Here is a 57,671-nt window from a genome sequence, read left to right as displayed (position 1 = left end):
CGAAGAGCCACGGGTAATCTCGCTGGATCGCAAAGGCGTGTTCCCCAACACCGATAAGAACTCACTGCATAAACGCAACGGCATCTACTATCTGAGCTGCTCCGGGTATTACGCTACGTCACGGGAACTCTACGGCCCCTATGAGCACCAGGGTCTCGTCGGCACGGGTTGGCAACTTGAAACAGGCTATGCCCACGGCGATTTCTTCACATGGAAGGGTGAGTGGTATCATGTTTGGTGTAAATACCGCGACCTCAGCCGCGACCGGATTCGGGACTGCTTCATCGCCCCGGTGACGTACAGCCCGAACGGTTCGATGCGTGACGATCTGGACTTACTGAAGGGCCAAGCGTGAGTCAAGGCACTGCACTAACCCGCATTCTCACACTTCTTCGTTGTGAGAGCGTGGGCGAGATTCAGGGAACTGCGAACAAGGCAGTGCACCGGACGTCCTGACGGGCACCGGTGACCTTTGACGTTCAGCTTTTTTCACATAGAAATCTTAACAGATTATTTTTCTCTTTTCAATTGCCTAAGAACAAAGTAGTTCGCTTATTTTAACTTGATATTGTTGAAGCTTTTCTTTAGAGTAATATCTAATTTTATTATAAAAACAGAAGATGATACAGGTGAATAATCAAGTCCCTGACAGGTGTGATGTTGTAATCATCGGGGCAGGGGCAGGTGGACTCACCGCAGCAGGGTTTCTCTCAAAGGCGGGTCTTCAAACAGTAGTTCTTGAGACTCAGCCGCAGCCGGGGGGATACCTGGCAGGTTTTCAGCGGCAGGGCTTTCAGTTCAACACTTCCATCCAATGGCTCAATCAATGCGGTCCCGGCGGATTCGTCTACAACATCTGGCGTCATTTAGGTGGCGAGTTTCCAACCTGCGCGCCATTGACTCGCATACACAGATATAAAAGCGATTCGTTCGACTATTTGCTGAGTTCCAATCCTATTGAGTTACAGGATTGTCTTATCAAGGACTTTCCGGATGATGAGAGCGGTATCAGATCTTTTTTCAAGGATGGGAAAAGACTGGGACAGCGGCTGAATGTCCTAAACAGCAGGACAATGGCGAAAGAGACCATGCCATTCTTTGAAAGAGCTATTCGCAGCTTGCAAATGCTGTTTTGGGCAATTCCGATTTTCAAACACGTGAGGAGCCCTGTCGAGAAAGGGCTGCGCCGCTATTTCAGTACGGAGGGTGCTCAAAAGATATTCTGCAGTCAAGAATCCTTTATGTCCGTTATGGTGCCTATCGCTTGGGCATTCGCCGGGAATTTTCAGACTTGTCCCAAAGGAGGAAGTCGCACACTGGCTTTATGGTTGTGTGACAGAATCAGGTCTGCCGGGTCGAAAGTATTGCTGAACCAGCACGTGGAAAGAGTGCTGTTGAACGACAGAAAAGAAGCGACCGGTGTATTACTGGCAGACGGAAGTTCCCTGAGCGCTCGATACGTGATTGCAGCCTGCGACGTACAGATGCTTTATGAAAAGATGCTGCCGGAGAGCTGCATTCCGGCACGAATGCGAAAAGCACTGCATAATGCCGATATTTATCATTCCAGCTTCAGCATATTTCTGGGACTGGATTGCGATGCTTCTTCTTTGGGGTTCGGAGAAGAAGTATTGAATCTTACCATGAGCGATGTATCACGTGAAGATCACATGAGTGGTGACGCACATCGCACGATCATGATCGTCATCGCGCCTTCAGTTCGTGATCCTTCTCTGGCACCGAAAGACAAGGGAACCGTTATGATACACTGTCCGGCGTATCTTGATTACGAAGACAACTGGAGAACCGGCGAGGGGCTGGCAAGGGGCGAGACCTACAAAGCATTGAAAAGAAAGTTTGCCGACATTCTGCTGGACCGGATTGAGAAAACTTTCGCTCCCGGGCTGAGGGAGCACATAGAGGTGATGGAGATTGCAACACCTGTAACATATTGGAGATATACGGGCAACACCAAGGGAAGCATTTCAGGGGTTAAACCAACTGGAAGAAATATCAGAGCCGGTGTAGCACGTTACAAAACGCCTGTGAAGAATTTATTGTTGGGAGGTCATTGTGCGGAATATGGCGGGGGTGTTCCAATGGCTGTAAAGGCCGGTGCGAATGCCAGTCTCATCGTTATGAAAGACATGAAAAGAGCGGCTTACGATGAACTGAAAGACGTCATAAACGGCTCAGCTTTTCTGTAATGCTTTTGCTGTAAAAAAAATACTTGTCCCTATAATGACTGCCAATACAGGCGCAACTATAAGGGATCCGAGCAGCCACTCAAACAACCTGTCGGGGAATTGTTTAAAAATGACATCCATGGAAACATCGGTTAACCAGCGGCCGTGCCGCATATAGTACCCAAGTTCAATGCAGACTGCAGGAACGAAAGGCGGCGTGCATAAATTCTGTATGGTTACAGCCATCACTTTGTTCAAATGCAAGCGCGCTGTCACATAAATAATCACCAGTGTATGAATTGCGATAAGAGGCAGTACAGCAAGAAAGATCCCAACTCCTGCTGATACAGCTAATCCAGAGGAACTTGCATTCTCTTTTAGCAGCATCTTCAGTAATTTAATAGGATGGCGAAGCATGCTCAGGTCGATTTTTTTTGCAGTTTCAAAAACTAGTTTCCTGTGTGGAATCGGCAAAAGGCATCTGCCTACTAATCGAGTATGCATACAAGAAATACGCATATTATCCACAAATGGTTTGAAATTCGAAATACGGGATTGAGGTTCAGGATACCATGCATCAATCTCAATTGTCTTCAAATGCAGCCCCGCCCATACTGCCCTTGCCAGAACTTCAGTTTCAAAATCATAATGGGAGCCTGTTAACTTCATTTGTGAAAGGTACTGCACCGGATACGAGCGAAACCCGCTCTGACAATCTTCAATTAAAACACCTGTTTCTACACGCAGCCAGAAATTAGCAATCATTCTTCCAAAATGACTCTTACGGGGAACATGTTTCCCATGAAGTTTTCTGCATCCAATAACAATATTTGTTTCATCTTTTTGAAGCAAAGGAATGAACTTCTCCAAATCCTGCGGATAGTGCTGCCCGTCTGCATCAATTGTAATCATAAAGCGCCCGCCTTGAGCTTTAACATACCTTAACGCAGTAAGAATTGCTTTGCCTTTGCCAAGATTTTTCTCGTGCCTGAGCACAATAATATCAGTGTCAACAAATAAAGCAGATACATTAATGTCATTACTGCCGTCATCAACAACAACTATATGCTGCAAATAGGAACGGCAGGACAAAGCAACGTCTTTCACAGTACCCTTGTTATTAAATACAGGGATAACACACCAGATATGCTCTTTTTTATCCCCGGTAATAAGCATATCCCACATAGGGCCTGAATATCCAAGTTTGTGAAGAAACTGTAAAGTAGTGTCCCCTGCATCCGGAGGGAAAATACAATGTTTAATGCCGGAGAATGCTTTAGTTAATGTCTCCTTTAGCCACTGTTTATCAATGTTTGGAGAAATATAATAAACAGACTTCAGTAAATCCTGACCATTGGAAAGAATCCCTTCTTTAAGCGCTATGTGCTCAAGACCAGTACCAGGAAGAATCCGTATCCCCATAAAGATAAAAGATACTGCCTTTCTCAGACTTTTGATATTTTCTATTCCTTCCAGCACTGTTTCTCGCGTCTCGCCCGGACAACCAAACATATAATAATGCGCTGTGGCAATACCAGAGCGGACAAAGGAGTCATTACACTCAATAATGTCCTTAAATAAGAATGACTTGCCAAGTCTACGAAGCGTTGTATCGGTCGGCGCATCAGATCCAAGCTCTGCTGCTTTCAGCCCGGTCTGTTTCATTAGCGCTGTAATCTCATCATCCAGCTTTTCCGGCTTGAAAAATGCAGTCCAAGGGATAGACACCCCTCTTTTCGCCATTTCTCGAACTACATCAAGATAATGTTTTTGGTCATCATTAAAAACCGAATCAGTAAAAAATATATATTTTGCCTTGTGCGTATCAGTCAGCATCTGAATATCATCAACAACTGCCTGAGGATCCCTGCAGCGAATACTCGTGCCTTCTAAAATGGGATACGCACAATATACGCAGTTATGTGTACATCCCCGCTTTGTCTGCACAGATCCAATACTCCCTCTTTTTAGATAAAACTCCATAATCTTTGGATCATAATATGCAGAGGGAATTTCTTCGCCTTTTAGGCTGGAGCTGGGCTGTATGCAGTGTTCTTTTGGATAAACGCCTTTTTCAGCATTTGCAATAAATTCAAGCATTAGAGCCTCTCCTTCTCCGACAATTCCATAATCAGCGCCAACCTCACGCAGGATTGCTTCCGGCATAATAGAAAATCCTGCGCCGCCCAGCACTACTGGCACACTGGTTTGTGTGCGGACCATTTTCACAATATCCCTCGCAACATCAATATAGCGCTGTTCACTTAAGAAGTTCACATTATCTATATTGCGAATTGATACACCTATAATGTCGGGAGTACTGTCTTTGATTACCCTGCAAAGTGCCTCCATGGACTTATTACTCTGAAGAAAATCAAACTGATATACCTTATGCCCAGCGTTACTCAAAGCAGCTGCAACCATACTCAAGCCAAGCGGATAAATAGGATACGGAGTACTGGCAATATTAGAAGCAATCAGCAGGATTTTCATGGCCACGCTCGATTAGCATTCAATCTGGCTCTTTTATAAGTCCCATCTTTTTTTTCTTTTTCAATAACTTTAAGAAACAGTTTTGCCATCTTTATTTCCCTGCTGCAGTCAGAGTAAAAGGTTTCCCACGCATAGTGATACATGCTTTGCAAAGAGTCCACAGTCATTTTTGCCGGTTTAAACACAACTTCCCCTGTTGTGTACTGAATCCAGTTATTATGAAGGATCCTGTTTTCTTTTTCCAGCTGGGCTCTGATCGGTGCATGAGGAAATGGAGTAAGGATAGTAAATTCGGCAAGGTCAAGATCTATCTCAAGAAGAAAATCAACTAATCTCTTTATGTAATCTTCATCATGATAATCCAACCCGAGAATAACTGTCCCTTCAACCCCAATGCCATGTTCCTGCAGCCGCTTGACTCTTCTGCGAATATGATCTGAGGTATCTATTATTGCCTGATATACATACCAACATCCTGCTTTAGCGGCTAGCGTCAATATTTCGTCATCATCCTTTATGGGATGAGATATCCATTTCTTTTTTAACGGAGCAATTGCCTTAAACAGTTCTCTCTCCCATTCATCGTTCTGCGCCATAGAATTATCAACAAAAAACAGGCGGTTATTGTCAATACTTTCCAGTTCCCTCACTACTGCATCAATAGGACGCGGTCTGAATTTGCGCCCTCCCAAATATGGTGTGCAGCAAGGAAAACAATTAAATCGGCATCCTCTGGACGCATGCACCAGATCAACCATCTGTACGCCGCGAAAATTATATAATTCACTCTTCAGAATGCTGCGTCTGGCAGTGCCAATTATGTTCATATCCGGAAAATTATGGAAAAAATCATACATCTTTTCCATACGTCCTTTCTTAAAATCATCAATAACCTTATCAATCCTGCCTTCAGCCTCTCCCAAAAAAACACTATCAGCGTGAGATATTGTCTCTTCCGCATGAAGCATTGTTGCAATGCCGCCAAACACCACCTTCTTACCATGAGCTCGATACCAATCGCTAATTTCCCATGCGCGGGGCATCTGGCATGTCAGCATAACTGAGAGCACAATCAAGTCTGCATCTTCAGAAAAATCAAGTTTCTCAACATTCTCATCACAAAAAGATATTTCAATATCATCACTTACCGTTGCTGCAAAACACACAGGACCATGAGGAGGCAGATTAAATTCCGTCTGATCCATTAGTTTCGGCCATGTGGGATATATTAGTTTTATCTTCATGTTACGTCATTCATCCTGATTGCCCACTCTTATTTCTTTAATAAACTTGAATCCTAATTGTTAAGCTCTTTTGCTTCGTCTTTGGTGATCAAATTATCGGTTAAGCGCATCCATTCAATAATCAACTTGCGTAATTGGATGATATGATTAATTTTGTTGAACTTATTATCTTCTAGTTCATTTATCTGATCAATAAAGTCATTTAAAGTTACTTTTCCGTATGAATAATTTCTAGTTTCATCTCTTACAATATCTTCGGCTAAGCGTATTTTCTTATCCGCGATAGTGATCAATTCTTTTTCCCGTACTATCGCGTCGTAAATATTCTTTAATTTTGTACGCAGGCCGGCATAGGTCCCCTGATTAGATAATTGCTGTTTCCGGAGAGCGATCTTGGAAAGCTTATGTTGCGCGCGTTCTTTCTGCCCAATAATCGGCCACTCCACCTCAACCTTGCCATAGGCTGTCCTTGTATCTTGCCGCAGATCATACTCTTCTCCTTCCACCAAATAGCCAATTTTTAGCTCAATTGAAGGTAGAAGCTTATCAGCATCTCTATCCACTTGAAGCAAGCTCTTTTCTCCAAGCAAAGAAAGCACCTGATAAGTTCTGCTCTCTCGGCAAAACCGAGCGTAGCCATCATTAAAATCAACTGCGATATTGTCGTAGTCGCAAGGATCCTGGGGACTAAGCCGCGCCTCTTCTTTATAGCGCATCGCCTGCTTAACGATATTTAAATACTGTTCATACTGATTCTCAAGGGAAATCAAATTTTCTTTTTTCACTAGCACCTGTAATTTAACTTTATTCACATCAATCGCAAGAGCAATATGGCTGCTCTGGCGCTGTTTAATGTTTTCCAGCAATTTCATATTTTCGTTATAGGAATTTTGAGCCGTTTCAACATTTTTGTAAGCTGAAAACCAATCAAGATATGTCTGAATAAGCGTTGCTAAATAATCCTCATAGGCCTCAACAATCTGATGCTTAGCTACCTCAGTTTCAACGCCAATGATTTTACTCAAAAGACGGGTATCCCTGCCAAAGGCATTTTCAGCGATCGGCTGTGAAATATAAGCATCTATTTCTGAGGTAACCGGAGTAGACGATGATGGGTCAGATGAAGTATAGTCAGCGGTAATCGCAGTTCCTAGATAAGGGAATAATTTGCTTAACGACAAAGAGTTATCCACCTCGCTCTCATCGATATCAAGATAAGCATTATACTGACTAGCAACAGAAAGCACTAAATCTCCCGCAGGAATCTTCAGCGCTTTTTGATACTTGAGATTAAGCTGGTCAATAAGGATCTTTTGAAATACGGTATCATTCGCGTATGCCTCTTTAATGAATCCCTTAAGCGAAATATCGCGGGCTGAAACATCCTGAGAATACGCCGCGTGTCTCTCGATAAATAGAAAGAAAACAATAAAGAAAATTAATAGTATTTTTTTCACAGCTTTCCTAATTTAACCTGAATTTCTTTAATCACGCTATACATACAAGGAACTAAAATAAGCGTGATCACGGTACTGAAAATCAAACCCCAGCAAAGAGCAAGCATCATCTCCGCCAGCATAGCGTCATATCCGGTAAATCCATAGGCAGTAGGAAGAAGCCCGGCAACGGTCGTAAGCGTAGTCAATACTATCGCTCTTAACCTGGTTTTCGCTATCGAAGAGATCCGCTCATTTAAACCCGCCCTCCCCTTAGTGCTATCAAAAGTCTTCTCTAACTTTACCAGCATGATTATAGCATCATTAACCACGACACCTGCCAATCCGATCACGCCAATGGCCGCGAAGAAACCAAACAAGACTTTACCATGCAGCCAGAAGGCCAGTACTACCCCAACAATACCAAAAGGGATCGCCAGCAGAATAATAATCGGCTTCAATAATGAATTCAATATTAAAACAAGGATAATATATATGAGCAATATTGCCATAATTATGGAACTGGCAAAATCCCCCTTACTCTCACGCGTATCCTTAACTTCCCCTTCGAAATTAAGCAAAAGCGTAGGGTGCTTAGATAATATGTTAGGGAACTCTCTATCTTCAAGCTGCTCAGCTATTTCAACAGGCGTCAGGCCGGCTCCTTTTTTGATATCAGCAAAGATAGTTGTAATCCTTTTTGAGTCTTTTCTTTCAATAGAATTCGGCGTGACAGTCTGTTTAACATCCACTATATCTCTTAAAGGGACCAAGTATTTGCCCGCATTCTCTATAGGAATATCAAGAACACGCTCAATATCAGCCTTGGCCTGCTCAATAATAGTAAATCGAACATCTATATCTTCATCGCCTTGCAGTATTTCATAAATAACCGTTCCTTCAAGCGCCGCTCTAAGAGTGGAAGAAACATCACTCGGGGTTATGGATAAACGCTTGATCTTTTCACGATTAAGACTGATCTTGTATTCCTGATTATCTAAAGGCTTCTCTATTTCAACATTCTCAAGCGCCGGATGCTTTTTCATTATGCTGGCAAGCTCTTGAGCGACCGTGTCTCTTACCTGATCATCATTCTCCTGAACGATCAGCTCTATCGGGCTCCCTGACGCGTGCCCCCATCGGCTCTTTGTGACTTGTATATCTTTAAGGCCTTTAATATCTGCGAAGCTCTTCTCCCACTCCCTAATTATCTGATCAGCTGATTTTCTACGCTTCTCTTTCGGCAGAATTTCAACACCCATTTGAAATTTATTCTCCTGTACCGCTCTGCCCCACCTGCTCCTGGCTATCTGCGTCTTGAAACCTATAACTTCTTTCCCAAGGTAAGACTCGATCACCTCCTCAACCTGCATGGTAAGCTTAGCAGTTTCATATTTATCCGCCTGCTCACCAGCCTCGCCGGTTAAAGAAATCTCCCTGGTCTCCTCACGCGGAAACATAACATACTTCATCTTTGTCTTAACGATATACCCTGAGAAAATAAGCAGCAAGACAAAAACTAAAAATATACGCCATTTAAAAGAAAGAAGCTTATTTAAGAGTTTAGCATATTTATCTTCTATTCTATTAAACCAGTGCTCTTCGGTCTGGCGAAATGTTTTTTTCTTGAATACCGAAAGATTTAGGTGCATATGCCCGGGAAGGATAAATAATGATTCAAAAAGGCTCGCTCCAAGCATAAAAAATATGACCGGCGGGATAAAGACAAGCATCTTACCAAAGCGGCCCTGAAAGAAAAAAAGAGGAACAAAAGCGACACAAGTAGTTAAAATACTCGCCACCACCGGAATAAAAACAAACGCGGTCCCCTTGATTGCGGCTTGCTCAGACGGCACCCCTTCCAGGCGCAGACGAGTAATATTCTCAGAAACCACAATAGCGTCATCGACGATCATACCTAAAACTATGATCACTGCGGCAAGAGTTATATTGTTAATCGTGTAACCGTACATAAACAAACAAATCATCGCGAAACAAAACGTAAAGGGAATACCCATCGCTACCCAGATGGCTGCTCTGAAATTCAAAAAGATGAAAAGTGCAATCAGTATCAATATAAATCCTAATAAACCATTTGTCATAACAATAGATAATCTGTTTTTCAAATCCACAGATGCATCATCCAGCGCAATAAGCTCAATTTTCGTGTCCTTGAGGTTATTATCGTGAAAAGTCTTAATTTGTTTTTTTACCGCCTCAAGCGCCTCAAGTATACCGTAAGAACTGTTTTTAACCACTCTGATGACTACGCCTTCATGGCCATTAACTTTAAGTATTGAATCATTCTTTTTAAAGCTATGATTAATATCGGCTACATCTTTGAGCCTGACAAATTGACCATCAAAACCGCCTTGTATTACAAAATTTTCTAATTTTTCGACTGTATCAAGCTCAGAGAGCAATGTTACTTTCGGCTCATCCTTTGCTTCTATGCTCCCGGCAGGCTGACGGATATGACTGTTCTTGACTTCCTGCATCACAGTATTAAAAGGAATATCAAATTCCTTTAATTTTTCCGGTTTAATCATTATCTGGATCTCTTCCTGAAGATAGCCGGATTTTTCTATACTGTTGACTTCAGGCAAGTTCAAAAGCTGCTGCTCAAGGGTATACACATATTGCTGCAGACGTTTGCGTGAGCCATTATCAAGAAGGTGTTGCTGGGTATCAATTAATACTATATCAATGATCGCCATTTTGGAGGTCTTCCAGACATGCACCTCCGGCTCATCAACCACATCATCAGGCAGATTCACCTCGAGCACCGCGTTTTTTACTTCCATCAGGGCTTCATCAAGATTAGGATAACCCTTCTCAAAATCAATACTTATGTTAGTGCTCCCATCACTGATAGTACTGGTAACCCGATAAACACCATCAAGCCCTTTTACCTGCTCTTCCAGCGGCTTGGTAAGAAAATGCTCGATTTCCTCGGCAGTTGCGCCAGGATAGCGCGCTACTACGTTGGCGTGATCAAATTCAATATCAGGCATCTCCTCTTTCCCGGTATTGTTCCAGGCAATAATCCCACCCAGAAAAATAGTAATAAATATTAAATTTGCAAGTAAATGTCGTTTCAGGAAAAAACTGATTATTTTCTCTATCATCTCAATTCTATTTTTGACCTATTTATTTGTCCTTGCTTTAAAATCTTCTCCCAGTCATTCTCCTTTAATATTACCATAGCTCAAATTGCTTAAAATCTCAATAAAATAGGCAAAAGTATTATACTCCACCATTCTCAAACCATAAAGGGGAAAGGATGAACTGCGTATTTATTTGGAAGAAGAGTCATCTTCCCCGCTCAGAACAAAACATACAGCCTTCTTTTCATCTACTTTCATAGCCAGCACTGTTGATGCCTCTTTGCGGGATATTATGCCTTCTACATATTGCAGTAAGGAAGAAACCTGTTTTTGTGGAAACATGATATACAGCAATGGACACTGAAATCCAAAGTGAATTGCTGCTTCTGCCAGAGAGCTTGATGGAAGTGTATAGATAAAAAGATTACCACGCGCAAGTTTTCTGCCTGTCTGCACATAATCTTTGAAATAATTAAGATTGGATCTTAGACATCCATCAGTATTTGTGCCGATAATTCCAATATCCTGTTTGCGTTTTTCGGAATACTTTACTCCTGCATCATGCAGTGCCAGAGCGCCTGCACAGCAAGCCATTTTTGAAGTCATGTCAAATCTTCCGAAATTCTTCACAGGATACAAAAATATCGATTCATTCTGCAGCTTTGAATGCAGGGACTTTATATCAGTATAACCTCTGCATACTGCCTTTTTCACACAGCCATATTTTTTTTTACTAATCCAGCCAATACCTGAAATAACTATCATAACTACTGCCTATTCCCTTTTTTCAATACCAATGCGGAATTCACTCCGCCAAAACCAGCATTAATAGAAATAGTTACAGGGTTGTCAAATGAGTCCGGCTCAGTGGAGACCCAGCCCTCAGCTTCATCATCAGCAACGAGCAGATTAACTGTAGGAGGAACAAGTTTTTCTCTTAACGAGCGCAATGCCACAATTGTTTCCACCAGACCTGCCGCTCCCATTGTATGGCCTATTCCTCCCTTAATGGAATATGTTGGAAGAGCTCCGGAGGCAAAAACAGATTTAAACGCCTTCATTTCCATAGCGTCATTATACATAGTTCCAGTGCCATGCGCAGCTATGCATCCTACAGCATCCTCAGAAATATCTGCTGATCGCATGGCTTTACGCATAGCCAGCGCCAGTCCGCTTCCATCTCTGGACGGACCGGTCATATGATTAGCATCATTTGTCAGTCCCCAACCGGCTATTTCTCCAATAATAGACCTTTCTTCTTGAATAGCTCTTTCTTTACTCATAACCAGAACAAATCCTGCTGCTTCGCCAAGACTTAGACCGCTTCTGTTTTTATCAAAAGGCCGCGCTGTATCTTTATCTAATGCCATCAAAGAAGAAAACCCGGCAAAAACAAATTCACTTACAATATCACAGGCAACTATCAGCACACAGTCATGCTCTTTACTACGGATCATTGCTCCTGCCTGCGCAATTGCGCTGCTTGAAGAAGTACATGCTGCAGATACAATAATCCCGGGCGCTTTTATTCCGCTCAAACATTGTACCTTCTCCAACAAATATCCTGGTGCGCTTTCGTCCGCATTATCTTTGGCATTAAGAACCTGTTTCTCCAGAATATCTATTTCGCCTGTTGTGGTTGCTAAAATTAAAAGAGCGTCTTTTGGAATAATAGCAGACGCTTTCTCTAGCAACGGCTTCAGCATCTGCATTACCAGAGAATCACTTTGACCAGTCTTGAGTTCAGCGATTGTAGCCGCTTTTTTTGTTTGAAATACATCTGTATCAAAACGGTCTAATGGATTTATTGCGGTCTTCCCGGATAAAAGCCCATTCCAGCACGCATCAATGCCCAAGCCGTAAGGAGTTATGAGGTCACAGGCAACAACAACTGCCTCTGGCGCATGCATATTAGTTCTACTGTGTTTCATTTTTAAAACTTACCTTCAGTTGCAGTTCAGCAACTTTTTTATCCTGACTGGTTACTGATGCTTTTATGAGTGCTTCGCCGTTGCTTTCTGTTTGCTTACTGTAATTAAAAACAATTTCTTCTTCGGGGGAAACTGGTGAAAGGAATTTTGCCAGAACAATTTCCTTCAGTCTGACATTCCCCTTTTCCCATGCCTGAAGCATTACTATAACCGCCTGTATTTTACAAACACCCGGTAGAACAGGTTTGTCTGGAAAATGCCCCTGAAACCCAATGAACTCTGCGGGAAAAAGAAAGCGCGCAGTTACTTCCCCTTTCTTAGTTTCAGCTAAATCAAACATGCATTGTTTTATCTCCTGCATAAGTTTATTCATGTTTGAATCTCCTTCAATCGCACAGTTAGCTGATAGTTGTATTTATGATGTCTGAGCATAATGCCTGATGGATATAGTTTTCCGTTCTTTCTGCGATACTCATAATAAAAAACACTCCAGATTCTTCGCCACCCTTTATAATACCGTTTTTCAACTAAGAGATTGTCAGCGCCGGCAAATATGTATTCCATTACACCTGTTTCTGAAGGCTGCCTGAAAACAATCTTCTTTTTCTTTTTATATATTTTAGCTTCAGGATCAGGAATAGAGTCAAAATAAATTCTTCTGATATCATCTGCCACTGCTTGGGCAAAATTGCCGGGGAAAGAAGCTCCTTCAAAAGCGAACTTGCATTCAACGCTATTATCATTTCCGGCTAACTCAAATAACTTAATACCTGCATGATTAAGACAGACAATTTTGAAAAGCTTTTGAAGAGAATCAATATCAGTGTAGCCAATAGCAGAGAACTTATGCCGCCTATACTGAAAAACAATTGTGCTAACTATCTTAAATTTTCGAGGAAGTGTACTGGCAAATTGTTCCCGAATTGCTGCAGGCTGCACTTTGCTGACCGAAACATATTGAACCTTTTTAAACGGAACACTGCTGCACCCTGTACTGCACAATCCAACTAATCCTGCAAACAGCAAATATAACGCTATGCTTTTTTTGGTTTTTGCCATAATCTATACATTGAGGGAATAACCAATAGCGCTGAAATATACCCTCCTGATACTCCTATTACAAGTGTTATCCCAATAGAAAACAATACCGGATGCAGAGCAAACAAAAGCGCACCTGCCCCAATAACTGTTGTGAGAGCTGACAATGAAACTGCCATGCGCGTTCCTGTTTTTAAATTATATTCACAAGTATAAACCATGAATATCCCATAGTCAATGCAGAGACCAATAACAATTATCCCGGCAATAACACAAGGAGCATTTAGAGATAACCCCAGTACAGGAATGATCCCTAATATCAATAGAATGCCTGTGATAACCGGAATCAGGGCAAGCACAGTTAGCCGTATGTTTCTTAGCAATAAACAGGTTAATATCAGAATTAACAGCCCAGCAATTACCGATAAAAAAATAACTTCTGAAGAAACTGCCTGAGAAAGTATGCTGGAAAAAGCATTTCTGGATACTAAGAATGTCCTCGGATAACGGCTGATTATTGCGTTCAGCGTCTTAACACATTTATCCTTATCCGGAAAAAATGATAACACCTGATATTCATCTGCTTTCTTCAGTACAAATCGTTCTTTTAACTGGTCAAAGAAAGTAAGCCCCTCAGGTGTATTTTTAATAACCTTTTCAGTATAGAGATTTTTAAAAAACGGGGAAAATGCATCATCGGAAAAATGATATGCCTGACCATGCTCTTGGAGAAGCTCTTTCAATTTTGTTTCTCTTCCTTCTCTCCAGAACTTGTTCCAGCGCGCAGAGTTTGCTATTCGTGCTTGATTTGACAGCCACAATTCTGCAAAACTTGAAAAAATTTTTTCTCCTATTTCATTTACTGCTTCGGTGTAAATGCGCTCATTACACTGAAGCGCTTCTTCCAAATTTTCCCCCGATATCACTAAGATTGCTGGTTTATCCGCGCCTCCCCACACATTATGGAATTCCTGTTCAGTCTGTATAATCTCTTGTTTACTCCCATCCAATTGACTAATATCGCTATTAAATTCTACCTGCCACGATAGAGCTATTGCAGCAATTATAATCACTCCCCAGCAGGCAACACATATCCGATCGAAAACCTGCGAGTGCATAGAACTTCTTTGTTTGAGTATAGCAGGAAGCTCCATGTAATGCTTCCCGGTTAAAAGATAGGGTAAGACAAACAAGGCACAGATAAGACAGAGAATAATACTGATGATTGAGAAAAGGGCGAGCTGATGATACCCCTGAACACTGGAAAAGAAGAATGCAGCAAAAACACCTATTGTAGTTAATGCAGCAATTATTACCGGTTTTATTATTTTCTTAACTGCATCAGGCCGGCCAGCTCCTGTGCGTACGGCCAGATAAACGTGAATCCCATAATCTACAGCAATGCCGGCAATAACAGCTCCCATACCAATAATAAAATATGACAACTTTCCAAGAACAATAGCTGAGAGATTTATGGAAACAAGAACTGATATCAGAGGTATAAGAAAGATAAGAATTGCCCTTATATCCCTGAATATGAACAGGAATAATAAGAGAAAGGCAACTGAGGCAATAGTCAATGTCAGGAGAATATCCCTTTTTATTACATCTTCATTGCTGATTGTATGAATGTGACCAGCTATGATATCAGCTGAAACAAATTCAGGTAGAGACTCTAACTGTTTATGCAGATACGCCACCAGCTTTTTGGAGCCGAATCCATCAGTAAGACGTACAGGAGTTTTAAGAATAAGCATAGCATTTCTGCCGTTCTGACTGATAAAATGTCCATCCCTAATCTTAACCTTATATCCTAATGAACTGGAAAGCTTTCCTATATTAGCAAGAAATCCGGATTTTATCCCAAGCGGGTCAGAGCGAATGAACGGCATTACAAATCCACTGCCAGGAGTCAGTAATTGCTGATAGTTTCTGCTTAAGCTCGTTTTTACTCCTTCAGGGGTTATCTGTCTATCAATTTTGGAGAGAGCCTGTTCGTTGAGCAGCTGCGGAACATACCTCATAAATAAATGCATCTCCTGCACTAGATCTGCTTTGGAAATGCCGCTTATTACATCTGTTATCAGAGGCGGCTTTAAAGCCTTTTCTAATTGGTCAACAGCCTGAATAAGGTCTTGAGTTGTATATTTTGAAGATTTCAGTTTTAGAGAAAGAATAACCTTATCCGAAAGATTTGAGTCTCTGAGAAAACGCATACTGCGAAGAATCTCAGGATTCGCAGGAAGCATTAGTTCAATGTTATTATCAAAAGAAATAAACCTGAGACCAATCGCTGCAAAAATGATTATGCCTGCTGCAAGCACGGATATAAGACGTTTCCGTTTATCAGCCACGCGGTTTGACCTCCCATGCTGCATCATCGATCGGAGTATTCAGCATGGTGTCATTAAACCTGAGAAGCGTAGAATCGCCTGTTTTCTCATTTATGTATATCTCGTGGATATAGCGTTCATCCTCTCTGAATACAATCCTTACATAGTTGATAATATTATAAGCCATTGTATTTTCGCGCGGCGTGAATTTAAGAGAAACCGGGTTTTGCCCGAGTACTGTTATATTGTATTCTTCCAGTAATGGCATATATATGCCTGAAAGCCACTTTCTCATTTGCCCGACAACGGTTTGAAACGCAGGATTATCCTTCATACTTACCTTCTGAACCTGGTCTATATCTTCATCCCACTGGGAAATAATATCATCCCTTATAACCATGGAATACCGAGTTGGCTCTTCAGTATGCCATGCAAAAAGATCCGGCTTTTTAAGAAATATTTTGCCCTTCAAAATAATCTCTCTATCAAAGATCGCCAGCTTTTTCTCCTGAACAAAATCAGTTTGCAAAGTTTTTATCTCCGACATCTTCACCTCAAGTCTACTGAGCACATCCTCTACACTCTGCTCAGTGTAAGCATTAAGCGAGACTAGAGACATACATAATGCGATTAGTATTATTGTGATTTTATTCATAGTTGCTCCAAACATAATTTCAAAACCTGATTTGTAATTATACTAGGATTTTGTATATTTTACACGGGATGTTTTTGTTGATCATATTTGGCTGAACGTTAAAGCTCACTTGCCCGCTATTGCGGGTCAAGTGCAGCGCGTTGTTAGGAGTCTTATTTTGTATTATTTCACAACAACAAATATAGTAGTTGCCGCAGCAATAATTGCAGCGATAGCAGCAATCCATGCTGCATTTTTTGCACTACTTGCTATACGGAGTTGTTCTAAAGCTGCTGCTTTATTGCGAGAAGAAGAAAGATTAATTCGTTCTTCATCTTTTATGCGGAGCCATTCATAAACAATAGGAATTTTCTCTTCTCCGTATACTCCTTGTGCAAGTTTTATTCTTACTTGTGATTCACCAGTATTTTCTAATATTGGAAACAATACTTTCGGGTCTATTGACATATTTTATTTTCTCCTAACAATTAATATATGGAATCCATATTTTCTCGATTCCTCATTATAAAACTATCTAAAATATAGCAAACCTTTACTGATTTAGCAAAATAATACCAGTAAAAGCGGATTCCATTCCGGCTCACTGCCTATTTGAGTTCACTTTTGATCCATTGTAAATACTTTTCATTGGGATCAGCGTCCAGCTTGATTATGCAAGGAGTGTCAAAAGGATGGATTCTGGCAATTTCATCCCGAACTTTTTGATAATTCTCCTTCGTTGTTTTAGCAATAAGCACAACCTCCGTTTCATCGGCAATTTTGCCTTTCCACCAATACATAGCATTGACTGGGAAAATATTCGCACAGCCAATCATACGTTTTTCAAGCAAGTGCCTGGCAATTTTTTTTGCCTCTTTGGCTGATTCATTGGAAATGTAAAGAAAAATCATTTTATTCATATCTCATGCCAGATCTTTACCTCTCCTCTGGCAAGCACGTGGTTGCCCCGCGATACGGTTCCTTTAACAATGCCAAAACCGCCATACCTTGCATATTTATAGAATGATATATTTAATGTATCTCCAACATGCGCTTTTCCTAATATCTCAAGCTTTTTCGCTCCAAGCAGGAATCCTCCCGGCGCCGGTTTGGATGCACCCATATGTTTAAATCCGCTTAGCGCTGCTATTGCCTGCGCGATCATTTCAAGATACGCAACCTCGTCAAGTAGACCGTCTTCATCAATAAATAGCATATCTTTCGACAATGTCACAGTTACATCTGCTGAACGCTCACCAACTTTCACAAGTGTATCAATGACTCTCATTGGCGATTTCTGCGGAATTAGTTCTTCAACTGCAATTGGTAAACTGGCAATTTTACCCTGTTTATCAACATTCTTCCAGCACATAGGGTCAGAAGCCAGATAATCGCCTGTCAGCTGGTATGCTGCTCCGCGGCATCCGTAACATTCATTTGATTTTTCGCATTCACGGCAAGGAGCCTTCATTGTATCATGGTAGTTTCTAAGATCCTGAATGACCTCACTGTCTTTTATAATATCTCGAAGCTTTTGCTCTCGTATGCTTCCAACCGGTATAGTTACCCCAACACACGGCGTAACATATCCTTGAGAAGTAACAAGACATGAAAACTGGTGCCGCAGGCATCTATTCCCTATCAGAGGAGGCTGAGGCTCCCAGAAGTATCCATAGTGGGTACGGTCAATTTCGGCAATTTTACAAAAAATATCATGTATCTTTTGAGATTCAATATTTAACCATCCGTTTTGTCTAATATTTCCCTGCGGAGTAATCATCTCAAAATACGGGATAATATTCTGATCCCGCAGTCTTTGCCACATGTCCACCAACTCATCAATATTCTGAGAGCATATAACGGTACTGACTGCCAGAAATGTTTCTCCGGAAGGCCGTCTTGCTTGCTTTAGATTGTGGAATGCTTCCTGAATGGTCTTGAACGCTCCCTTTTTCCCGGCAAGCATATCCTGAGTATGCTCATTAAACGTGTTCATTTTTAGAACTACATTTACTCCATAGTCAAAAAGCTGTTTTGCTATATCAGCAGTAATATTAGAACCATTGGTAAATACCTCCACATTAAGATGATGCGTTCTGATAAACTTAATTATTTCCATAATATGCGGATATATCATCGGCTCTCCGCCGAGAATAATAATTTTTTTTGCTCCAAGATCCTGCGCTTGTAAAATAACATCGCAGATTTCCTCTACGGTCAACTCGTTTTCAAGAGAAGAATTCTCAGGTATATAACAATATGGACAGTGGAAATTACAACGCAGACTGGGTTCAATTTCCATAGATAGAAGCCTGCCATTGCGTACTGCATCTTCTATTTCCTCTCGTGCAAATTCGAAATTTGGTATTGGGGTGTGACAACTCACTGTTTTATTTATCTCCTATCTATAAAGCGAATTGGCTTTCGCGACTTTGGATCATAGACCTTCTGTTTAATGGCTTCTGAATCGACGATTATTATCTCAGGTTTTACTCTCAGACGCGCCTGAAGTTTATCCTGTATCATATCTGCGGTGCATGACGAATCATTAATTGATACATTGATTTCTATGATATCTGAAAGTTCGCTTTCTCCGGATACTGTTACATAATAGTCATTTATTGCCTCAATCTCTTCTAAGACAGAATATATTGCCTGCGGATAGAGAGTAGTTCCTTTAATCTTCATCATTTGTTTTTTCCTTCCCATAATCGGCCCCAGCCTGGAAGAGAATCGTCCGCAAGAACATTGCTCATCAATCAGAAAACTTACATCACCTGTCTTAAACCGTATCAGAGGCATTCCTTCTACTGCCATTGGCGTTATAACGATTTCGCCTGTATTACCAGGAGGAAGAACGGTGCCGTTTTTATCAATGATTTCTACAACTGCCAGATCAGGAAGGGAATGGCCTCCTTGCTGAGCAGTACATTCACAGAATGTAGTTACAATCTCAGAAGAAGCGTATGTGGAAAAAGCATGTGCCTGCCATATGCTCTGCAAATCATCCCCTACTTTTAACAATTCAAGATTTTTTCCGCGTAACGGTTCACCAATACAAATTAGTTTGGACACAGCAGTTTTATCAGGATCTATTCCGCTTTCCTTTAAGTACAAACCCAGTTTCCTCAGAAAACTCGGAACTCCGATAAGAGCTGTTGGCTCCATTTGTTTTATAATCTGCAGATGACTCTCAAGACTGTTATGCCCGTTTCTAATAGCTGCTGCGCCAACACTGCGTATCCCAAGAAAATACGCCAGACCTGCAACGAAACAGCGATCCATTGTGCAGGTTAATAACACCGTATCATTGGAAGTCAGTCCGCATCCCGTAAACGATCTTTCCTCATTATAGGCAAGCCGCTTTAAGTCATAATCAGTATACATCATCCTGATCGGTTTGCCCGTTGTTCCTGAAGATAAAACAACATCAACAATCTTATCAGAAGTAACTGCGCAAAAATCGTCATTATTTTGCTCAATATCAGACTTCTCAGTAAAGGGAAGTTTTGATAGCTGATTAATCGTTATATTACTGCATTCAGCTTTGATATTCTTCAGCGCCTTGCTGTAAAAAGGAGAATGTTTGATACAGTATGCAATGTGTTCCTGTAATTGCCTTTCCTGAATCTCTCGGATTTCTTTCGGCGAACTAAACGCTATATCACGATAACGATATAAATCTCTCATGCCCCATCCTCCATAACAGCAAGCTCCGAAGCTATTATATCACGCACTTTGTTTTTAAGCTTAAACGGTCCTAAATCCTTGTACTGTTCCCATTCGAGACCTGGCAATTTGTGCAGTCTGATTATTCCCTGATGCAAGAGAAGTGATCCGCGTGGAGGGATATTCTCATTCCCGGAAATACATATAGGTACAATCGGACATTGCGCTTGCAAGGCAACGCGAAAGATTGAGCTGTGAAACTGTCCGATTTTTTTATTTCTGGAACGTGTTCCTTCAGGAAATGCAACAATGGAAACTCCCTGTCCGAGTAACTCGATTGTTTTATAGGAAAATTTCTTAAACTGCATTCTCTTGACATTCAAATAACCCGCCCATCTTGCAAATATCCCCAGCACCGGAAGACGAAATGGCCATGTATTTACAATCTGAATAAGTTCATAGGGAAGGCATCCAATTAAAAATGGATCTGAGCTGGAGCGGTGATTACAAACAAAAATATACGGACCTCTGCCTTTATTCTTTGCATAATCTTTATACCTGAAACGCACAAAAGGAAACGGAAGAACTCTGATAATTACATTGCCGTACCAATTGATTGCTCTGCGAAATCGCTTCATAGTCTTGCGGCGAGATGAAAACAAACCAAGAAAAATAACAGATAAACTTAAAATAGGAATACTAAACACAGAGAACGATAAGAACAGTGTATAAAACACTATGTTAAAATATATCAGCTCTAAGGTCTTCATTCCAATTAATTAACTGCGTTTTCTTCATCTTTTAAAGTAAGAACAAATTTGTAGATATCCTCAAGTGTCCGGATGTTTCTGAGGCGTTGGTCATCGCGTATTTTAATGCCAAACTTCTGCTGTAAGGCAACAACCAGGTCCACAACATCTAAACTGTCCAAGCCAAGATCTTCAAAAATATTCGCTTGCGGTAAGAGTTTTTCTTTTTTAATCTCAAAGGATTCCTCAAATACCCGATTTATTTTATCTATAATTTCCTGCTTATCCATTCCAAATTCCCCCTATATTAATAGATTTAATATTACCTTAATCATTGTCTCCTTTTCAGATGCTTTACTGGCTGCAATCATAAGTGTTAAGGCTACAAGTGTATTATCATCAATCCGTTTATCTCCATCTTTACGGACTAAAAGCCCATTGCCTTGCAAGAAGCAAATAAAAAGCGCTGCTGCAATGCGTTTATTTCCGTCCACAAAACTGTGGTTCTTAGTAACAAAATATAATAAATGAGCTGCTTTATCCTCAACGGTTGGATAAAGGTCTACGCCGCCAAATGTTTGGTAAATCGTCCCTATTGAACTTTTGAAACTTTCGTCTTTTTCCTGTCCAACAAATGCTGAATGCTTAAATTTTCGCTTCATAGCCTCAATTATTTTTCTAGCTTCTTCATAGGTAAGCTTAAATTTTGACTGTTTTGTTCCTTTTGGCACAGAAAGCCGCTCGTGATCAAAATCATCCAGAATATCAAGCGCATGTGAGTATTCGGTTATCACCTGAATAAGTCCTTTTGTCTCACCGGAAACTGCTTCAATCTGAATAACGTTGCCTAAAAGTTTTAATGATTTCTGTAATTCCTGATACTTATGCCGGGCAGACTTTAACCGTTTCTCATTGATCGTATATCCGTTAACCAAATGCTGCTTAAGCACATTTGTTGCCCAGATACGAAATTGGGTGCCGCAATGGGATTTTACACGATAACCAATAGAGATAATAACATCTAAATTATAAAACTCTATATCCCTTTCTACTTGTCTTCCACCTTCGGTTTGAACTATTCGGAATTTCCGAATAGTTGAATTTTTATCCAGTTCTTTCTCTTTGTAAATATTTTTAATATGTTCGTTTATCGTTGGAATTCCTTTTTCAAAAAGGATAGCCATCTGCTTTTGTGCAAGCCAGACAGTTTCTTTTTCCAGCCTGACTTCAACCTTATTCTCATATACTATAACCTGTCCTTTAGACAAATCCCTAACGCTCATCTTATCTATCTTTTATCCATTAGAATTAGTCATTCTTTTGCACACCAGCGCTGCGTTAATCCCGCCAAATGCAAAGCAATTTTTTACCATAATTTTAATTTCTCTGCTTAATGGTTTCATTACATGACAAATGCCTTCACAATCCGGATCTACTTTTTCAAGGTTTAGAGTGGGATATATGCACCCTTTTTTCATCATTACCAAAGAAGCAATTAGTTCCAATGCTCCTGATGCGCCGAGTGTATGTCCGATATATCCCTTTAAACTGCTTACTGGAACACGATCGCCGAATATCTCTCTTATTGCCTGAGCTTCTTCCTTGTCGCCCTGGACCGTTGCTGTTGCATGAGCATTGATGTAATCAACATCTTTTGGTTCAACATGCGCATTGCTTAAGGCATTACTGATGCATGAAACCATACCAGCTTTGCTGGACTGACTGATATGAGCTCCATTTCCGCATGTATGATATCCTATAACTTCAGCGTATATTTTCGCCTTTCTTGCTACAGCCCTTTCATACTCCTCCAGAACAAGTATCCCGCTTCCTTCTCCACATACCAAACCGTCCCGTTTCATGTCAAAAGGCCGCGGGGTCTTATGAGGAGATTGATTATAATTTGTTGATGTTGCAAAGAGAATATCAAAAGATCCAGTAACAGTTGGATGAAGTTCTTCTGCACCGCCGCATAATAGCGCATCTTGTTTGCCTAACCTGATCAGATCGCAGCCTGCTCCAATAGCTTGTAATGCAGACGCGCACGCAGCAGAGGTTGCCATAACGCAGCCTGTTATTCCCAGATACTGAGATACATTCATAGCTGCTGTATGGGAAATGCACTGAAAGAATTTTGTTGAATTGAGCTGAGTTAGATCCTTTGCTGGAATCATAATTTCAAAGGTCTCGGTGAGGCTTTGAGCGCTTCCTGTAGTTGACCCAATAATACATCCAATCCTTCCTGTAGATAATGCTTCACGGTCTATATCAGCGTCCGATAGAGCTTGTTGCGCTGCCTGAACTGCAAAAATACTCATTCTTCCCATTGATCGTCTGTTCTGCCTCGGTATTAATTTTTCATTTTTAACTTCTGCAGGCGCTGCAACTAAACTGCGCAGGCCGATGTACTGGTTCCAATCCTCCATATAACGAACAGCGCTTTTCCTTTGTTCAATTCCCGCAGTAAGAGCGGGAACGTCATTGCCTAAAGGAGAAATAGCTCCAACACCAGTTATTACTACCCGTTTTAATTGCATAATCTCTGCTCAATAAAATGATTATATTTTTCTTTTCCAACAATAGTTCTTCCAACAATAAATGAAGACATCATTGCCCCTACCACTCCCGGCAGCATAGAGCTCTGGCCGGCAGCATATATATTGCGAAGAGGAAGTTTTCCAAAAAGATTAAACTGTCTGATCTTCTGTTTCACACCATACGCTGATCCATCGGGAGAATTTAAATAATCTCTGAATGTTAGGATAGATGCAGAATCTATTACTTTAAAAGAATCCTTATACTCTGGGAATTTTTCGATAATACGATCTTTGATACTGCTAACATGTTGTTGTTTATATTTCAGGTAGTCAGAAGGGCGATTCCCATGCTTTGAAAGCTTCCATGCTTCTACATGCTCAGGGAAAGATACTTCAAGCGCGCTCAATACATGATAGGATTTCCCATTTACTTCTTCTGCATTCTGCATAATTACCATAGCCGGCATCTCGCTATTTCCCGGATCGAGCAACTGATTTATATCCGCTGTTGGAAATAGAGAGGTGATTGTTGGGGTAAAATCATCTGCTAAGTTAGGAGATTCCACAACGCCATACACTGAAAAGAACCCTGCTGACGATTCAAATGCTGAGACCCTATCAACAAAAGCCTTGCTCAAATGGTTCTTAGGCAAGGTCTTTAATACTTCCTTGGGATGTATTGTAAAGATACACTGGTCACAGGATATTTCTTCTCCTGTATTCAGAACAAAACGTCCTACATAATTATTCTGGATATCGACACATTCTGTAATATGCTTATCGAGCATAATTTCAATATCGAATTCTCCAAAACGTTTCTGAAATGCTCTGATAAATGCATCACCACCGTCCTTTACTCTGGCAACGGATTCATACAGGCTGTAACAAATTCTGCTGTGATTGGCAAATGAAATCTCTTGAGGTTTAACCCCGTAACACATGCTGTATCCGGCCAGCAGCGCTTTCAACTTGTGATTATTAGTTAATTGTCTCAAAGCATCCTCAAGACTTAAAAGATCCTCATCCAAAAAAGTCGTTGGCATAGAAATTTTACGCAAATCCATGGCAGCAGTATGAGTACAAACATTCTTGATCATAGCAAAATATTTGTCTATGGCATGTTCTTCGCAAGGAAAGTATTCCTTTATCTTTTCTATTATTCGCTGATAACCAGTTGGCAGATTATATGTTGTCTGTTCCGGACCAATTATAAACTGGTTGTTTTTATCCTCTGACAGATAAATGGGCTGAATATGATCCCTAATACCGAGAACCATCAGCATATCCTGAAGAATCCCATTTTTATAGAATCCGCCTGTAAAGTGAAATCCTGTATCAAAAGGAATGCCTTGAGAATAAAACCGCCTCAATGATCCTCCGATATGCGCGTTTTTTTCAACAAGCAGCACTTTATGCCCATTCATGCCAAGTAAAAGCGCAAGTGTTAGACCGCTGACACCGCTTCCCACAATTATGTCGTCATATTTTTTCATCTAAATACTCTCTTGTCATTGCTGTAGGGGTCAGGCATGCCTGACCCGTGGGTTTTATTGATAATGCGCAACATAATAATCAAGAATTCTTTTGATCATTGTTTGATAATGATTATGAGTTTTTTTCGCATGTTTCTTGAAGAATTCTACGCTCGCCTTGCTTAAAGCAATAGTTATTTTGACATTTTCTTCCCTTAAAACAAGTTCTTCAGGGGAAGGAAGAAAATCGTCAACAGCCTTAAGACTTATTGGTTCATTAGTGTATTTTATTCTTTTTTTCATATACCACCTTACCCTTTCTCCAATATCCTGCACCTATTATTCTTATAATATTACCTCTATAAGTAAAGCGAACAGTTATAATCTCATCATCCACCTTACCGATACAAAAATAACGCTCTTCGCTACCGCTATGTTTTAAATCTTTTGCAATTATACGTTTCGGATCTAAAAACGCATATTGAGCTATTGCAAATGAAACATCGTGTTTCTTCTGATTTATTTTATCTTTATCAGAATTCCATTCAAAATGTACTCTATCCATACCATACTACCATACATATTTCAATATTTATTTTTATATGGCTCTTTGTCTCTATGATATAAGCAATTGCAACAAAATCTATTCATAAATTTTAATTGTTTTTTTATAACGTCCGAAATGAGCGGCGCGTTTACGCGTCCGATCCAGTGTCTTGTTGGCCAGTCGAATTCTCATGGGGCACGAAGAATTGACGATTGTTCGCCAAAAATCTCTTTGAGTTGAACAACCCTCGTAAAAGCTCTCTTGTCTCGTTTGAGTATCAATTTCAGTTTAGTTCCTGCCGGTCGTCCCCAAAAACGGGATAGCGGTAATACGCTTGGGTCTGTGCGCCACTTCGTAGCATCCAAGTCGTCTATGCTCAGTAAAATGTCATCATTCCGAATACCTGCATCGTGTGCAGGACTACCATCTATGACGTGCGCAATCAAGTCATTGCTCTTCATATCCTTCGGCACGAAGACAGCACCGAATCTATTGTATTGGTATTGCGATGCCGATTTCGGGTTCGGCCTTGTGTAAATTCTACCTTTTTTGCCATCAATAATGATATCCAGACGGGTTAGAGCAAATAAGCCAAGCGTAGCCTCATAGTCTTTGAATAAGAGGCTTTCATATGGCGCAGACTGTGCGACGGGTATATTACAAATTGAGAACTCTCCGACGCTAAGTTCTTGAGCCCAACATTCCTCATGTATAACGAGCCCGTCCGCAGGCACGTAATATACAGTCAATGTAGATGGTTGCTTTGGATGTTTGCGGCGCCAGTCTATCCACCTTTTCGGACTAAGACGAACTCCGTAGGGCGAACCGGTATCAATAAAGATTGTCCCTCCTTCAGACAATCGGAACGCCAGCAAACGTGAATCCTGCCGAATAGTCCATTTGGTCCACAGTCCTATATCTTCTGAAAGAGCATCCAACACCGTGAGTTCCTTCTCCTCCGCATCGATATGAAAAATATTGTTCTTCAGATTCGCCCAAGCTATGAATCCGTCCACCTTAAAGGGAAGATATGATGGTTGGTCGAAAATGCGAAATCTCATTTTATTTGCTGTACTGCCGAGGAGGGATAATCGACATTCTTCCGAAAACCCCATCTTTACCTTGCCAGCCTCTACGACTAGGTGTTCAGGAGGATCAGTCACCCGAAGTCCAAGGCGCTGAGCCGCCTCACGGAACAAGATTGAATACTCGGTGCCGGTATCAAAGACAAAGCAAACAGGCTTGTCGTTTACTTTCGTATCGATCAGAATCCTTTCGTCACCAAAGACAACAACGACCCAGAGCAACAATAACATAATGGTTGCAGAGAACGTCTTGGTGCAAGGGTACAATTTCATCAGTTTTCTCCTTTCTGGCCAACATCAACCACTGAACGTTTGCTGTTACTTTAGAAGTACTATACTTAAAACTTCAATAAAAATAAACAAAATGCTGGATTCCTCGAACAAGTCGTGGAATGACAGAAAGATTTTTATTCTCTTTTGTGCCCACTTGTTGGCATGTATGTTTCATACGAGATAACCTTAGAGAGCCAAGCCGCCGTTAATACCAATGACCTGACCATGAATATACATATGCTCTTCCGTGCATAAAAAGTTCACTACTGATGCAACGTCATCCGGATTCCCAAACCTCTGTAATGGAATAAGCGGAAGTATCTTATCTTTAGGAAGATTTTCAATCATATCTGTCTCAATAACACCCGGAGCAACAACATTAACAAGAATATTCTTCTTGCCAACCTCCAGCGCTAACGCCTTAGCAGCGCCGATTAATCCTGCTTTTGAAGCAGAATAGTTTGCCTGACCTGCACGGCCAACTTGTCCAGAAGCTGATGATACAACAACGATGCGCCCCTGTTTTTCCCGCAGCATTGGGAATAAAACAAAGTGCATTACATTATAAAACCCATCCAGATTTGTAGAGAGTACCGTATCCCATTCTTCCTTTGTCATCCATACCAAAAGATTGTCTCTGGTAATGCCTGTGTTATATACAACTATGTAGGGAGTGTGAGTGTCTAGCCTTTTCTCCAGAGCAGCTTTGGTCTCATTATAGTTGGAAACGTCAAAAGAGAGAGTATCGCACGCTCTTCCTATTTTCTCTATCTCTTCTTTTACCCTCTTAGCAGCAGTATGGTTGCTTTTATAAGTCAGCCATATATCAAATCCTGACCTAGCAAGACGCAGAGCTATCGCTCGTCCTATACCCCGGCTTCCGCCAATAATCAGAGCAGTTTTTGTGTTATTATTTTTCTTCGTCATCGCGAGATTGATCAGGGCTCTCTTTGGACTTTAAATTTTTTTTATCTAGCTTGCGTTGTCTTTTTTCTTCCCGCTTTTTCTTTTTTGCTAAATCTTTCATACGCTTTTCATATTGATAATTAGGTCTTGCCATTTATCCTCCTCTTAGCTCTTTAGCGTTCTCTTTGATTTTTTTAATTGCTCTTACAATATCGTCCATATCCTCTTTTGTTCCCAGAAGCATTTCCTGTCTTAGCCAAACTGCTTCTTTTTTAGAAATTCGTTCTGTAACAGGACAGGAAGTATTGGAGAAGTCTATTTCCTTTCCATAATATGGACAGGATAATGGACAAAAACCAGGTCCTTTCCCTTTTTTCTGAAACAGTGGATTTTCATATAACGGAAATGGATAACCGGGTCTGCATGGAATCCCTTCTGCTTCAAGAGCCTTTAAGAAGAACTCTCTTGGAATGCCGCAAAACTTATTTTCAAGATACTTGAATATATAAATATGATAAGGCCTTTTTGTTACTCTCGTGTCTGTGTGTATAGTTTGTATCCCGTCTATTTGTGAGAGCTTTTTATTTAGATACTCAGCGTTTTTCCTGCGTGTGTTCTCAAGTCCCTCAAACCTAGTAAGCTGAACAAGTAAAAGCGCCGCCTGAAACTCTGTCATACGGTAATTTCCTGCAAGAGTATAGTGTTCATACCATGCTTTGCCCTTTCCTCTGCCACAATTTGTGTATGAGCGGGCTGCTTCTGCAAGTTCGCTATTATTTGTTAAGAGTATCCCTCCTTCCCCGGCATTCAAATTCTTGCTGGCTTGAAAACTGAACTCTCCTATATCTCCAATAGCACCAACTCCCTTATTGCGCCACTCGGCGCTCCATGCCTGTGCAGCGTCTTCTATGACCTTTAAGTCATACTTAGCTGCAATCTCCTTAATCCTATCCATATCAGCTGGCTGACCTGCTATATGAACAGGAATAATAGCTTTTGTCTTTTCGGTAATTAGTTTCTCTATACTTTCAGGGCTGATACATAAGGTTTGTTCAGAGATGTCGGCAAAGACAGGCACAGCGTTTGCTTTGAGAACAGAACTTGCTGTTGCTATGAATGTATAAGCAGGAACAATAACCTCATCTCCGGCTCCAATCCCGCAAACAATGAGCGCAATCTCTAAGCCAATTGTCCCGTTACATGTCGTTACAGCGTGCTTTGCTCCCTGAAGATCAGCAAATTTTTTCTCAAATTCTGCGATTTTTTCTCCATACCACCACTTGCCGCTGTCAATAACATCACAAACAGCCTTTTTTTCTTCTTCTCCAAAAACAGGCCATGTGGGAAAAGATCTAGTTCTTGTCGGAAGACCGCCACTAATAGCAAGTTTAGTAAAGATTTTTCATATCCTCCAAAGTCTTGGGCTCATAGTCAGTAGCATGTCCTGAGGAGCCAAAATCAATCATCTTACTCTTTACCCATTTTTTAATAGCTTCTCGTGCTTCCCCAAGATATTTTCTTTGATCAAATACTTCCGGATGCTCAGAAAAGTATTTTCTTATAGCTCCAGTACAGGCAAGCCGCCCATCTGTATCTATGTTTATCTTTCTAACACCAAGCTTGATAGCCTTCTGAATCATACTTACAGGAACTCCCATTGCTTTCTGTACATTTCCGCCATATTTATTTATTTCTTCTATTAGTTCGGGAGGAACGCTTGAGGAACCGTGCATAACAAGAGTTGTATCAGGACAATTCTTGTGTGTCTTCTCTACAATATCAAATGCTAAGACTGGTGTTGCTTTGAATTTATAAGCTCCGTGAGAGGTCCCTATAGCAAGAGCTAAAGCGTCAACCTTTGTCTGCCGAATAAATTTTATAGCATCATCCGGGTCTGTTAGAATAATCTTACTTGCAGCTATTTCATCCTCAATCCCTCCGAGAGTCCCCAGCTCGCCTTCTACTGTAACCCCAAATTGATGTGCATATTCAGCTGCTTTTTGTGTAATTTCAGCATTACCTTCAAAACTTCTTGGTGTTTTCCCATCTTCTTCCAGAGAGCCGTCAATCATTACAGAAGTAAAACCTAAATCTATAACCTCTTTAACCAGTTCAAGGCTGGATCCGTGATCCAGATGCAGAGCAATGGGAATATCCTTATACGTGTCTGCTACAACATTAACCATTGCAACTAATAACTTCTTATCTGTATATTTAAGTGCTGTCTTTGAAACCTGAAGTATTACAGGAGACTTAGTCTCGTCTGCAGCCCACACTATTGCCTGTAGCTGCTCCATATTGTTGACGTTATAAGCCCCTACTCCGTAATCCCCTTTCTCTGCTTCATCCAGAATCTGTCTCATCGGTACGAGTGACATCTTGTTTCTCCTTTTAGTAGTTAACGATTACTAGTTTAAATTTGAATTTGCATTATAATACACAAAAGAGAAAAATTAAACTTTTTTTTAGAGAGTTATCAGATTGGTAAGTTATATTACTACTAAGGTTGTTGTGGCTTATAAAGCATCAAATCTATATTCCCAATAAAACCATTATAATGTTTTGAGATTTTAGTTTCGCAATTTTTTTCGAATATTCCTTTAACTTCTGGATTTGGAGTAGCAACAGGGCTCGAATTCTGTATAAGCCATATGCGTCTCTTTAACTTTATTATATTTAATAATGTTTGCGGAATATCATCTTTATTAAGACCATATTTTTTTAAACTAGTTTTGTCATAATAATCAAATCCAAATCCTGCATATGATGGGTTGTAACAAATGATGTCATCCTGCATGGAATTTTTACTTACAAATAATGCAACATCTCTCCAGTTTTCTTTTACAAAATCCCGAGAGTAATAAATTCTCAGAGATGCAAGATTTAACAGCACTACAAAAATAAGAACCAATGCAGACACGCTTTTTTTATGGATTTTAGTAACGCTATGAGCAATTAATAGATATATAACAGGCGATATAAATATCAAATGTTTGGATTGAAAATCCGTTGTTCTGAATGGAGATAAAATCGTTATAATTACAGGAATTACAATCAATAATATAAGTAAATAAATATTTTTATTATATCTGTCATAGAAAACGCCTACAGCAATAATAATTGCAAATAAAATAAAAACCATAATAGCAGTAAGTCCGCTTTGTAAGAGAAAATAACCTAAAATAAATTGTGGAAGCATTACTATAATACTGCTTAGATCAAATGGCTTTAGGAGATTTACTATTTCAGCCTTTCTGCTGAACAATACTAATATCTCTGGAATAAAGACCAAACATGTTACCAATATTGTTAATAAAATTATTTTCATACTGCTTTTAGCAGATTTTGAAAACCAGACAGCGATTACATATTCCCCTATGATAAAAAAGGCACTGTATATGTAAGTGTAGAGCGCAAGTATGTTTATAAGGCAGAGCAGTATCCATGTTTTTGTGCTATGTGTTTTTAATGCACGGATAAAAGCTAGAAGGGACAGTGCGCATAGAAGTGTAATAAGCGCATATAATCTTGCTTCCTGAGCATAATATATCTGATATGAAGAAATTGAAGTTATAAGACTCGCAATAATTCCCGCTTTTGCAGAAAATAAGTTTTTGCCTATTAAATATACTATCCAGATAATTATTACGCTGAATAATGCTGATAGTAGACGCACATACCATTCTGTACTACCAAGCGTTACCCAGAAATGCAGAAGCAGATTGTAGAACGGCGGATGTATGTCTGCTTTTATTATTTGTGAAAGCATTTCAAATAGAGATAGCTTTGTAATATACACACTATATGCTTCGTCAAGCCAGAGGCTTTTGGAACCGATTTTATACAACCGCAAAAAACATCCGAAAAGAACAATTAGGCCAATCACTGTTTACTCATCACTTTATTTATCTGTTCCAGATAATCACACGCCTGTTTATCATCAGGCTGTATATGCAGGATTTTTTTGAATATATTCTTGGATTCTTTGTAATCCCCTTTCTTATAATAAGCTACTCCTAAATTACGAGCAACACCAAGAGCTTTCGGCATAAGCCTTAGGGCAATTTTATACTCTTCAACTGCCTCATCCCACTCTTTTTTCATCATATAAATATTCCCCAGATTATTGTGCGCCCCTCCAAAATCAGGATTAAGCTTAACAGCCTTTTTATACTGCTGAACTGCCCCGTTAAGCTTTCCCAGCTTTTCATACGCATTTCCCAAGCCCATTAACGCCTTATCACTATAAGGATTCTGTCTCACAGCTATTTCTAGCTCTCTAGCAGCTTTTTTGTAATCCTCAATACTGATATACAACTTTGCTAGATTATAGTGGATATCAGCATAATCCGGAGCTAGCTCAGCAAGCTGATAATATACTCTAAAAGCATCTTCTGTTTTCCCTACCTTAGCATATGCAAATGCAAGGCGATAATATGCCTTAAGATGCCCTCTATTGAGCTTGATTGTATTCTTATACATACTTATAGCTTTATTCCAGTCCTCTTTGTTGCGACATTCAACCCCCTTTCTAAAATATGCCTCCGCTCTCAATGGATTTACTGAAAAATAATTAAACACAAATAAAAATAAAGCTGAAAACAGAATTATAACCGGAATTCTCAATCTGTTTACTATGAGAATAAATCTTTCTGTGTCTTCGTTTATTGAATTTTGAATTTTGATTTTTGATTTTTGATTTTTTTTACCGCTTAGAGCGGACACGCATCCCAGAGCAAACCACAGAAATATACCTGAAGAATGAAATCTCAAATCTACATTTCCCAGATTTTCAAAAAGCATACCTACTACTCCAGATACAAATCCTATAAGCAAATACTTTCTGAGTTTATCATCAGTATTTCTTGCTATATTTATGCCTCGAAAAAGAATACTACCTACAATTCCAACAAAAAGCACCAGTCCTACAACTCCCAGTTCGCATCCAATTTCAAGCACCTCACAGTGTACGTGCTGTGTTGCATTTACAGCGTGTGGATTCAAAAAATAATCAGGGAATCTGAATTGTGGATAAATCGTGGCAAAATTACCTATTCCCCAACCTGTAAAAGGCATGGCTAGAAACATCTTCAGTGATCCCAGCCAAATCCACTTCCGTATTCCAATAGTTCCTGTGAGCAGTTCCTCATTAATAACTCGCATTATTGACTCTGATCTTACCTGCCATGCAGCAGCGCATAAGAGAATTACTCCAATAAATAAGTAAAAACTTTTAGCCAGACCCCACCTTAAATAGACAAATGCGCAGGCAAAAAACACAATGGAAACACAAAATCCGATCCATGCGGCTCTCGCTTCTAATTTGTAAAGGGAAATAATGCTGGTTACCACTAGAATAAAACACAGCACTAAAGGAAAAAGCAATTTTAAATTTTTAATTTTAAATTTTAAATTTTCCACAAAAAAATATAGAATAAAAGATAGAATTACAGGTATGCACAAAACAATATACGGGGCAAAGAATGTAGGATTACCAAATAATTGCGGCAAGTTATGAATTACAGGAATGCTGAAATGGTTAAGCACTGTAGGAGCTTCTGCTATGAATGTAGCTAAAAACCACACAAAACAAATTCTTAAAAACGTAGATCTTGACTTACATGTTTCTAATACCACAAAATAGAGCAGAACATATGTAAATAAGTTTACCAGTTCTGTGGCGCCAGCAAATTTATTCCTTGCCATAAAGAATGACGCTAGGCACCATATACAGAAAGCGGCCAAATAATATCTGGGGAATTCTGGGAAAATTTTGTCCCGAAAGCTTTCTGGATGAGAGAGAAACTTATATATCCATAATAGAACGATACAAAACACCATAGCTTGAGCTATGACAAACTTTATTAATACATAATTATGCGCAGCCTTAAAAACCGCTGTTGGAACAAAGAAGATAATAATTAACAGACATATCTCTGGTATTTTTCTTCTCAAATTTCTCTCCTGTTGGAATATTCTTAATAGAAATTCCGTTGAAAAAATCCGAAACTCTAAATCCGAAACTCGAAACAAATTCTAAATTTAAATTTCTAAAATTCAAAACATTGTTTTGAGCATTTGTATTTTGGTCATTTGATATTGTTTCGGATTTCGTGCTTCGTGCTTCGAATTTGTACTTCTCCATATCGTTGTTTATTATACTGATAATCAGGAATTAAAGCAAAAAAACATCCCCGAGATCATCGGGGATGTTTTTTCCACAGCATTACGGAGCACTAGTTACATACAGCGTTGCTCGGAGTTATTTTTGCAGGATTTCCGTCCTTTAGAGCTGAAACATGCCCGTCAAGATACAGCACATTGATGATGGTTGGATTTGTATGATAAGTAGTGGATATATCACACATCATTGGCGTATCCGAATCATCCATCTCTGTCAGACAGTCCTCGGTAGGACTGTTGTATCCATAGCTTGAGCCGGCAGGGACAGCGGTACCAATTGCAGTCTCGTTAGCAATAGCATCTGAGCTGGACGGACACAAAAATACAGATAGAGATGAAATATAATTAGGGTAGAAATTCATCACTGTAACATTGTCCGTGCTACCCAAATTCAGTTTGCCTACCTCACTAGTATTCCCTTTTGGAAAATACTCATCATAGTCCTGAGCGTACATATGCAAACCAAGACCAAGCTGTTTCAGATTGCTCAGGCACTTTGTTCTCCTTGCCATTTCTCTTGCTCTTGCCAGCGCTGGCAGCAGCATGGATGCAAGAAGAGCAATAATTGCTATAACAACCAGCAATTCAATAAGCGTAAAACCCTTGGATCTTCTAAGAAATTTCAACATTTTATTATTCACCTCCTCCGCTTTCAAATTTATTTTATCAGATTATTGCATAGTTACTATATTCCTGTCAAATATTTTTTTTGCTGCAAGTAATTCTGAACATAATCAAAAACAGCCTTCTTCAGGGATGTTGTGGGCATTCTGTATCCTGCACGATGAAGTTTGGATATGTCAGCCTGAGTAAAGTATTGATAAGAATCCTTTATCTCTTCAGGCATTGAGATATATTTAATGTCGGGTTTAAGCTTCAATGCCTCAAAAACCAGTTCTGTAAGCTTGTTCCATGTTTCTGCCCTGCCTGTACCAATATTGAATATTCCATTAACACCCGGATTCTGTAAAAAAAACAGCGTCATTTCTACAGCATCCTTTACATATAAAAAATCCCTTTTCTGCTCACCATGCCCATATTCTGTTCTATGCGACTTAAAGAGCCTAATTTCTCCTTCCTTTTTTATCTGTTCAAAGGCCTTAATAACCATGCTTCTCATTTTTCCTTTATGATACTCGTTCGGCCCAAAAACATTGAAGAATTTAAGTCCTGCAACTTTTTTCAGTAATCCATTTTTTTCTGCCCAGAGATCAAAAAGATGCTTAGAATAGGCATACATATTTAGAGGACAAAATTTATACAAATCTTTTTCTTTATCGGAATATCCGTAAGAACCGTCTCCATATGTCGCAGCGCTGGAAGCGTAGATAAAGCGCACATTACACCTGACAGCATAAGAAGCAAGATGCTTTGTGTACTCATAATTATTCAGTAAAAGATAATCTGCATCCTGCTCAGTAGTATCTGAACATGCTCCCATATGAATCAATGCACGAACACCTGACTTAAAATCTCCTTTAAGTACTTTCTCAAGAAAAACATCCTTATCAATACAATCTAAAAATCGAAGAGTCCGAAGATTCTTCCATTTGCTGCTCTTTCCTAACTCATCAACAACAAGAATATTAAACTCTCCTTGCTGATTTAACTTCCATACAATGGCACTTCCAATAAACCCTGCTCCACCAGTAATAATAATCATCTTCCGCATTCCTGCCCCCTACTCTCTAGGCGTTTTGACAAACTAAAAATTAGTTGATATCATTGCACAGAATTTTAGCAAGTAACTTATAAACTGTCAATTTAATCTATAATAAATAAATAATATGATAAATTCTAGCTTTCATGGAGGGATTCATCCTGAGGATTTTAAAAATAGCACAAATACAAAAAAAATCCTGAATCTTCTCCCTCCTAAAAAAGCAATCATTCCCCTGCAGCAGCATACAGGCGCAGTATGTAAGCCATTAGTTAATATTGGAGACATTGTTAAAGTAGGGCAAAAGATTGGTGATGCGCAGGCATTTATATCTGCACCTGTTCATGCCACAATATCGGGTAAAGTAGTAGATATTTCCCTTATGCCACATCCTTTAGGGACTAAAGTTCTATCTATTATTATAGAATCTGATGAGGCCGATACATGGGCTATTGAAGAAACAAAAAGAGACTGGAAAACGCTTGGATCAGAACAAATAAAACATATTGTGCGGGAAGCAGGTGTTGTTGGCCTTGGCGGGGCTATGTTTCCTTTACATGTAAAACTTAGCCCGCCAAAAAACAAAAAAATTGATACATATATTTTAAATGGCGCTGAATGTGAACCATTTCTAACAGCTGATCACAGACTAATGCTGGAATATGCAAAACAAGTTGTCATAGGACTCAAAATCTTAATGAAAGCAACTGGCGTAAAGAAAGGCATAATTGGTATTGAACAAAATAAACCTGATGCGCTTAAAAAAATTACTGACGAAATCAATAAAGAATCAGATACAGATGTTGACATAATGGCACTTAAGGTAAAATATCCTCAGGGAGCTGAAAAACAGCTTATAAAAGCTCTCCTGAAACGTGAAGTGCCAAGCGGCGGACTTCCAATGGATGTAGGAGTAATAGTTAGTAATGTTGGCACCTCATTTGCAGTATATGAATCTGTTGTGGAAAGGAAACCTCTGGTAGAGCGAATTGTAACTGTAACAGGAGGAGGCATCAGGAATCCACAAAATCTTAGAGTAAGAATAGGAACTCCTTTTTCAAATTTAATAGAGGCATGCGAAGGAGTCAAAGAAGAAATAGGCAAAATAATAATGGGCGGTCCAATGATGGGGATCGCCCAGCATACAGCAGATGTCCCGGTAATTAAAGGCACGTCTGGAATACTTGTACAAACAAAGGACGAGATTTGTGACGAGCTTGAGAAATGTTGTATAAGATGTGGCAACTGTAGTAGTGTTTGCCCAATGAAAATATTGCCTAATGTAATAACTAACTCCATAAAAAATGATCGTTTTGAACATGCAAAAGAATACGGATTATTAGATTGTATGGAATGTGGGGCTTGTACATATGTATGTCCTGCACGTATACCAATAGTCCAGTATATAAAATATGGAAAAACGCAACTGAGAAAATTTTAATGTATACTCTTTCAGCATCCCCGCATATCCATTCTAATTTATCCGTCAAAAAGATAATGTGGGATGTTATAATAGCTCTTGTGCCTGCACTCGGTATGGGAATTTATTTTTTTGGCACACAAGTGCTGTATCCAGTCGTAATAAGCATCTTCACAGCCCTAATAACTGAAGCAATCATTTCCAAAATAAGAGGACACAAAACTATATCAAACGGAAGCGGCATTGTGACGGGACTTTTATTAGCTATGATAATACCTCCTGGCGTACCTTTATGGCTACCTGCAGTTGGAACTGCATGTGCCATCATACTGGGAAAAGAAGTATTTGGTGGTCTTGGACGCAATATATTCAACCCGGCACTTATAGGCAGAGCAATACTTGTAGCTTCCTGGCCTGGTTTTATGACCACATGGCTGGCGCCACAACCGGGCTGGTTCAGAAGGATTGATGCTGAAACCTGCGCAACTCCATTAGCAATAGTAAAGCTCAATCTGGTTCAAGAACTTCCTTCCCACTGGAGCCTGTTTGTTGGGAATGTAGGAGGATGCATCGGAGAGACGTCTGCTTTTGCCCTGCTGCTGGGCGCAATATTTTTATTTATAAGAAAACGGATTTCATGGCATACTCCTGTTTCCTACATTGGGTGTGTAGCACTGCTTTCATGGATATTCGGCCGTAACGGCTTATTCACAGGAGACGCATTATTCAGCATGCTGAGTGGAGGATTAATTCTTGGCGCTTTCTTCATGGCAACAGATTATGTAACAACCCCTATAACACCCAAGGGTAAAATTATATTTGGATTAGGGGCTGGGATAATAGTGGTTTTGATAAGGTTGAAAGGCGGATACCCTGAAGGAGTGTGCTATTCTATATTATTGATGAATGCCGTGACTCCATTAATAGATAGGTGGAAATGGACTATACCTAAAAAATTTGGGAAAATAAATGCGTAATATATTAAAATTATCAGCGAGTCTGCTTATAATTGCCGCTATCTCGGGCACAATTCTAGGTATAATCTATACTGTAACAAAGGAACCAATTGTAAAACGAATTAAACTTGAAGAAGAAAAAGCCCTAAGAGATATTTTCCCGGAAGCAACAAGCTTTAACCTAACTACTGGTAAAGACAACTATACCTATTATGAAGTTTATACAAAAAATAAGTTAATAGGCTACGCAATTGATGCGTCTGGGGAAGGGTTTGGCAGCACAATTAAAATTAAAGTGGGTATGAATTTGAACAAAACAATTAAAGCTATCAGAATCACAAGTCAAAATGAAACTCCAGGTCTTGGAACAAGAGTAGAAGGAACGAAGTTCACAAATCAGTTTTTTAACAAAACCTTGAAACAGGTTTTGTTAAAAAAGGATTCCAGCAAAGGAACTATTGACGCTTTAACCGGAGCTACTATATCATCGCGAGCTGTTAGTGAAGCCGTGCAAAAATCTATAACAGAATTTTTAAAGACTGAGAGAAAATAGAAATGAGTCTTAAACAAGATTTTACAAGAGGTATTTTTGCAGAGAATCCAACATTTCGGCTCATTCTGGGCATGTGTCCAACACTTGCTGTTTCAACCTCGCTGGTAAATGCTATAGGCATGGGAGCGGCTACTACCTTTGTGCTTTTAGGGTCAAACATACTTGTTTCTCTATTCCGAAAACTTATACCATCAAATATTCGTATCCCTGCGTTTATTGTGATCATTGCTACTTTTGTAACTATAGTAGAACTTATAATGCAGGCATATTTCCCTGCATTAAATAAATCCCTCGGGATATTTATTCCATTGATTGTTGTGAACTGTATTATACTTGGCAGAGCAGAGGCTTTTGCATCAAAAAATCCTGTTTCCCCTTCAATCATGGACGCACTAGGCATGGGAATAGGATTTACAGGCGCACTTGCGCTTCTTGGAGCTACAAGAGAAATACTGGGAGCAGGAACAATCTGGGGATATCATGTATTGGGATCTGGATTTAATCCTGTGATAATAATGATACTCCCCCCAGGAGCATTTATAGCTCTCGGTCTATTCCTTGGATTATTCAATAGTCTGGCAAAAAAAAGGAAGGCGTAAACGATGCTTCTTACTAAATTATTTATAATATTCCTTTCTGCAGCTCTGGTAAATAACTATGTATTAAATAGATTTCTTGGCATATGCCCATTCTTAGGTGTTTCTAAAAAAAGTTCCGCTGCATTTGGAATGGGAATGGCTGTAATTTTTGTCATGACCATTGCATCAATGGCTACATGGGTCATACAGCATTACTTATTAATCCCATTAAATATAACGTTTTTACAAACAATTACCTTTATTCTTGTTATTGCAACACTGGTTCAATTTGTGGAAATGGTCATTGCTAAAATAAGCCCTGCTCTTCAACAAGCATTGGGAATATACCTTCCTCTTATTACTACAAACTGTGCTGTTCTCGGTGTAGCAACAATTAATAGTGATTCTAATCTTGATTTTATAGGTAGCATTGTAAATGGTTTGGGCGCTGGTGTGGGTTTTACTATCGCATTACTTCTTATGTCTGCAATAAGGGAAAGGCTGGATCTAACCGACGTGCCTGACTGCATGAGAGGTATACCAATTGCATTTATCATAGCTGGTTTAATGTCTCTTGCTTTCATGGGATTTACCGGTTTAGTTTCTCAATAATAAAAAGGTTCAATATGCAAACTATTTTAACAGCAACTCTGCTTCTTGGAGGGCTTGGACTGGTCTTTGGTCTTGTGCTTGGTTATGCATCAAGAAAATTCGCTGTAAAAATTGATCCCAAAATAGAAGAGATTTTCAAAGCTCTCCCTGGTGCAAATTGCGGCGCATGTGGATTTACAGGCTGTATGGGTTTTGCCAAAGCCGTCGCAGACGGTAAAGTTTTACCCGATAGATGCGTACTTATGGATAAAAAAGAGACAGAACTAATCTCAAAAACCTTCCCTGTTCTCTTGTGTCAGAGAACTGCTAATCAGCAGAGAAAATTTCTTTATATTGGTATTCAAACATGTAAAGCTGCTATGCTCCTCAGTGGTGGAAACAACTCATGCGATTATGGATGCCTAGGGTTTGGAGATTGCTCTAAAATATGTCCCTTTGGAGCAATTTCTCTTAAACAAGGCATACCTGTATTTGACAAAGAGCTTTGTAAAATATGCGAAAAATGCATAGAAGTATGTCCTAAAAATATTATTAAACTTGTTCCCAATAATCAGGAAGTTTATGTCGCGTGCAGCAACAGAGATAAGGGAAAAGACGCAAGAGCGGTATGTAAAGCTGCCTGTATCGGATGTAGCGTATGCATTAAGGCATGTCCGCTAGATGCAATAACCTTAGAGAACAATCTTGCAGTAATAGATCCCAAAAAATGCACCAACTGCGGCGAATGTATTAAAAAATGCCCGACGAAGGCGATAGTAAAATAGTAAAACTTAAAAACCTTTACGGTTCCTTTATTTTTGGAGTCAGGATAATATCGAAGGTTACAATTTTACCGGACTTGCCGATTTTTCTGAAGAAATGCATTGAGAAATCCTTATTGCTTGAAGAATATCCCCCAATGCATATTGACTGTCCACTGCGAGCGACAACTGTAGTAGTTAAGGTATTAACTTTTACAGTTTTAGTTCCTCTATCTGTAAAATAGCTCAATTCTGGAGTCAGTGATACTTTTATGAGATTACCTTGAACCACAGGCATAACAGCAAGTTTTGCCCCAACGCTTTTGTAAGTAAGTCCTGCATCAATCAAATGATTAGCTATTCCATAGGTTCTAAACCACTCCAATTGCGGGTATTCCTCAACCACGAGGAACCGGCCTGTATGTCTATCAAGAACTGATATTATCTGGGTTGTAGCGCGCTCAGATTTTTTCTTTCCAATTCCCGCCGAAAAAGCTCCATGGAATCCTCTATCGTCAGTTCCAACAGCTATACCACCAGTAGTAATTTCCCAGTTTTTTTCGCTGTATCTGGTTTTTGCCTTAGCTTCTGAAACATTCTCTAAGGAATGTTCAATAAATTCTACTTTTATTTCCACGTTTTTAATGTTCATTTGTAAATTTGTTAATAGACCAGAAATATTCTTACAGTTTTTAGGATAATCAACTACTATAATTTTATTTGTAGGTGCAAAATAGACTATTTTCCCCTCTTTGGATAGGAAAGATTTTGCTGCTTCTTCAAAGGATTTAAATGGTATAAATCCAAGGTCTAATGACTTTATTACTGTCTCTTCAGCATGTGTTATACTGCAAATAAATAATGATATTAGTAAAACTAAAACAAGTTTTAGCCCGGTTTTTTTAATCCTTTTTGGCATAACCGTATACTATCAAAGGCAGTTACACAGGTCAATAAAAAATAGGGGAACTCCCGAAACTTTCCATTGCCATCATTTAAAAAATCTGTATAATAGCGGAATTATTGGGGTCGTTAGCTCAATTGGCAGAGCAGCGGACTCTTAATCCGTTGGTTGTGGGTTCGATTCCCTCACGGCCTACTAAGAGCGAGGGTGGCGGAACTGGCATACGCGCTAGATTTAGGATCTAGTCCCTTTACAGGGATGCGGGTTCAACTCCCGCCTCTCGCACTGGTAAGTTTTACGCGGGTGTAGCTCAGTGGTAGAGCCCTTCGTTGCCAACGAAGTGGTCGTGGGTTCGAATCTCATCACCCGCTCTGATGGAAGGATTTTGAACTAGAAGAATAAAATAAGGAAGGAACAATGGCAGATACTAGTAGCAGTAACGATGTTAAGGTGGATATACAGGATCTTGGAAATTGCGGCCGTCTCTTAAAGATTGAGGTGCCTGTTGAACTAGTTGAGAAAGAGACAAAAAATGCATATAATGCCATCCAAAAGACTGCATCCGTGCATGGATTCAGGACAGGCAAAACCCCATGTTCTATTTTGAAGATACGCTTTGGAAAAGCTCTGAATGAGGAAATCAAGGAGAAACTCATCAATCAATCTTATCAAGATATACTTAAGAATAATAATTTAATCCCTGTTTCTGAGCCCAAGATAGATAAGGTCACATTTGAAGAAGGAAAGCCATTTACATATGAGATGTCGTTAGAAGTAAAGCCCGATATAAAACTTGCTAAATACAAAGAACTAGAAATGGCTGTAAAATCCGTTAATGTTTCTGATGATGACGTTAACAATGTATTGAAAATGAGACAAGAACAGGGAGCGGAATTTGTTCCGATCAATCGGCCTGCAAAAGTCAGTGATCAAATAATAATAGATTATGAGATAATTACCGACGCCACACCGTCAAAAAAACAGACTAATGCTCCATATATATTAGGTTCTAAAATTCTTCCTGAAAAAGTAGAGAAAGAACTCGTTGGGACAAAAATAGACGATAAGAGAGAAGTTGAGGTAATTTCAAAAGGAAAAGGCATAAAAACTATTTACAAAGTAACTATCAGACAGGTAAAAGAGAAAAAGCTTTTACCGATTAACGACGATTTTGCAAAGGAATTGGGTAATTTCAAAACCCTTAATGAGTTTAAAGATGATATTCGGAAGAAACTTAAAAGCGTTGCTGAAGACAAACAAAAAGCAGATATTAAGGAACAATTATTAGACATGGTTAGTGAAAACTCCGAGATGTTAATTCCAGGAGGACTTTTAGATAAACAAATAGACTACATGGGTACTAGCCTAAGAGAAAAAGATACTGACAAGAATAAATGGAAAGAGAAATATTCAAAAGAAGCAACTAAAGACGTAAAAAAGATGCTCGTTCTGGAGGAGATTGCTGAAAAAGAAAAAATAGATGTTAGCGAAGAAGAGGCAAAACAGAAACTTCAGAATCTTGCAGGCTCTAATAAAACAGATAAGATGGACAACTACATTGAATATATACAAAGACAAATGAAAAGACAGAAAATTCTTGACTTCATATATGAAAACGCCAAAATTTCAATTTAGAATTAATAATTGCTGCAGGCACGTAGCCTGATGGAGGTGGTATTATGAGTTTAATTCCAATGGTAATAGAGCAGACAGGCAGAACCGAACGCGCGTATGACATTTATTCAAGGTTATTAAAGGATAGAAATATAATTATCGGAACTCCTATAGATGACAATGTGGCTAATGTTGTAATTGCACAAATATTGTATCTGGAGTTTGAAGCTCCAGATAAAGACATAACTATTTATATAAACAGTCCTGGAGGAGTCGCTACCGCAGGATTAGCAATATACGACACTATGCAGTTTGTGAAATCAGATATTTCTACTATTTGCATGGGGCAGGCAGCAAGTGCAGCTGCCATATTACTCGCTGCAGGGACAAAAGGAAAAAGAATGTCTCTTCCAAATGCGCGTGTCCTTATTCATCAGCCTTCAGGAGGTATGCAGGGACAGGTGTCAGATATTAATATTCACGCAAAAGAAATGCTTGACTTAAAAGAGAGAGTAAATAAAATTCTCGCAAAGCACACAGGGCAGTCAATAGAAAAAATAGAAACTGATACAGATAGAGACTTTTTTATGTCAGCTGAACAAGCCAGGGAATATGGTATTATTGATGAAGTAATCACGAAGAAGAAGTAATGGGAGTTTAAGTTAATGGCTATTAAAACTGACAGAGACATGAGGAAAAGCAAGGATTTTCAGGAGTTAAATGTGCCTATTGCTGAGAGAAAACGAATAGGTTACGTTGAGGATAGGGAGCTTGTAAAAGAAACGAAAATTTCTTTTTTTGCAATCCAAAATTATATCCAGACTGGACTTCTTGAAATAGATGCTGAAACACCTTACGGAAGGAAATTATTTAAAAAGGATAAAGCGCTAAAACGATTAAAGTTATTAACTCATATGCAAAAATTGCATCCGGTAAACGAGCTGAAAAACACGATATATGACCCTGACTTTAATGAAAACGAATTTTTAGATAAAATAAACGGATAATAGGAGATCAAGACAGTGAAAACATTTATTCCTAAAGAAGATGATACAGAAAGAATATGGTATATTGTAAATGCAGAAGATAAGGTTCTAGGGAGATTGGCATCTAAAGTTGCAGCTATACTCAGAGGGAAACATAAACCTATATATGTCCCTCATGCTGATGTTGGAGACTATGTAATTGTTATTAATGCAGCTAAGGTTCGCCTAACAGGTAAAAAACTGGAACAAAAAGTTTATTATCACTACTCAGGGTATCCGGGAGGCCTTAAAGAGACACGCCTTTTTGACCTGATGAAAAAAAACCCGGAGGAAGTTATAAAAAGGGCTGTTAAGGGTATGCTTCCTAAAAATAAGCTTGGTAAAAAAATGCTGACAAAATTAAAAGTCTATCCAGATAAAGAGCATCATCAGGAAGCTCAAAAACCTGTTCCTATCCCTCGAGAAATGGAAATATAAAGGAGATCTATTGTGGCAAAAGCAGCGAAAGCAAAACAAATATTCTACTCTACTGGCAGACGGAAAACGTCTGTCGCCCGTGTAAGATTAATTCCAGGAAAAGGAGAAATAATAATAAATAAAAAACCTTATAAAGATTATTTTGGAAATGATACATTAAGCATAATTATATGCCAACCGTTTCATGAAACAAATACCCTTGAAAAATATCATATCTTTGCAAATGTTAAAGGCGGAGGAAGCTCTGGTCAGGCAGGCGCAGTTCGCCATGGTGTATCAAGAGCATTAGTAAAGGCTGATGAAGGACTAAAGGATGTGTTAAAGAAAGCAGGGTTCCTTACCCGTGATCCGAGAAAGAAAGAAAGAAAGAAATACGGACAAAAGGGCGCGCGTAAACAGTTTCAGTTTACTAAGAGATAGTAAGCTTCCTATATGTTAGATCAACAACAGATAAAAATCAGTGTGCTTGGCACAGAATATAAAGTTAAGACTGATAAAGACCCATCCCAGATTCGAAAAATTGAAGAGTATCTGAATAATAAAATAAGTGAAATTTCTAACAACACACATATAGCATCATCTCTTAAAATCACTACTTGGGCTGCCTTATTTATTACAGAAGAATTTCTTTCATATAAAGAAAAAAATGAAAAACATGCACAAAAAATTGATGATATAATTAAAAAAATAGACGAAACAAATCTGGAAACATAAATTTTCTCTTTAACTAATCATAAATTGTGTTATACTAGCTTAGTATTCCCTGCTGTGTTTGTTATAAGTTTGGTTATTTTGAGCCAACAGTAAGAAAATGGGAGTTCGTATTTGGTGGGATATGCAATTGCATTGAACATTTAAGAGAGCACCCACGTGGCCTTAACGGCTTCAAAACGACCCTATTTAGACGGCATTTGGCGGGGAATTTTTTTATGAGAGATTTTATGCAAAAGCCTGTAATTGCAATTACTCTTGGTGACCCTGGAGGAATTGGTCCAGAGGTTGTCGTAAAGGCTCTAGCTAATAAACAAGTCTACAGGTGCTGTACTCCAATTATAATCGGAGTTCAAAAAGCTCTTTATAAAACTAAAAAAATAAGCCCCTCTTATAAAATAGAAATAATAAACCATCCGTCAGACATTAAAAATATATCTGAAAAAGCATACTTGATTAATCCACAGAATTTAAAATTAAAAAATATAATACTTGGCAAATCAAACCCTATACAAGCCAAAGCTGCTATTGAATTTTTAAAAGATGCAGCTGTATTTGCTCTTAATAAGGAGATTGATGCAGTTGTAACTGCTCCTGTAAATAAGTACGCAATTAATGAGGCGGGCGTTAAGTTTAGGGGACAGACAGAGTTTTTAGCAACACTTACAACTACACATAAATATGCAATGGTTATGGCAAGTGAAAAAATCCGCATTATTCTTCTAACACGACACGTTCAAATAAAAAACATTAATAGATTAATAAAAAGGCAGTACATAATTGATACAATTGAACTGATCGATCAGAATAGTTTTCTGTTTGGCATATATAAACCAAGCATTGCAGTACTTGGACTAAATCCTCATTGCGGAGATGGAGGGGCTATTGGAAAAGAGGAAATAGAAGAAATTATCCCTGCCATTAGGAAAGCTATGGGAAATGGCATAAATGTCCAAGGCCCTTTCTCTGCTGATGCATTCTTTGGGAATTGTGAGTATAAAAAATATGATTTCATTTTGGCAATGTATCATGACCAAGGGCTTATACCTTTTAAGACGCTCTCTTTTGGCAAAGGCGTTAATGTAACAATAGGACTTCCAATTATCCGAACATCTCCTGACCACGGAACAGCATATGATATAGCTGGGCAGGGCATTGCAAATGAGAGAAGTTTAATAGAGGCAATTAAAATGGCTTCAAAGATGGCTATCATAAAACAATCTCTTCACAAGCAATGAATTTCTTCTCTCCAAATAGCATTAAGGAAGAACTCAAAAAACACAATCTTCATCCAAAAAAAAAGTTTGGGCAGAACTTTCTTATAGACAGGAACATAGCCAATATAATAATTAACACTCTCAATATCAAAAAAAGTGATGTTATAGTTGAGATTGGCTCAGGACTAGGAGCCTTAACACACCTTATTGCTGCTAAGGTAAAAAATATAATAGCAGTGGAAACTGATACAAAACTGCTTGATATTTCAAAGAACTTGCTCTCAGCATATAGCAACATTGAATTCATCAATAAAGATATCTTAAAAACTAGTTTTAATATTCATGGAAATTATAAAGTAGTAGGAAATATCCCTTATTACATTACAACACCTGTTATATCATTTCTTCTGTCCATTACTCAAAGCCCAGAACTTTTCGTACTAATGATCCAGAAAGAAGTGGCGCAAAGACTTACGGCTAAGCCAGGATCCAAAGCTTATGGCTCTCTATCAATCTTTGTGCAATACAGGTGCAGAGTAGAGATTGTTAAATATATAAAAAAGACTGCTTTTTACCCTCAGCCAGATGTGGATTCTGCTCTGGTAAAATTTACTCTTTTAGATAAACCGCCAGTCAAAGTAAAAAACGAAAGTTTGTTTTTTGACATTATCCAGGCAGGTTTCATGTATAGAAGAAAAATGTTCATTAATGCAATATCAAGATATTCCAATTTAGGAATTGCTAGAGAAGAGTTGGAAAAGGTCTTTAAGTATCTTAAGTTATCCCCGAGTATTCGTGCAGAAAAACTCTCAATGTCTGAACTGGCAGACCTGAGTAATTATATTAAAAAGTAATACGGAGCTTCCTCAATCCCTCAACTAGTTTTTGATATGTTGTGTAATGTATTCCGTGTAGCCCTATTTCTGATGCGGCCTCAATATTTTTTTTAATATCATCTACAAACACACATTCATCCGGCTTTAACTTGAGCTTGTTTAATATGTCCATATACATTCTCTTACCTGGCTTCTTTTCTCCAACTTCGTATGAAAGACTAACTGCATCAAACAAGTCAAAAATCTCCACCTGTTTAATATTAATTTCAAAATCCCATGGATTGGTGTTAGATAATAAACCGATTTTATAATTTCTTTTTAATTTTTTTATTAACTCGATGGTATCCTCTATAGAGGTGAATATATTACTATAAGCTTCTATAAATTCATCTTTTAAAATTGATAATCCACATGTTTTTTTAATAGCTGCAAATGTTTCATCAGAAGAAATGCCCCCGGATTCATATTTATCTATTAAACCGGAATCATAAATTAAACTATTCAACTGCTCAAAGGATTTGTTCGTATACTTTAAGAGTTTATTCAGAAATATATTATCATCAAAACGACAGATAACATTCCCAAAATCAAATATTATTGCTTTTATCATGCCCCCTAGAATACCTTATATGAACGTCTTATGCAATCTTTTGCATGAAAATCTTTGAAGGGAAAGTTTGATTTTGAGTAGGATTCGCCCTATAATCAGTTTCATATTAAATAACAAAAATAAGGAAACTGGTTTGAAAAATTACACATGGGAAATGTATGAGGATAATATAGAGCTGCAGAGAGAATTATCAGATAAGCTTGGCATTATGCCAAATACATCTCAAATTCTTATAAATCGAGGAATAAAGGACATTCCTGCTGCAGAGAGTTTTTTATACACTACAATAAGCGTGTTATCAGATCCATTTTTACTGCCTGATGTAGAAATAAGCGTAAAGAGAATTCTAAAGGCAATTAAACATAAGGAAAAAATAACTATTTATGGAGACTATGATGCTGATGGAATAACCTCCACTGCTCTGTTATATAGATTTTTAAAGGATTCTGGCGCAGATATTGATTTTTATATTCCGAACAGGATGAATGAAGGTTATGGGCTTAATACTAATATAATTAAAGACTTATGCAAAAAAGGCACAAAGCTTATTATTACTGTTGACTGTGGAACAAATTCTATTGAAGAGGCCAAGGCTGCAATCAGCATGGGGACAGACGTTATCATTACTGACCATCATACTGTTGAAATTCCCATGTTGCAAAAATACCCTATAGTTAATCCAAAAAGAAATGATTCTGAATATCCTTTTTCTGAACTTGCTGGTGTGGGTGTTGTATTTCAGTTATGCAGAGTGCTGGCAAAGCATCTTCTTGGAGATATATCTTCTGAAGGAATCCTTAAATACATGGATCTTGCAGCAATAGGCACCATAGCAGATGTTGTGCCTCTCTTGGGGGATAATAGAATAATCGTCAAACTCGGAATCACAAAACTCAAAACCTCAGAAAACATTGGGCTTAAGACACTAATTAAAGAATCCGGACTAAAACAGAACAACATATCCAGCGGGCAGGTGGCATTTATGCTAGCTCCAAGACTTAATGCTGCAGGCAGAATGCAGAGCGCTCGGGAAAGTGTTACGCTTCTTACAACAAATTCTCAGGAAGTTGCATCCAAAAAAGCCAGGTCCCTTTGTACAGAAAACATCAACAGACAGGAAATAGAGAAAGAGGTTCTTGCCAACGCTATTGAAATGGTAAAAGACTCAATTGACCTGGATAACGAACCTGTTATTGTGCTTGGAAGTGATGAGTGGCATGAGGGAGTTATAGGCATAGTTGCACAAAGACTTGTAGAAATTTTCTATAGGCCTGCAATTCTTGTATGTACCAACAAAGAAGAGGCAAAAGGCTCTGGAAGAAGCATATCAGGGTTTAATCTTGTTGATGCTCTTCGGGAATGCAAAGATTGCCTGATTAGATTCGGGGGACATTCTTATGCTGCAGGTGTGACAATTAATAAAAATAATATCAGAATCTTTAGAAGCAAAATCAACCAGATTGGAACAAGAGTAATAACAAAAGAGCATCTTCAGCCAAAACTATGCATAGATTTAGCCCTCTCTCCATCTAATATCACAAACAAGTTTTTACTTGAAATAGAATACCTTGAACCTTATGGTATGGGAAACCCCAAACCTGTATTCATTGCAAAAGGTCTTAAACTAGGCTTTTCTCCCAGAAAAGTTGGCGATAATCATATCAAACTTGCACTATCTCAACAAGGTAGGCAATTTGAAGCTATTGGATTTAGAATGGCTGACTATATGGATAATTACAGAGGTCAAAACCATATTGATATTATCTATACTCCACAGGTAAATACTTGGCAGGGCAGGAAAAGTTTGCAACTAAATTTAAAAGATATGAGATTTAGAACCTAAGCGGTTCTTTCTGCCTTCCCGGAACGAATACACTGCGTGCAAACTTTTATTCGTTTAGGTTGACCTTTGATCAGAACTTTTACAGACTGCAGATTGGGAAGCCATCTCCGCTTTGTTCTATTATTTGCATGACTGACGTTATTGCCGGTCATTGGCCCTTTCCCACAAACTTCACACTTTCTCGACATCTTAAAATTCTCCGATATTTAAAAACTTGTTTTCAGAATATAGCATACTTATTCTTTCCTTGCAATGCTTTTCCTGCTTGTCAAAACCAGCGCATAATGATAGCATGTATTGTTATGAAGAGTCATAAGCCTAAAATAATTGCTGTTATTCCTGCAAGATATACCTCTACCAGACTTCCGAGAAAAGTACTCTTCGTATTCTATTCTTAACGGCATGGTCAAAAAAAAATCCCTCGCAATGAGTGCTTAAAGTACCTTTTCCATCCTTCTTGCATTCATGGGCCACAATTATATATATAAAAATTTCTGGTTAATAATACAACTTGTACTTCCCTTTGCCATCTATTGGAATGGATAAAAAATCACCGTCTCTTTTAACCGGCACTATCTGGTTTTCACTGTTTAAAACTTTATTTATCCTTTTCTTTAAAAAAATCTCCGCATCATTAATGTATACCTGACCGCTTTCAGATAGAGGGATGGGAATCAATTCAAGGTATTCTCCCCTGTTTCCCAGCGCAACCGTGCCGGTTGTTTTGATTTTGTCAAAGTCATACAGGTCGCGCGGATTGGCACCGGGCCAGTTATAAAATATCTCTTTATTAATATCCGTAGCGGAAAACATTGCTTCATCTATCCCAGCTGCCCCTTTTAATTCGCCTTCAGCGATGATTGTTCTCTCGAAAGGATCCTTTGGGCCGCGCGGATAATACCTATATTTATATTGCAGTGTCGGTGTTCCTACGTTAACGCATATATAATACATACCTGACCTCGTTTTTTTATGCAGCGGCAGCGTAATGTTTAAATCATAATTTCCGATTTTCTTAAATATATCCGTATTAGTTATATATTCGGCTGTCCCCCACCTGACAGGAAAATTTCCAGTCTTAGGGTCAGGATTAAATATATGTATATCGGTTTCTTTGTTTACTAAGACCACCTCGAACGAGAATCCGCTAACGGCTATTTTTTTATTATTCCAATTACACTCTTGAATGTGCTGTAAATCAGGCAGCTTCAATTCCTCATTGACTTTTATATTCAGTTTGAACTGCAAAGTCTGTTTGCTGGCATCAAACTTGAAGTCAGCCGGTGTTATTAATATATTATTCTGTATCTCTTTGACATTAAGACAAAAGACTGACGTCTTAGGATCCGCAAAAACAACATCTTTGGTTTCAAGGTAATCTATATTTCTGTTCTTTTTATCAAGAGCTGTGTATTGGACCAATTCTCCGTCCAGACGGGCAAGCATGCCGTATTCCGGCAGCCTTTTGTTTTCAATTTCCCACACTTCTTCACTACGATTTATATAAATAACGAGATTATTCGTATATTTCAATCTGATTCTGTTATACGGCCATTCCCTCTTTATCACGTCATTTATATCCCCATACTGTTTATTATTCTCATTGTAATAAGAAATTTCCGCAAGGCTGGTATTGCTGAAATATTTTTGCAGATAAGAGCTCATATAATAATGTCTGAGAATAAAGGAAATGTCATTTAAAAAGTAAAACTCCACATAGCCGTTGTGGCCGAAGGCTGTCTGTTTGGACCTGATATTATTGTTGAAAGCGAATACGTTTTCCGGATATTTTGAGTATCTGGCTTTGGAATAGTCCCCATTTAGTGTTTGGCGATAATAATTATAATAACCGCCGAATCCGAATGTTGTAGCTTTCGGTTTAACCTTTAATAGGGAGAAATCTAGTATTTCCGGTATCTCTTCCATGGTATTCAAACAGAACCACTGGTCCCGCAAAGAATCGGTTCTCAGCCAGGTTTTACCTTCGGGGGCATCCACAGCGCCTGTCCAAAGCGTCGAATAATTGCCTTCGCCAGTTACCGGCCCAAAGGCATTTTTTAGTGCAGCCATAATATTTGTTCTTGTCTGGAAATTATCATATATCATGCCGGCATTTTGTTCTTCCGCATCTAAGGTTGTCATTGTAAACATATAATGAGGCATGCTGCCGGTGATATCAATATGAGTGGCGTTTTGGTTATAATTTTTTAAATAATATTTAATTCTATCGTTCAGCATCTGCATCTGAAAACGGTTATTGGCGTACCCACCCCTTGGCTTTCCCGGCTGGAGGTCGAAAAACCTCTCCTTTCCAAAAGGCAGTATAAGATCTTTTTCATTTAACATATTATTAAAATCAAATGCGCCGAGATAATTTTCATGCAGGCAATAGTAATAGCCGCTATTTTTTGCGGCTGTAATCGCTTTTTGCATGCTCTCGTCCCCACCCCAAAGACCTGCCGCGGGGAAAATAAACGGATACGCATCCCAGCCGTAATGCTGCCATTGCTTTCTCTGGAACAGGACATGATCGATGCCGTAATCTTTAAAAATTTTAAAAGCGTATTGAATGTTCTCAAAATCCCGCAGGAGATACATGTCATTCAGCCAGATAACCGGTGATAACTCGTTTTTATATTTTGAAGGAGAATGAGGATTGTTAGGAAAACACTCTCTAATGTCCGGCGACAGGGTTAAATATATCTTTTCATGGAATGGATTCCTGTTGCCGTCGGTCAAAAGCGGATAAACAGCCGTATTTTTCCACGAGATGTCAACCAGATATCCCATGTGAGATTCCGCATAATCGAAATAACACGTATAAAAACAATCTCCCATCCTGTAAATTTTTGTCCAGTTTAAATAAGGGATGACCACCCGCTTCCCGTCCTTGATTCCAAGCCTATATTCGCTAAGTATGTTGGGCTCTGCTTCGACCGTAATGACCAAAGTCTTTCCGTTCATCATATATCTGTATTCAACAAGATATGATGCGCTTTTATATTTATAGGCAACGATTTGAACCAGCTGATTAGACCACAAGAATTGATCTTTAAGTTCTGCTTCACATTCATTAAGTAACACACCATCGTTAAGCCGTAAAACTCCACCCGCATATTCATTGAACACAGACATCTTCTGATTGTTGTAATAAAGTTCCATCTCTCCAGTATGAAACTTTTCCGCCTTAAGCAAATATTTGATATTGCAGTCCTCGCCTGCGTATTCAAAAACCACTGCAGAATCATTATATTGTTCGGAAAGTTTAGCGGCAATATCTTTATACAAATAAATACGATTGGTACAGGAATAATAATCGGAGGAAGACCCGAATGATTCTACAGGTTTCTGAAGATATTCTATCAATGTTCCTGCGTCGCGTTTTTTTGAAAAATTATACGAAATATTTTTTATACGCTTATTCTCAGGATATTGAGACTTCTTTTTAAGTAGGAAATTTTCTGCTTTTTGGATAGTTTCTATCATTTCTTTTTTTATCTCCTTTTTTTTCTCTTCATCTTCGTACACCTCTATATAATTTAATGTTACCGATCTATTTATTTTATCTGCTTTTTCTTTGCTATTTGTTTTAAGACTAATATGTAAGGAAAATCTATCAATTTCTCCAGATATATCAGGCAATGGAAATTCAATCTCTGTCCAGCCACTGTTGTTTTTTTCTGTAGTTTTAATAACATAACGATAATATTTATTATTCTTACAGAAAGCTAAAAAAATTATTTTCAAGTCATCGTTTGAAGTTTTAAATTTGCATTTTATTTTTATGGGACTATCTATTTTAAGGCTTTCAGCTAGTCTATATGTGAAAAGGCAGTAATTACCAACACCCATATCTGCTTTATCAAAATCTACTATAGTTTGAGTGCCATCTTCTCTATACTCAATGGTTGCTTTCCCAGGAACTTGCTGTCCTAATTTACTATCGACAAAAAAAACACCGCAAGGTTGCTTGCTGGTAAAATCAACTTTAAACAAATTTTCAGCACCTCTTAGTGAGGACACACATAAAAAAGGAATACAAACTATAAAGAAAAACAATTCAAAATTCTTTTGGCTCAGTTTCATCATCTTACCCTCCTATGATAATATAGCGAAAGCCAATTCTTGCGCTATCTTTGATTGCAACAGTTTAGCTGCTTTGTTAATTTCTTCCTTTCTATCCATATCAAGGGGCTCCCCAGATAGGATCAGAACTATCTGTCGGTAAATCCTCTCCTTCACGCCAATTTACATGTCCATCCAGATAGAGAATATTTCGACCTCCATTATGACGACTGGTTGGTCGCTGTCGACTAAGAGGAGAATCCACCCAATAGCAATTGGCATCAGTCTCGTCTGCATCTGTCGCCACCAAAATCTCGCTAGGAAAGCTAATTTGCCCAGACTTTCTTACCAGTGTAATTACCGAATCTATATAACCAAGCTTAGAGTTGAATCCATAGGAAAGATAGTTGACATTAGGATAACTAGCAGAGTCCCAGGCCTTAGGCCAACCTATCGGAGCGGATGGACATTCGGTAATTGTTCCTTTATTACCCAACCATTTCAGAGTTGAAGTACCATCATAGTAATAACCCATATATAACAAAAAGTCATTGTTACGATACCAATTGTTTCCTCCTTCATGAAATGCCAGTGGAAGCCAATCATCGTGATCCTGAAGATACATGTGCACTGCTAAACCAATTTGTTTTAAATTAGATACACATTTAACCTTCCTTGCCCTTTCCCTTGCACCCAGCAACGCAGGCAAAAGCATGGACGAGAGTAGAGCAATGATCGCTATAACGACCAAAAGTTCTATTAAAGTAAAGGACGCCCTGTTTAGAAGCCATGCCTTCGCCTCACCGACCAAACCGTGCGTGCGGTTTTCCCTCACACGGCTTTCCCCCTGAGTTTCTTTATGTAGCATTCGTCGAGTACTAAAGTAAGTTTGGAACACAGCACACCTCCTTTTCATAAAAGAAAGCATTCGGCCATTTCCGAGTACCAGCATATATCCCTTCGTTGTTTTCGTCGTCTCCAAAATATACGAAGTTGCGCACATACATAATTATTCATACTAATCGCTGCTACATTTTTACTAAGACTTTCTCTAAAACCGACCCACAATACTTGCAATTATGACATCTTTTATCACACACGGTTGTTTTTACAAACCAATCCTCCGGGAATTTTGAATTGTCTATGATAAAAGGGGAAAATATTGGGCTGTGCCCTGGCTCAAGCAAGTTGAGTAAATTCCCGTCAAACTTCTTCTCCGTATAAGCCTGGATAACCATCCGCGGATTGGCATGCATCCGCATAGCAAGTTTTGCCACGGAGAAGTAGGTATTGTAACTATGTAAATCCTCAGGCCGAATCCAGGAATTCTGCAAGAAGGCAATCCAGTTCTCCCTTTTTCTGTAATAATTCCAGCACACAGAGGGATTCCAACCCACAATATTCTGCGTTGCTCCTATCTCTGCCTCATGGGCAACGAGGTTATCGTGGAAGATCTGTCCCGAACAGAAGTTTAAACAACCGCTGTTCGCGAGGACATACAAACCCTTGCCTTGTTTATCCGCCCACTTCTTCATTTCCGCTATCCTATGGAAATTGCGGTTATATTCCCGCTGGATGTAGAAACTATCAAAAAGGTCTGCCACATACTCCATTGCGCTTACCGAACCGATCCGCATGTTAACCGAGGCGCGAACATCTATCGCCGAAAAATTCTCTTTTATGGTCTTTGCAATCATGAGGGAGGTAGTTGTGACTACATCCAGTCCTATTCTCTCTTTCAGATGTGTGAGAATAGAACAGACGCGGTTTCTGAGATGTTGTGATAGGCTATCTTTGCCATAACAGTTGGCGTTTAAGAGTAGATCCAGCTTGATGTCCATCTCCTTGAACTTCTTCAATTCCGCTTCGAGTTTACGCTGACCATCCCAGTCTACGAACCCCTCGCGCATAGTCAGCGGTGAACGGCCAGATGGCATATCGAGCCAAGGGAAGTAAACCTCTTCTATATGTTCGCGGAAATCTTTCACAATATCGACAAAAGATTCCTCATCCGCTTCGGCAAGTTGATAACCAACGGCGAATTTCATTTTTATAATCTCCAGGGTTTTCTTTTACGGAATGGTTCCTTAAATTTGTTCTTAAGCTTGTCCTGCTGCTCCAAATGAATCATGCACGCGCGGATGCAACCTCTTCCACCACACATGGCATTGTTGTAGTCAGATGCATTCGGAGCATATTTACGCACTATTTCCTGGACCTTCGCCACCTCTTCCGGGGAAAGTTTCTTTTCGCCTTTCATTATCTTCTCACCATCAGGCAGGTCTTTATAGGCGTCTGCCGGAAGGAAGGGATTGATTTCCTTTACTCCTCCCATATAGGCATAGAAACACTGCCATTCATCAAGTTTATTCCATTCTATTTCTCTGCAGGCTATCTTGACTTTTACTGTTTCCTTGCCGTTTATTGCCTTGCCCGGACAGTTCTTAACACAGAGCATACATTTATCGCAGAGTTCAGGGCCATCATATATGGGATCAGGTTCTAAGGGAGCATCTGTGAGGATAAAAGCAAATCTTTGTCTCGGTCCAAACTCCGGGGTAAGAAACACCTTGCTGTAGCCTATTTCTCCCATCCCACAGATATAAGCGGCAATCCTGAAATGTAAGAAGATATCAGGTGCGGGCCTATCCGGGGATACAGATTCAAAATGGACGAGTCTGCGACGGGTAGAGGCTTCTTCAGGTGATGCCGTTACTCCGGAGGTACCATCCATATCGGAAACAGGGCCTCTTGCTCCAGTATTCCGCCAGACACAGGCTTCATAACCATGGTCCTCTAAGAAACAAGCAACTTCTCTTAAGACCATTGGAGCATAATTCTCATTAATATTGGCATAGCCCATAGAAGGATATTGAAAAAAGTTGGTTCCTTCTTCAATGCCGCGCAGATACCCACGGGGAATACGAAAACCAAGGCCGATAATCGCCTTTGCCTCCGGGAATACATATCGGGGGTCTGCCCATTTTGGCGCTCCTTCAAACCTATCCATTGAGCCAATGCCCACCAAGTCAGCCCCGCACTTTTTGGCGTATGCCTTAACATCATTTTTGGTTAACATGATACCTGTCTCCCTATATTAATTAATATTTTTTCGACAATTCCTTTGCTGCCTGCACGATACATCTTCTGAAATTCTGCCTTTTTTTCCCTTTCAGTTCTTTATTCGGAATACTGCCGCCGAATGCGGCTGCAATTTCATTATTTGGTCTGATAATAGGTGCTGCTACAGGATAAATACCATCCGAACAAGACCATGGAGCAGAATAACCCTTCTGGCGGATTACTTCAAGAGCTTCGTCAAGACGCTCAGGTGTTTTCCATAAATGAGCTCCGAATTCCCAGAATGGATAGCGCTTACGATATGCAATCCTCTCTTCCTCAGTCCAGAATGCCTGAAAGAGTAATGCAGAAGCAGTACCATAAGCATGAAAGATTTTAGCGCGCGGCTGTTCTATGATTCCTGGTCTTTCCGGGCTTATACACAGGCTCAGCATTATCTCGCCACTTACAACCTCTGATAAGACAAAACAAGCACTACTATACTGTTTAAAAAGCTGTTTTAGAACCTTTGATGAACGATTCAACAACGAATGTTGAGAATATGTGTTTGAGAGTTCCACCACAGCAGACCCGAGCTGATATCTTGTAGGGCGTTTTGTTTTTTCGAGAAACTGTCTGGACGTCAGAGTACGCACAAGATTATAAGCAGTGGACGATTTCAGGCCAAGAGTATCAGCCAGCTGTTGAATGGTTACCCCGTCGTCAGAACGGCTTATAAACTGCAAAATATCAAGACTTCGTAGTAAAGATTGTACTAATTCGTTATGCGCCATAATTTCCTCATATATTCATCATAGATGAAAATTTAGTATGAATAGATGAATTATATCTTGTTTTTGGATTCTTGTCAAGAAAAATCCTTCGCTTTGCTCAGGAAGCTTTCACAAGCGGGGAACCGTTACGGTTTTCCACAAGAATAATCACTTTATCTCTATCATCTCGCCGCAATTGGGACAATGCAAATAGCTTTGACCATCATCATGAT

54 protein-coding genes, 3 tRNA genes, 1 other RNA gene and 1 pseudogene (1 of these 59 running past the window's edge) are annotated in these 57,671 nt (G+C 39.2%); 21 read left to right on the top strand and 38 right to left on the bottom strand.

Annotation, left to right across the window (positions count from 1 at the left end):
• Together KKC91_05045 and KKC91_05040 are read left to right on the top strand one after the other, a co-directional pair.
• A pseudogene (locus KKC91_05045) lies at positions 1–355 on the top strand (family 43 glycosylhydrolase); it begins 155 nt to the left of the window's first position.
• Between the two features lie 274 nt (positions 356–629).
• The gene (locus KKC91_05040) at positions 630–2,207 is read left to right on the top strand and encodes an NAD(P)/FAD-dependent oxidoreductase (protein MBU0477913.1); all 1,578 of its coding nucleotides are present in this window, start codon (positions 630–632) and stop codon (positions 2,205–2,207) included.
• Here the strand turns inward: KKC91_05040 and KKC91_05035 are convergent.
• From KKC91_05035 to rfaD, 30 genes are all read right to left on the bottom strand, one after another.
• Positions 2,193–4,679: a lipid biosynthesis B12-binding/radical SAM protein gene (locus KKC91_05035; GenBank protein MBU0477912.1), complete on the bottom strand. Its 2,487-nt coding sequence runs from the start codon at positions 4,677–4,679 to the stop codon at positions 2,193–2,195. The genes KKC91_05040 and KKC91_05035 overlap by 15 nt on opposite strands.
• A complete protein-coding gene (locus tag KKC91_05030; protein ID MBU0477911.1) occupies positions 4,676–5,923 on the bottom strand; it encodes a radical SAM protein in 1,248 nt (415 codons plus the stop codon). The genes KKC91_05035 and KKC91_05030 overlap by 4 nt, the downstream gene beginning before the upstream one ends.
• A 53-nt stretch (positions 5,924–5,976) precedes the next feature.
• Positions 5,977–7,380: a TolC family protein gene (locus KKC91_05025; GenBank protein MBU0477910.1), complete on the bottom strand. Its 1,404-nt coding sequence runs from the start codon at positions 7,378–7,380 to the stop codon at positions 5,977–5,979.
• Positions 7,377–10,487 carry an efflux RND transporter permease subunit gene (locus KKC91_05020; GenBank protein ID MBU0477909.1) on the bottom strand — a complete coding sequence of 1,037 codons (3,111 nt, stop codon included), beginning with the start codon at positions 10,485–10,487 and terminating at the stop codon, positions 7,377–7,379. The genes KKC91_05025 and KKC91_05020 overlap by 4 nt, the downstream gene beginning before the upstream one ends.
• 168 nt (positions 10,488–10,655) lie before the next feature.
• Complete coding sequence (locus KKC91_05015) at positions 10,656–11,231, bottom strand: hypothetical protein (protein MBU0477908.1); 576 nt, start codon at positions 11,229–11,231, stop codon at positions 10,656–10,658.
• Positions 11,232–11,233: 2 nt separating this feature from the next.
• Complete coding sequence (locus KKC91_05010) at positions 11,234–12,397, bottom strand: beta-ketoacyl-[acyl-carrier-protein] synthase family protein (GenBank protein ID MBU0477907.1); 1,164 nt, start codon at positions 12,395–12,397, stop codon at positions 11,234–11,236.
• The gene (locus KKC91_05005) at positions 12,384–12,770 is read right to left on the bottom strand and encodes a hypothetical protein (protein MBU0477906.1); all 387 of its coding nucleotides are present in this window, start codon (positions 12,768–12,770) and stop codon (positions 12,384–12,386) included. Before KKC91_05005 ends, KKC91_05010 begins: the two co-directional genes overlap by 14 nt.
• A complete protein-coding gene (locus tag KKC91_05000; GenBank protein MBU0477905.1) occupies positions 12,767–13,456 on the bottom strand; it encodes a hypothetical protein in 690 nt (229 codons plus the stop codon). The genes KKC91_05005 and KKC91_05000 overlap by 4 nt, the downstream gene beginning before the upstream one ends.
• Positions 13,432–15,789, bottom strand: coding sequence for an MMPL family transporter (locus KKC91_04995; protein ID MBU0477904.1), 2,358 nt, complete (start codon positions 15,787–15,789; stop codon positions 13,432–13,434). The genes KKC91_05000 and KKC91_04995 overlap by 25 nt, the downstream gene beginning before the upstream one ends.
• Complete coding sequence (locus KKC91_04990; protein MBU0477903.1) at positions 15,782–16,423, bottom strand: outer membrane lipoprotein carrier protein LolA; 642 nt, start codon at positions 16,421–16,423, stop codon at positions 15,782–15,784. The genes KKC91_04995 and KKC91_04990 overlap by 8 nt, the downstream gene beginning before the upstream one ends.
• Before the next feature lie 162 nt (positions 16,424–16,585).
• Positions 16,586–16,870 carry a hypothetical protein gene (locus KKC91_04985; GenBank protein ID MBU0477902.1) on the bottom strand — a complete coding sequence of 95 codons (285 nt, stop codon included), beginning with the start codon at positions 16,868–16,870 and terminating at the stop codon, positions 16,586–16,588.
• 140 nt (positions 16,871–17,010) lie between these two features.
• Entirely contained in the window at positions 17,011–17,322 is a 312-nt protein-coding gene (locus KKC91_04980; GenBank protein ID MBU0477901.1) for a divalent-cation tolerance protein CutA, read from the bottom strand.
• Positions 17,319–18,704, bottom strand: coding sequence for a radical SAM protein (locus KKC91_04975; protein MBU0477900.1), 1,386 nt, complete (start codon positions 18,702–18,704; stop codon positions 17,319–17,321). The genes KKC91_04980 and KKC91_04975 overlap by 4 nt, the downstream gene beginning before the upstream one ends.
• Positions 18,705–18,796: 92 nt before the next feature.
• Positions 18,797–20,092: an AMP-binding protein gene (locus KKC91_04970; protein ID MBU0477899.1), complete on the bottom strand. Its 1,296-nt coding sequence runs from the start codon at positions 20,090–20,092 to the stop codon at positions 18,797–18,799.
• Complete coding sequence (locus tag KKC91_04965) at positions 20,089–20,709, bottom strand: 1-acyl-sn-glycerol-3-phosphate acyltransferase (GenBank protein ID MBU0477898.1); 621 nt, start codon at positions 20,707–20,709, stop codon at positions 20,089–20,091. Before KKC91_04965 ends, KKC91_04970 begins: the two co-directional genes overlap by 4 nt.
• 137 nt (positions 20,710–20,846) lie before the next feature.
• Positions 20,847–21,110, bottom strand: coding sequence for an acyl carrier protein (locus tag KKC91_04960; protein ID MBU0477897.1), 264 nt, complete (start codon positions 21,108–21,110; stop codon positions 20,847–20,849).
• A 12-nt stretch (positions 21,111–21,122) separates the two neighbouring features.
• The gene (locus KKC91_04955; GenBank protein ID MBU0477896.1) at positions 21,123–22,103 is read right to left on the bottom strand and encodes a virulence RhuM family protein; all 981 of its coding nucleotides are present in this window, start codon (positions 22,101–22,103) and stop codon (positions 21,123–21,125) included.
• 12 nt (positions 22,104–22,115) lie between these two features.
• A complete protein-coding gene (locus KKC91_04950; protein ID MBU0477895.1) occupies positions 22,116–23,357 on the bottom strand; it encodes a beta-ketoacyl-[acyl-carrier-protein] synthase family protein in 1,242 nt (413 codons plus the stop codon).
• Positions 23,348–24,850 carry an NAD(P)-binding protein gene (locus tag KKC91_04945; GenBank protein ID MBU0477894.1) on the bottom strand — a complete coding sequence of 501 codons (1,503 nt, stop codon included), beginning with the start codon at positions 24,848–24,850 and terminating at the stop codon, positions 23,348–23,350. The genes KKC91_04950 and KKC91_04945 overlap by 10 nt, the downstream gene beginning before the upstream one ends.
• A gap of 54 nt (positions 24,851–24,904) precedes the next feature.
• On the bottom strand, positions 24,905–25,132 hold the full coding sequence (locus tag KKC91_04940) for a BrnA antitoxin family protein (protein ID MBU0477893.1): 228 nt from the start codon (positions 25,130–25,132) through the stop codon (positions 24,905–24,907).
• A complete protein-coding gene (locus tag KKC91_04935) occupies positions 25,107–25,394 on the bottom strand; it encodes a BrnT family toxin (protein ID MBU0477892.1) in 288 nt (95 codons plus the stop codon). The genes KKC91_04940 and KKC91_04935 overlap by 26 nt, the downstream gene beginning before the upstream one ends.
• Before the next feature lie 170 nt (positions 25,395–25,564).
• Positions 25,565–26,734, bottom strand: coding sequence for an aspartyl protease family protein (locus KKC91_04930; GenBank protein MBU0477891.1), 1,170 nt, complete (start codon positions 26,732–26,734; stop codon positions 25,565–25,567).
• A gap of 186 nt (positions 26,735–26,920) precedes the next feature.
• Complete coding sequence (gene fabG / locus KKC91_04925) at positions 26,921–27,661, bottom strand: 3-oxoacyl-ACP reductase FabG (protein MBU0477890.1); 741 nt, start codon at positions 27,659–27,661, stop codon at positions 26,921–26,923.
• Positions 27,645–27,794, bottom strand: a complete 150-nt coding sequence (locus tag KKC91_04920) for a hypothetical protein (GenBank protein ID MBU0477889.1) — start codon at positions 27,792–27,794, stop codon at positions 27,645–27,647. Before KKC91_04920 ends, fabG begins: the two co-directional genes overlap by 17 nt.
• Positions 27,795–29,039: a DegT/DnrJ/EryC1/StrS family aminotransferase gene (locus KKC91_04915; protein MBU0477888.1), complete on the bottom strand. Its 1,245-nt coding sequence runs from the start codon at positions 29,037–29,039 to the stop codon at positions 27,795–27,797. It lies immediately after the preceding gene.
• Entirely contained in the window at positions 29,029–30,018 is a 990-nt protein-coding gene (locus KKC91_04910; GenBank protein MBU0477887.1) for a ketose-bisphosphate aldolase, read from the bottom strand. Before KKC91_04910 ends, KKC91_04915 begins: the two co-directional genes overlap by 11 nt.
• Positions 30,019–30,140: 122 nt before the next feature.
• Positions 30,141–31,526 (bottom strand): glycosyltransferase family 39 protein, encoded by a 1,386-nt coding sequence (locus KKC91_04905; protein MBU0477886.1) that lies wholly within the window; start codon positions 31,524–31,526, stop codon positions 30,141–30,143.
• On the bottom strand, positions 31,523–33,595 hold the full coding sequence (locus KKC91_04900) for a tetratricopeptide repeat protein (protein MBU0477885.1): 2,073 nt from the start codon (positions 33,593–33,595) through the stop codon (positions 31,523–31,525). The genes KKC91_04905 and KKC91_04900 overlap by 4 nt, the downstream gene beginning before the upstream one ends.
• A 281-nt stretch (positions 33,596–33,876) precedes the next feature.
• Complete coding sequence (locus tag KKC91_04895) at positions 33,877–34,452, bottom strand: DUF1559 domain-containing protein (GenBank protein ID MBU0477884.1); 576 nt, start codon at positions 34,450–34,452, stop codon at positions 33,877–33,879.
• Between the two features lie 56 nt (positions 34,453–34,508).
• Positions 34,509–35,486: an ADP-glyceromanno-heptose 6-epimerase gene (gene rfaD / locus KKC91_04890; protein ID MBU0477883.1), complete on the bottom strand. Its 978-nt coding sequence runs from the start codon at positions 35,484–35,486 to the stop codon at positions 34,509–34,511.
• A 127-nt stretch (positions 35,487–35,613) separates the two neighbouring features.
• Here rfaD and rsxC point away from each other — a divergent pair, with 127 nt between their 5' ends.
• Genes rsxC through KKC91_04860 form a run of 6 tightly spaced genes read left to right on the top strand, consistent with a single transcriptional unit; the run spans position 35,614 to position 40,366 of the window.
• Positions 35,614–36,924, top strand: coding sequence for an electron transport complex subunit RsxC (gene rsxC / locus KKC91_04885; protein MBU0477882.1), 1,311 nt, complete (start codon positions 35,614–35,616; stop codon positions 36,922–36,924).
• Positions 36,924–37,880 carry an RnfABCDGE type electron transport complex subunit D gene (locus tag KKC91_04880; GenBank protein ID MBU0477881.1) on the top strand — a complete coding sequence of 319 codons (957 nt, stop codon included), beginning with the start codon at positions 36,924–36,926 and terminating at the stop codon, positions 37,878–37,880. The genes rsxC and KKC91_04880 overlap by 1 nt, the downstream gene beginning before the upstream one ends.
• A complete protein-coding gene (locus KKC91_04875; protein MBU0477880.1) occupies positions 37,873–38,412 on the top strand; it encodes an RnfABCDGE type electron transport complex subunit G in 540 nt (179 codons plus the stop codon). The genes KKC91_04880 and KKC91_04875 overlap by 8 nt, the downstream gene beginning before the upstream one ends.
• 2 nt (positions 38,413–38,414) lie before the next feature.
• Positions 38,415–39,011: an electron transport complex subunit E gene (locus KKC91_04870; GenBank protein ID MBU0477879.1), complete on the top strand. Its 597-nt coding sequence runs from the start codon at positions 38,415–38,417 to the stop codon at positions 39,009–39,011.
• Between the two features lie 3 nt (positions 39,012–39,014).
• The gene (gene rsxA / locus KKC91_04865; GenBank protein MBU0477878.1) at positions 39,015–39,602 is read left to right on the top strand and encodes an electron transport complex subunit RsxA; all 588 of its coding nucleotides are present in this window, start codon (positions 39,015–39,017) and stop codon (positions 39,600–39,602) included.
• 14 nt (positions 39,603–39,616) lie between these two features.
• The gene (locus tag KKC91_04860; protein ID MBU0477877.1) at positions 39,617–40,366 is read left to right on the top strand and encodes an RnfABCDGE type electron transport complex subunit B; all 750 of its coding nucleotides are present in this window, start codon (positions 39,617–39,619) and stop codon (positions 40,364–40,366) included.
• Between the two features lie 16 nt (positions 40,367–40,382).
• On the opposite strand, the gene KKC91_04855 is transcribed toward KKC91_04860, so the two are convergent.
• The gene (locus KKC91_04855; protein ID MBU0477876.1) at positions 40,383–41,261 is read right to left on the bottom strand and encodes a type II and III secretion system protein; all 879 of its coding nucleotides are present in this window, start codon (positions 41,259–41,261) and stop codon (positions 40,383–40,385) included.
• A 107-nt stretch (positions 41,262–41,368) separates the two neighbouring features.
• Between KKC91_04855 and KKC91_04850 the strand changes: the two genes are divergently transcribed.
• The 12 genes from KKC91_04850 (at position 41,369) to rsmA (ending at position 47,105) form a co-directional block, all read left to right on the top strand.
• Positions 41,369–41,441 (top strand) — tRNA-Lys (locus KKC91_04850).
• Between the two features lie 6 nt (positions 41,442–41,447).
• Positions 41,448–41,531 (top strand) — tRNA-Leu (locus tag KKC91_04845).
• Positions 41,532–41,545: 14 nt separating this feature from the next.
• Positions 41,546–41,617 (top strand) — tRNA-Gly (locus tag KKC91_04840).
• 46 nt (positions 41,618–41,663) lie between these two features.
• Positions 41,664–42,881, top strand: a complete 1,218-nt coding sequence (tig, locus tag KKC91_04835) for a trigger factor (GenBank protein MBU0477875.1) — start codon at positions 41,664–41,666, stop codon at positions 42,879–42,881.
• Between the two features lie 44 nt (positions 42,882–42,925).
• Positions 42,926–43,510, top strand: coding sequence for an ATP-dependent Clp endopeptidase proteolytic subunit ClpP (clpP, locus tag KKC91_04830; protein ID MBU0477874.1), 585 nt, complete (start codon positions 42,926–42,928; stop codon positions 43,508–43,510).
• A gap of 15 nt (positions 43,511–43,525) precedes the next feature.
• Positions 43,526–43,867 carry a hypothetical protein gene (locus KKC91_04825; GenBank protein ID MBU0477873.1) on the top strand — a complete coding sequence of 114 codons (342 nt, stop codon included), beginning with the start codon at positions 43,526–43,528 and terminating at the stop codon, positions 43,865–43,867.
• A gap of 15 nt (positions 43,868–43,882) precedes the next feature.
• A complete protein-coding gene (gene rplM / locus KKC91_04820; protein ID MBU0477872.1) occupies positions 43,883–44,323 on the top strand; it encodes a 50S ribosomal protein L13 in 441 nt (146 codons plus the stop codon).
• 12 nt (positions 44,324–44,335) lie between these two features.
• Complete coding sequence (rpsI, locus tag KKC91_04815; protein MBU0477871.1) at positions 44,336–44,743, top strand: 30S ribosomal protein S9; 408 nt, start codon at positions 44,336–44,338, stop codon at positions 44,741–44,743.
• A 12-nt stretch (positions 44,744–44,755) separates the two neighbouring features.
• The gene (locus tag KKC91_04810; protein MBU0477870.1) at positions 44,756–45,037 is read left to right on the top strand and encodes a cell division protein ZapA; all 282 of its coding nucleotides are present in this window, start codon (positions 44,756–44,758) and stop codon (positions 45,035–45,037) included.
• A gap of 43 nt (positions 45,038–45,080) precedes the next feature.
• Positions 45,081–45,248, top strand: a non-coding RNA gene (ssrS, locus tag KKC91_04805) — 6S RNA.
• Positions 45,249–45,264: 16 nt separating this feature from the next.
• Positions 45,265–46,272, top strand: coding sequence for a 4-hydroxythreonine-4-phosphate dehydrogenase PdxA (pdxA, locus tag KKC91_04800; protein ID MBU0477869.1), 1,008 nt, complete (start codon positions 45,265–45,267; stop codon positions 46,270–46,272).
• On the top strand, positions 46,269–47,105 hold the full coding sequence (rsmA, locus tag KKC91_04795; GenBank protein ID MBU0477868.1) for a ribosomal RNA small subunit methyltransferase A: 837 nt from the start codon (positions 46,269–46,271) through the stop codon (positions 47,103–47,105). Before pdxA ends, rsmA begins: the two co-directional genes overlap by 4 nt.
• Here rsmA and KKC91_04790 read toward each other — a convergent pair.
• On the bottom strand, positions 47,095–47,697 hold the full coding sequence (locus KKC91_04790) for an HAD family phosphatase (protein ID MBU0477867.1): 603 nt from the start codon (positions 47,695–47,697) through the stop codon (positions 47,095–47,097). The two genes, rsmA and KKC91_04790, sit on opposite strands and share 11 nt — an antisense overlap.
• A gap of 133 nt (positions 47,698–47,830) precedes the next feature.
• On the opposite strand from KKC91_04790, the gene recJ reads away from it, so the two are divergent.
• Entirely contained in the window at positions 47,831–49,540 is a 1,710-nt protein-coding gene (recJ, locus tag KKC91_04785) for a single-stranded-DNA-specific exonuclease RecJ (protein MBU0477866.1), read from the top strand.
• On the opposite strand, the gene rpmB is transcribed toward recJ, so the two are convergent.
• The 6 genes from rpmB to KKC91_04755 form a co-directional block, all read right to left on the bottom strand.
• A complete protein-coding gene (gene rpmB, locus KKC91_04780) occupies positions 49,537–49,728 on the bottom strand; it encodes a 50S ribosomal protein L28 (protein MBU0477865.1) in 192 nt (63 codons plus the stop codon). The two genes, recJ and rpmB, sit on opposite strands and share 4 nt — an antisense overlap.
• A 310-nt stretch (positions 49,729–50,038) precedes the next feature.
• Positions 50,039–53,629, bottom strand: coding sequence for a hypothetical protein (locus KKC91_04775; protein MBU0477864.1), 3,591 nt, complete (start codon positions 53,627–53,629; stop codon positions 50,039–50,041).
• A 97-nt stretch (positions 53,630–53,726) separates the two neighbouring features.
• Entirely contained in the window at positions 53,727–54,473 is a 747-nt protein-coding gene (locus KKC91_04770; protein ID MBU0477863.1) for a prepilin-type N-terminal cleavage/methylation domain-containing protein, read from the bottom strand.
• Between the two features lie 160 nt (positions 54,474–54,633).
• The gene (locus tag KKC91_04765; protein ID MBU0477862.1) at positions 54,634–55,653 is read right to left on the bottom strand and encodes a hypothetical protein; all 1,020 of its coding nucleotides are present in this window, start codon (positions 55,651–55,653) and stop codon (positions 54,634–54,636) included.
• 2 nt (positions 55,654–55,655) lie between these two features.
• Positions 55,656–56,684 carry a (4Fe-4S)-binding protein gene (locus KKC91_04760; protein MBU0477861.1) on the bottom strand — a complete coding sequence of 343 codons (1,029 nt, stop codon included), beginning with the start codon at positions 56,682–56,684 and terminating at the stop codon, positions 55,656–55,658.
• Positions 56,685–56,706: 22 nt separating this feature from the next.
• Positions 56,707–57,459 (bottom strand): helix-turn-helix domain-containing protein, encoded by a 753-nt coding sequence (locus KKC91_04755; GenBank protein MBU0477860.1) that lies wholly within the window; start codon positions 57,457–57,459, stop codon positions 56,707–56,709.
• Positions 57,460–57,671: the final 212 nt, after the last annotated feature.

Source organism: bacterium (assembly GCA_018812485.1).
In the GTDB taxonomy this organism is placed as follows: Bacteria; JAHJDO01; JAHJDO01; order JAHJDO01; family JAHJDO01; genus JAHJDO01.
Note: the sequence above shows the minus strand (reverse complement) of the source record. Positions and strands in the feature narration are given on the sequence as shown.

Bases quoted from the DNA above. Each gene is read 5' to 3' on its own strand.
- KKC91_04770 (MBU0477863.1), bottom strand. From the start codon at position 54,473: ATGCTACATAAAGAAACTCAGGGGGAAAGCCGTGTGAGGGAAAACCGC.
- KKC91_04895 (MBU0477884.1), bottom strand. From the start codon at position 34,452: ATGTTGAAATTTCTTAGAAGATCCAAGGGTTTTACGCTTATTGAATTG.
- KKC91_04980 (MBU0477901.1), bottom strand. From the start codon at position 17,322: ATGAATAAAATGATTTTTCTTTACATTTCCAATGAATCAGCCAAAGAG.
- KKC91_04940 (MBU0477893.1), bottom strand. From the start codon at position 25,132: ATGAAAAAAAGAATAAAATACACTAATGAACCAATAAGTCTTAAGGCT.
- KKC91_04950 (MBU0477895.1), bottom strand. From the start codon at position 23,357: ATGCAATTAAAACGGGTAGTAATAACTGGTGTTGGAGCTATTTCTCCT.
- pdxA (MBU0477869.1), top strand. From the start codon at position 45,265: ATGCAAAAGCCTGTAATTGCAATTACTCTTGGTGACCCTGGAGGAATT.
- KKC91_04935 (MBU0477892.1), bottom strand. From the start codon at position 25,394: ATGGATAGAGTACATTTTGAATGGAATTCTGATAAAGATAAAATAAAT.
- KKC91_04875 (MBU0477880.1), top strand. From the start codon at position 37,873: ATGCGTAATATATTAAAATTATCAGCGAGTCTGCTTATAATTGCCGCT.
- KKC91_04810 (MBU0477870.1), top strand. From the start codon at position 44,756: ATGTTAGATCAACAACAGATAAAAATCAGTGTGCTTGGCACAGAATAT.
- KKC91_04790 (MBU0477867.1), bottom strand. From the start codon at position 47,697: ATGATAAAAGCAATAATATTTGATTTTGGGAATGTTATCTGTCGTTTT.
- KKC91_04960 (MBU0477897.1), bottom strand. From the start codon at position 21,110: ATGGATAAGCAGGAAATTATAGATAAAATAAATCGGGTATTTGAGGAA.
- KKC91_04825 (MBU0477873.1), top strand. From the start codon at position 43,526: ATGGCTATTAAAACTGACAGAGACATGAGGAAAAGCAAGGATTTTCAG.
- KKC91_04775 (MBU0477864.1), bottom strand. From the start codon at position 53,629: ATGATGAAACTGAGCCAAAAGAATTTTGAATTGTTTTTCTTTATAGTT.
- rsmA (MBU0477868.1), top strand. From the start codon at position 46,269: ATGAATTTCTTCTCTCCAAATAGCATTAAGGAAGAACTCAAAAAACAC.
- KKC91_04855 (MBU0477876.1), bottom strand. From the start codon at position 41,261: ATGCCAAAAAGGATTAAAAAAACCGGGCTAAAACTTGTTTTAGTTTTA.
- KKC91_05000 (MBU0477905.1), bottom strand. From the start codon at position 13,456: ATGGCAAAAACCAAAAAAAGCATAGCGTTATATTTGCTGTTTGCAGGA.
- fabG (MBU0477890.1), bottom strand. From the start codon at position 27,661: ATGACGAAGAAAAATAATAACACAAAAACTGCTCTGATTATTGGCGGA.
- KKC91_04860 (MBU0477877.1), top strand. From the start codon at position 39,617: ATGCAAACTATTTTAACAGCAACTCTGCTTCTTGGAGGGCTTGGACTG.
- KKC91_04955 (MBU0477896.1), bottom strand. From the start codon at position 22,103: ATGAGCGTTAGGGATTTGTCTAAAGGACAGGTTATAGTATATGAGAAT.
- KKC91_05020 (MBU0477909.1), bottom strand. From the start codon at position 10,487: ATGATAGAGAAAATAATCAGTTTTTTCCTGAAACGACATTTACTTGCA.
- KKC91_05030 (MBU0477911.1), bottom strand. From the start codon at position 5,923: ATGAAGATAAAACTAATATATCCCACATGGCCGAAACTAATGGATCAG.
- KKC91_05015 (MBU0477908.1), bottom strand. From the start codon at position 11,231: ATGATAGTTATTTCAGGTATTGGCTGGATTAGTAAAAAAAAATATGGC.
- rfaD (MBU0477883.1), bottom strand. From the start codon at position 35,486: ATGATTATTATTACTGGTGGAGCAGGGTTTATTGGAAGTGCCATTGTA.
- KKC91_05035 (MBU0477912.1), bottom strand. From the start codon at position 4,679: ATGAAAATCCTGCTGATTGCTTCTAATATTGCCAGTACTCCGTATCCT.
- tig (MBU0477875.1), top strand. From the start codon at position 41,664: ATGGCAGATACTAGTAGCAGTAACGATGTTAAGGTGGATATACAGGAT.
- KKC91_04760 (MBU0477861.1), bottom strand. From the start codon at position 56,684: ATGTTAACCAAAAATGATGTTAAGGCATACGCCAAAAAGTGCGGGGCT.
- KKC91_04920 (MBU0477889.1), bottom strand. From the start codon at position 27,794: ATGGCAAGACCTAATTATCAATATGAAAAGCGTATGAAAGATTTAGCA.
- KKC91_04975 (MBU0477900.1), bottom strand. From the start codon at position 18,704: ATGGAAATTGAACCCAGTCTGCGTTGTAATTTCCACTGTCCATATTGT.
- KKC91_05005 (MBU0477906.1), bottom strand. From the start codon at position 12,770: ATGAATAAACTTATGCAGGAGATAAAACAATGCATGTTTGATTTAGCT.
- KKC91_04910 (MBU0477887.1), bottom strand. From the start codon at position 30,018: ATGTCACTCGTACCGATGAGACAGATTCTGGATGAAGCAGAGAAAGGG.
- KKC91_04765 (MBU0477862.1), bottom strand. From the start codon at position 55,653: ATGAAATTCGCCGTTGGTTATCAACTTGCCGAAGCGGATGAGGAATCT.
- KKC91_04880 (MBU0477881.1), top strand. From the start codon at position 36,924: ATGTATACTCTTTCAGCATCCCCGCATATCCATTCTAATTTATCCGTC.
- rpmB (MBU0477865.1), bottom strand. From the start codon at position 49,728: ATGTCGAGAAAGTGTGAAGTTTGTGGGAAAGGGCCAATGACCGGCAAT.
- KKC91_04870 (MBU0477879.1), top strand. From the start codon at position 38,415: ATGAGTCTTAAACAAGATTTTACAAGAGGTATTTTTGCAGAGAATCCA.
- KKC91_04945 (MBU0477894.1), bottom strand. From the start codon at position 24,850: ATGAAAAAATATGACGACATAATTGTGGGAAGCGGTGTCAGCGGTCTA.
- KKC91_04755 (MBU0477860.1), bottom strand. From the start codon at position 57,459: ATGGCGCATAACGAATTAGTACAATCTTTACTACGAAGTCTTGATATT.
- KKC91_04965 (MBU0477898.1), bottom strand. From the start codon at position 20,709: ATGAAGCGATTTCGCAGAGCAATCAATTGGTACGGCAATGTAATTATC.
- rsxA (MBU0477878.1), top strand. From the start codon at position 39,015: ATGCTTCTTACTAAATTATTTATAATATTCCTTTCTGCAGCTCTGGTA.
- KKC91_05010 (MBU0477907.1), bottom strand. From the start codon at position 12,397: ATGAAACACAGTAGAACTAATATGCATGCGCCAGAGGCAGTTGTTGTT.
- KKC91_04985 (MBU0477902.1), bottom strand. From the start codon at position 16,870: ATGTCAATAGACCCGAAAGTATTGTTTCCAATATTAGAAAATACTGGT.
- clpP (MBU0477874.1), top strand. From the start codon at position 42,926: ATGAGTTTAATTCCAATGGTAATAGAGCAGACAGGCAGAACCGAACGC.
- KKC91_04970 (MBU0477899.1), bottom strand. From the start codon at position 20,092: ATGAGAGATTTATATCGTTATCGTGATATAGCGTTTAGTTCGCCGAAA.
- KKC91_04990 (MBU0477903.1), bottom strand. From the start codon at position 16,423: ATGAATAAAATCACAATAATACTAATCGCATTATGTATGTCTCTAGTC.
- KKC91_04930 (MBU0477891.1), bottom strand. From the start codon at position 26,734: ATGAAATTGTACCCTTGCACCAAGACGTTCTCTGCAACCATTATGTTA.